Annotated in this window: 51 protein-coding genes and 4 pseudogenes (1 of these 55 cut by a window edge); 34 read left to right on the top strand and 21 right to left on the bottom strand. The window is 58.9% G+C overall.

Annotation, left to right across the window (positions count from 1 at the left end; all coding sequences use genetic code 11):
• Positions 1-340: 340 nt before the first annotated feature.
• Positions 341-1114, top strand: a pseudogene (locus tag QFX16_RS13000) (arginine deiminase family protein); the annotation flags it as partial.
• Here QFX16_RS13000 and QFX16_RS12995 read toward each other — a convergent pair.
• From QFX16_RS12995 to gnd, 4 genes and pseudogenes are all read right to left on the bottom strand, one after another.
• Positions 1068-1334, bottom strand: a pseudogene (locus QFX16_RS12995) (CinA family protein); the annotation flags it as partial. The pseudogenes QFX16_RS13000 and QFX16_RS12995 sit on opposite strands and share 47 nt — an antisense overlap.
• A 163-nt stretch (positions 1335-1497) precedes the next feature.
• Positions 1498-2328 carry an HAD family hydrolase gene (locus QFX16_RS12990; protein ID WP_283184230.1) on the bottom strand — a complete coding sequence of 277 codons (831 nt, stop codon included), beginning with the start codon at positions 2326-2328 and terminating at the stop codon, positions 1498-1500.
• Positions 2325-3848 carry a glucose-6-phosphate dehydrogenase gene (zwf, locus tag QFX16_RS12985; RefSeq protein ID WP_283184229.1) on the bottom strand — a complete coding sequence of 508 codons (1524 nt, stop codon included), beginning with the start codon at positions 3846-3848 and terminating at the stop codon, positions 2325-2327. Before zwf ends, QFX16_RS12990 begins: the two co-directional genes overlap by 4 nt.
• Positions 3845-4825 carry a phosphogluconate dehydrogenase (NAD(+)-dependent, decarboxylating) gene (gene gnd, locus QFX16_RS12980; protein ID WP_283184228.1) on the bottom strand — a complete coding sequence of 327 codons (981 nt, stop codon included), beginning with the start codon at positions 4823-4825 and terminating at the stop codon, positions 3845-3847. The genes zwf and gnd overlap by 4 nt, the downstream gene beginning before the upstream one ends.
• Before the next feature lie 271 nt (positions 4826-5096).
• Here gnd and QFX16_RS12975 point away from each other — a divergent pair, with 271 nt between their 5' ends.
• The 4 genes from QFX16_RS12975 to QFX16_RS12960 all read left to right on the top strand — a co-directional run bounded on the left by QFX16_RS12975 (position 5097) and on the right by QFX16_RS12960 (position 9920).
• Positions 5097-5279, top strand: coding sequence for a DUF6026 family protein (locus tag QFX16_RS12975; protein ID WP_056739988.1), 183 nt, complete (start codon positions 5097-5099; stop codon positions 5277-5279).
• 198 nt (positions 5280-5477) lie between these two features.
• Positions 5478-7211, top strand: coding sequence for a phosphoethanolamine transferase CptA (locus QFX16_RS12970; RefSeq protein WP_283184227.1), 1734 nt, complete (start codon positions 5478-5480; stop codon positions 7209-7211).
• 168 nt (positions 7212-7379) lie between these two features.
• Complete coding sequence (locus QFX16_RS12965) at positions 7380-9617, top strand: TonB-dependent siderophore receptor (protein WP_283184226.1); 2238 nt, start codon at positions 7380-7382, stop codon at positions 9615-9617.
• Positions 9618-9713: 96 nt separating this feature from the next.
• Positions 9714-9920 carry a hypothetical protein gene (locus QFX16_RS12960; protein WP_046054123.1) on the top strand — a complete coding sequence of 69 codons (207 nt, stop codon included), beginning with the start codon at positions 9714-9716 and terminating at the stop codon, positions 9918-9920.
• Between the two features lie 48 nt (positions 9921-9968).
• On the opposite strand, the gene QFX16_RS12955 is transcribed toward QFX16_RS12960, so the two are convergent.
• From QFX16_RS12955 to QFX16_RS12935, 5 genes are all read right to left on the bottom strand, one after another.
• A complete protein-coding gene (locus tag QFX16_RS12955; protein WP_283184225.1) occupies positions 9969-10460 on the bottom strand; it encodes a GNAT family N-acetyltransferase in 492 nt (163 codons plus the stop codon).
• A 113-nt stretch (positions 10461-10573) separates the two neighbouring features.
• Positions 10574-11155 (bottom strand): DinB family protein, encoded by a 582-nt coding sequence (locus QFX16_RS12950; protein WP_283184224.1) that lies wholly within the window; start codon positions 11153-11155, stop codon positions 10574-10576.
• Positions 11156-11171: 16 nt separating this feature from the next.
• Positions 11172-12290: a cell division protein ZapE gene (zapE, locus tag QFX16_RS12945; protein WP_283184223.1), complete on the bottom strand. Its 1119-nt coding sequence runs from the start codon at positions 12288-12290 to the stop codon at positions 11172-11174.
• Positions 12291-12316: 26 nt separating this feature from the next.
• On the bottom strand, positions 12317-12658 hold the full coding sequence (locus QFX16_RS12940) for a nuclear transport factor 2 family protein (RefSeq protein ID WP_008069241.1): 342 nt from the start codon (positions 12656-12658) through the stop codon (positions 12317-12319).
• A 52-nt stretch (positions 12659-12710) separates the two neighbouring features.
• Entirely contained in the window at positions 12711-13427 is a 717-nt protein-coding gene (locus tag QFX16_RS12935; RefSeq protein WP_283184222.1) for a helix-turn-helix transcriptional regulator, read from the bottom strand.
• Positions 13428-13493: 66 nt separating this feature from the next.
• Between QFX16_RS12935 and QFX16_RS12930 the strand changes: the two are divergent.
• Positions 13494-14432, top strand: a pseudogene (locus tag QFX16_RS12930) (aldo/keto reductase); the annotation flags it as partial.
• A gap of 54 nt (positions 14433-14486) precedes the next feature.
• Here the strand turns inward: QFX16_RS12930 and speB are convergent.
• The gene (gene speB / locus QFX16_RS12925; RefSeq protein ID WP_283184221.1) at positions 14487-15446 is read right to left on the bottom strand and encodes an agmatinase; all 960 of its coding nucleotides are present in this window, start codon (positions 15444-15446) and stop codon (positions 14487-14489) included.
• A gap of 13 nt (positions 15447-15459) precedes the next feature.
• On the bottom strand, positions 15460-16551 hold the full coding sequence (locus QFX16_RS12920; RefSeq protein WP_283184220.1) for a polyamine ABC transporter substrate-binding protein: 1092 nt from the start codon (positions 16549-16551) through the stop codon (positions 15460-15462).
• A gap of 102 nt (positions 16552-16653) precedes the next feature.
• Between QFX16_RS12920 and QFX16_RS12915 the strand changes: the two genes are divergently transcribed.
• From QFX16_RS12915 to QFX16_RS12900, 4 genes are all read left to right on the top strand, one after another.
• Positions 16654-17547 (top strand): LysR family transcriptional regulator, encoded by an 894-nt coding sequence (locus QFX16_RS12915; RefSeq protein ID WP_283184219.1) that lies wholly within the window; start codon positions 16654-16656, stop codon positions 17545-17547.
• 122 nt (positions 17548-17669) lie between these two features.
• Positions 17670-19142: a nucleobase:cation symporter-2 family protein gene (locus QFX16_RS12910; protein ID WP_283184218.1), complete on the top strand. Its 1473-nt coding sequence runs from the start codon at positions 17670-17672 to the stop codon at positions 19140-19142.
• Between the two features lie 57 nt (positions 19143-19199).
• Positions 19200-19673 carry an LEA/WHy family protein gene (locus QFX16_RS12905; protein ID WP_283184217.1) on the top strand — a complete coding sequence of 158 codons (474 nt, stop codon included), beginning with the start codon at positions 19200-19202 and terminating at the stop codon, positions 19671-19673.
• A gap of 27 nt (positions 19674-19700) precedes the next feature.
• Entirely contained in the window at positions 19701-20246 is a 546-nt protein-coding gene (locus QFX16_RS12900; RefSeq protein WP_283184216.1) for a GNAT family N-acetyltransferase, read from the top strand.
• Here the strand turns inward: QFX16_RS12900 and QFX16_RS12895 are convergent.
• Positions 20239-21159 (bottom strand): carbon-nitrogen hydrolase family protein, encoded by a 921-nt coding sequence (locus QFX16_RS12895; RefSeq protein ID WP_283184215.1) that lies wholly within the window; start codon positions 21157-21159, stop codon positions 20239-20241. The genes QFX16_RS12900 and QFX16_RS12895 overlap by 8 nt on opposite strands.
• Before the next feature lie 85 nt (positions 21160-21244).
• On the opposite strand from QFX16_RS12895, the gene QFX16_RS12890 reads away from it, so the two are divergent.
• Positions 21245-22180: a LysR family transcriptional regulator gene (locus QFX16_RS12890; RefSeq protein ID WP_283184214.1), complete on the top strand. Its 936-nt coding sequence runs from the start codon at positions 21245-21247 to the stop codon at positions 22178-22180.
• Here QFX16_RS12890 and QFX16_RS12885 read toward each other — a convergent pair.
• Complete coding sequence (locus QFX16_RS12885) at positions 22155-22406, bottom strand: hypothetical protein (protein ID WP_283184213.1); 252 nt, start codon at positions 22404-22406, stop codon at positions 22155-22157. The genes QFX16_RS12890 and QFX16_RS12885 overlap by 26 nt on opposite strands.
• A gap of 165 nt (positions 22407-22571) precedes the next feature.
• Between QFX16_RS12885 and QFX16_RS12880 the strand changes: the two genes are divergently transcribed.
• Complete coding sequence (locus tag QFX16_RS12880) at positions 22572-22889, top strand: ElaB/YgaM/YqjD family protein (RefSeq protein WP_123364977.1); 318 nt, start codon at positions 22572-22574, stop codon at positions 22887-22889.
• A gap of 94 nt (positions 22890-22983) precedes the next feature.
• Here the strand turns inward: QFX16_RS12880 and QFX16_RS12875 are convergent, their stop codons facing one another.
• Positions 22984-24024: an Ldh family oxidoreductase gene (locus tag QFX16_RS12875; protein ID WP_283184212.1), complete on the bottom strand. Its 1041-nt coding sequence runs from the start codon at positions 24022-24024 to the stop codon at positions 22984-22986.
• A gap of 231 nt (positions 24025-24255) precedes the next feature.
• Between QFX16_RS12875 and QFX16_RS12870 the strand changes: the two genes are divergently transcribed.
• Together QFX16_RS12870 and QFX16_RS12865 are read left to right on the top strand one after the other, a co-directional pair.
• Positions 24256-29079, top strand: coding sequence for a dermonecrotic toxin domain-containing protein (locus tag QFX16_RS12870; protein WP_283184211.1), 4824 nt, complete (start codon positions 24256-24258; stop codon positions 29077-29079).
• Positions 29080-29177: 98 nt separating this feature from the next.
• Positions 29178-30179, top strand: coding sequence for a FecR family protein (locus tag QFX16_RS12865; RefSeq protein WP_283184210.1), 1002 nt, complete (start codon positions 29178-29180; stop codon positions 30177-30179).
• 54 nt (positions 30180-30233) lie between these two features.
• Here QFX16_RS12865 and pvdQ read toward each other — a convergent pair whose 3' ends face one another.
• Positions 30234-32579: a bifunctional acylase PvdQ gene (gene pvdQ, locus QFX16_RS12860; RefSeq protein WP_283184209.1), complete on the bottom strand. Its 2346-nt coding sequence runs from the start codon at positions 32577-32579 to the stop codon at positions 30234-30236.
• A 244-nt stretch (positions 32580-32823) separates the two neighbouring features.
• Between pvdQ and QFX16_RS12855 the strand changes: the two genes are divergently transcribed.
• Positions 32824-33195 carry a fe2+ zn2+ uptake regulation protein gene (locus QFX16_RS12855; RefSeq protein WP_283184208.1) on the top strand — a complete coding sequence of 124 codons (372 nt, stop codon included), beginning with the start codon at positions 32824-32826 and terminating at the stop codon, positions 33193-33195.
• A 19-nt stretch (positions 33196-33214) separates the two neighbouring features.
• Here the strand turns inward: QFX16_RS12855 and QFX16_RS12850 are convergent, their stop codons facing one another.
• Entirely contained in the window at positions 33215-33403 is a 189-nt protein-coding gene (locus tag QFX16_RS12850) for a hypothetical protein (RefSeq protein ID WP_010460665.1), read from the bottom strand.
• A gap of 156 nt (positions 33404-33559) precedes the next feature.
• Here QFX16_RS12850 and QFX16_RS12845 point away from each other — a divergent pair, with 156 nt between their 5' ends.
• The 6 genes from QFX16_RS12845 to QFX16_RS12820 all read left to right on the top strand — a co-directional run bounded on the left by QFX16_RS12845 (position 33560) and on the right by QFX16_RS12820 (position 41082).
• Positions 33560-33697, top strand: a complete 138-nt coding sequence (locus QFX16_RS12845; protein ID WP_283184207.1) for a hypothetical protein — start codon at positions 33560-33562, stop codon at positions 33695-33697.
• Positions 33698-33972: 275 nt separating this feature from the next.
• Positions 33973-35214: an MFS transporter gene (locus tag QFX16_RS12840; RefSeq protein WP_283184206.1), complete on the top strand. Its 1242-nt coding sequence runs from the start codon at positions 33973-33975 to the stop codon at positions 35212-35214.
• Positions 35215-35236: 22 nt separating this feature from the next.
• On the top strand, positions 35237-36367 hold the full coding sequence (locus QFX16_RS12835) for a LuxE/PaaK family acyltransferase (protein ID WP_283184205.1): 1131 nt from the start codon (positions 35237-35239) through the stop codon (positions 36365-36367).
• A gap of 1 nt (position 36368) precedes the next feature.
• A complete protein-coding gene (locus QFX16_RS12830; protein ID WP_283184204.1) occupies positions 36369-38771 on the top strand; it encodes an aldehyde dehydrogenase family protein in 2403 nt (800 codons plus the stop codon).
• Between the two features lie 68 nt (positions 38772-38839).
• Positions 38840-40129: an AMP-binding protein gene (locus tag QFX16_RS12825; RefSeq protein ID WP_283184203.1), complete on the top strand. Its 1290-nt coding sequence runs from the start codon at positions 38840-38842 to the stop codon at positions 40127-40129.
• A complete protein-coding gene (locus QFX16_RS12820; RefSeq protein WP_283184562.1) occupies positions 40129-41082 on the top strand; it encodes a GNAT family N-acetyltransferase in 954 nt (317 codons plus the stop codon). Before QFX16_RS12825 ends, QFX16_RS12820 begins: the two co-directional genes overlap by 1 nt.
• On the opposite strand, the gene QFX16_RS12815 is transcribed toward QFX16_RS12820, so the two are convergent.
• Entirely contained in the window at positions 41071-41997 is a 927-nt protein-coding gene (locus QFX16_RS12815) for a LysR family transcriptional regulator (RefSeq protein ID WP_283184202.1), read from the bottom strand. The two genes, QFX16_RS12820 and QFX16_RS12815, sit on opposite strands and share 12 nt — an antisense overlap.
• A gap of 118 nt (positions 41998-42115) precedes the next feature.
• Between QFX16_RS12815 and QFX16_RS12810 the strand changes: the two genes are divergently transcribed.
• Positions 42116-43111: an aldo/keto reductase gene (locus QFX16_RS12810; RefSeq protein ID WP_283184201.1), complete on the top strand. Its 996-nt coding sequence runs from the start codon at positions 42116-42118 to the stop codon at positions 43109-43111.
• A gap of 46 nt (positions 43112-43157) precedes the next feature.
• Here QFX16_RS12810 and QFX16_RS12805 read toward each other — a convergent pair whose 3' ends face one another.
• Entirely contained in the window at positions 43158-43688 is a 531-nt protein-coding gene (locus tag QFX16_RS12805) for a hypothetical protein (RefSeq protein ID WP_283184200.1), read from the bottom strand.
• 416 nt (positions 43689-44104) lie between these two features.
• Between QFX16_RS12805 and QFX16_RS12800 the strand changes: the two genes are divergently transcribed.
• The 5 genes from QFX16_RS12800 (at position 44105) to QFX16_RS12780 (ending at position 49318) form a co-directional block, all read left to right on the top strand.
• Complete coding sequence (locus QFX16_RS12800; RefSeq protein WP_283184199.1) at positions 44105-46096, top strand: methyl-accepting chemotaxis protein; 1992 nt, start codon at positions 44105-44107, stop codon at positions 46094-46096.
• A gap of 263 nt (positions 46097-46359) precedes the next feature.
• Complete coding sequence (locus QFX16_RS12795; protein ID WP_283184198.1) at positions 46360-46806, top strand: DUF411 domain-containing protein; 447 nt, start codon at positions 46360-46362, stop codon at positions 46804-46806.
• Complete coding sequence (locus QFX16_RS12790) at positions 46806-47240, top strand: YqaA family protein (protein ID WP_283184197.1); 435 nt, start codon at positions 46806-46808, stop codon at positions 47238-47240. The genes QFX16_RS12795 and QFX16_RS12790 overlap by 1 nt, the downstream gene beginning before the upstream one ends.
• 85 nt (positions 47241-47325) lie before the next feature.
• Positions 47326-48351 (top strand): alpha/beta fold hydrolase, encoded by a 1026-nt coding sequence (locus QFX16_RS12785; RefSeq protein WP_283184196.1) that lies wholly within the window; start codon positions 47326-47328, stop codon positions 48349-48351.
• A gap of 13 nt (positions 48352-48364) precedes the next feature.
• On the top strand, positions 48365-49318 hold the full coding sequence (locus QFX16_RS12780) for a D-2-hydroxyacid dehydrogenase family protein (protein ID WP_283184195.1): 954 nt from the start codon (positions 48365-48367) through the stop codon (positions 49316-49318).
• Between the two features lie 63 nt (positions 49319-49381).
• Here QFX16_RS12780 and QFX16_RS12775 read toward each other — a convergent pair.
• Positions 49382-49522: pseudogene (locus QFX16_RS12775) on the bottom strand (class I SAM-dependent methyltransferase); the annotation flags it as partial.
• Between the two features lie 87 nt (positions 49523-49609).
• Here QFX16_RS12775 and QFX16_RS12770 point away from each other — a divergent pair.
• From QFX16_RS12770 to pncA, 5 genes are read left to right on the top strand one after another with little or no spacing between them, the layout of a single operon-like run.
• The gene (locus QFX16_RS12770; RefSeq protein ID WP_283184194.1) at positions 49610-49777 is read left to right on the top strand and encodes a hypothetical protein; all 168 of its coding nucleotides are present in this window, start codon (positions 49610-49612) and stop codon (positions 49775-49777) included.
• Positions 49778-49804: 27 nt separating this feature from the next.
• Complete coding sequence (locus tag QFX16_RS12765) at positions 49805-50341, top strand: tetratricopeptide repeat protein (RefSeq protein ID WP_283184193.1); 537 nt, start codon at positions 49805-49807, stop codon at positions 50339-50341.
• Positions 50342-50395: 54 nt separating this feature from the next.
• Positions 50396-50893, top strand: a complete 498-nt coding sequence (locus tag QFX16_RS12760; protein ID WP_439900127.1) for a sigma-70 family RNA polymerase sigma factor — start codon at positions 50396-50398, stop codon at positions 50891-50893.
• Complete coding sequence (locus QFX16_RS12755) at positions 50890-51666, top strand: anti-sigma factor family protein (RefSeq protein WP_283184192.1); 777 nt, start codon at positions 50890-50892, stop codon at positions 51664-51666. Before QFX16_RS12760 ends, QFX16_RS12755 begins: the two co-directional genes overlap by 4 nt.
• Before the next feature lie 50 nt (positions 51667-51716).
• Positions 51717-52346 (top strand): bifunctional nicotinamidase/pyrazinamidase, encoded by a 630-nt coding sequence (gene pncA / locus QFX16_RS12750; protein ID WP_283184191.1) that lies wholly within the window; start codon positions 51717-51719, stop codon positions 52344-52346.
• A 161-nt stretch (positions 52347-52507) separates the two neighbouring features.
• Here pncA and QFX16_RS12745 read toward each other — a convergent pair whose 3' ends face one another.
• Both QFX16_RS12745 and QFX16_RS12740 read right to left on the bottom strand, forming a co-directional pair.
• A complete protein-coding gene (locus QFX16_RS12745; protein ID WP_283184190.1) occupies positions 52508-53809 on the bottom strand; it encodes an ATP-binding protein in 1302 nt (433 codons plus the stop codon).
• A 4-nt stretch (positions 53810-53813) separates the two neighbouring features.
• A complete protein-coding gene (locus tag QFX16_RS12740) occupies positions 53814-54515 on the bottom strand; it encodes a response regulator (protein WP_008155184.1) in 702 nt (233 codons plus the stop codon).
• A 266-nt stretch (positions 54516-54781) separates the two neighbouring features.
• Here QFX16_RS12740 and QFX16_RS12735 point away from each other — a divergent pair, with 266 nt between their 5' ends.
• Together QFX16_RS12735 and QFX16_RS12730 are read left to right on the top strand one after the other, a co-directional pair.
• Positions 54782-55939, top strand: coding sequence for an efflux RND transporter periplasmic adaptor subunit (locus QFX16_RS12735; RefSeq protein WP_283184189.1), 1158 nt, complete (start codon positions 54782-54784; stop codon positions 55937-55939).
• 15 nt (positions 55940-55954) lie between these two features.
• Positions 55955-56957 carry the 5' portion of a multidrug efflux RND transporter permease subunit gene (locus tag QFX16_RS12730; RefSeq protein ID WP_283184188.1) on the top strand. It continues 2096 nt past the right edge of the window, so the window shows 1003 of its 3099 coding nt (coding positions 1-1003); the start codon lies at positions 55955-55957; its stop codon lies off the right edge, out of view.

Below are 56957 nucleotides of genomic sequence, written 5' to 3'. Positions count from 1 at the left end.
CATCCTAACGGCCATCTCCACCCTTGCTACATACTTGGTAAATCGAAAACTGTGCACGATGAACACCTCTTAGATTGACCCTGTTCAGCATCAGCCTATTTGCACAGAGCGCTGAAGTAGAGCAAACCTACGGGAACGCCGGGCAATAGATTCAGCAGCGTTATCTTCTCAGCGGACAACTGGCAGTCAGTCACACAAGTGGTAAACGGCGCGCCCTTGTTCAACGTGACTTTTTGACAAACCGCGAGAGTGAATTCGGTTCGCGATCACCGGCTGACTTCTGCCGATTGGGTAAACACCACTTACTCGCGCGTTTGTCGATAATTTGAAGGATCCCGCCATGCCAAAGCTCGAACTCGGCGTCCCCTCCGAAGCCGGCGACCTACACAAGGTCATGGTTTGCTCCCCCGGTCTGGCCCACCAGCGGCTGACTCCGGGCAACTGCAACGAATTGCTGTTTGACGACGTCCTATGGGTCGAGCAGGCCAAGCGCGATCATTTCGACTTTGTGACCAAAATGCGCGAACGCAACATCTCGACTGGATGTTGCAGCGCAAAATCACCGCTAACTCAGTTGGCTTTGGCTTGGTCAATGAAGTGGATTCCTGGTTGCGCGGCCTAGAGCCGCGCAAGATCGCTGAATTCCTGATTGGTGGCGTATCCGCCGATGATCTGCTGGGCAGTTTCGGTCGCAAAACTATCGAGATGTTCCGCGATTTTCTCGGTCACTCAAGCTTCATTTTGCCGCCACTGCCCAACACCCAGTTCACCCGCGACACCACCTGCTGGATCCACGGTGGTGTGACGCTCAACCCGATGTACTGGCCGGCACGTCGCCAGGAAACCCAACTGGTAAGCGCCATCTACAAATTCCACCCTGAATTCACTAACGCCGACTTTCAGATCTGGTACGGCGACCCCCGACCAGGAACACGGCAACGCAAGGCTGGAGGGCGGCGATGTGATGACAATCGGTAACGGTGTAGTGTTGATCGGCGTGGGAGAACGCTCGTCCAGCCATGCCATCGTTCAACTTGCGTTGAATCTGTTCAAGCACAACGTCGTGGAGCGGGTGATCGTTGCCGGCCTGCAGCCATTTCCCGCGCAACTTCACAACTGGTCAAGTTGAAGGTTTCGATAGTGTGAGCACGTACCCTCAACAGCCGTTGTTTGGCCTCAGGGGAACAGACCACATAACCGCTTTCGATCAGTTCTCCACTGCCTTCAAGCTCGGACAGAAGCGTGACAACTTTTCCAGCCGTGCACGACTCCGCTGTGGTCAACAACAGGGAATGCTCGCGCAGATAATTAACCGTAAGGGCGGGAATAGACATAGGACTGTTCCGCGAACGTGATGGTCGGTTGACCGTCTAGGCAATCAATCATTCCAACTGAATTGATCGTGATCGCGGTCGCACTTCTGACTCAAAAAATCCTCACTACGAGTGTCGGTCATTTGGCGTTCGCAAACAGGTGGGGGCTCGCTCCCACAGGGTTCTACGTTGATTTTCGAGGGAGGATATAGCGCTCGATTGCCTGCGCCGCGCCGTCCTCGGTATTGGTTCCAGTGACAACATAGGCCTGGCGCTTCACTGCCTCTTCCGACTGCCCCATGGCGATCGACAAGCCTGCGCGGTGAAACATCGCCGGGTCGTTGCCGCCATCGCCCAGCGCCGCGGTCTGCTCCAGCGGCACACCGAGAAATTCGGCCAGTGTCGCCAGCGCTGCACCCTTGTTGGCTTGCATCGCGGTCACGTCCAGATAAATCGGCTGTGAACGGGAGACCTGTGCCTGACCTTCCACTTTGGGCAGCAGGAGCGCTTCCAGCTCAATCAACAACTGCGTGTTGTTGCTGGTGGCGACGATCTTGTCGATGCGTTCCAGGTACGGCTCAAAACTCTCGACCACCACTGGCGGATAACCCAGGCCGTGCTGTTCACGAGGCACCATTGGGCCGTTCGGATCTTTCAGCAACCAGTCGCCACCACTGAACACCCAGATTTCGATGTCCGGCCGGTCGGCAAACAGCGCCAATGCCGTCAGCGCCGCCGTTGCCGGCAAGTAATGCGCGACCAGCAAACTGCCGTCCGGATTGACGATGGTGCCGCCATTGAACGCTGCCGTTGGAAGGTCGACGCCCAAGGCTTCAATCTGCTGCAACATGGCTTTGGGTGGACGACCGGTGGCCAGGCTGAACAGCACGCCCGCCTCGCGCAAGGAGCGGACCGCTGAGAGGGTGCGTTGGCTGAGGCTGTGATCGGGCAGCAACAAGGTGCCGTCCATGTCACTGAGTAAAAAACGGATGGGAGGCTGCGGTGCGTCGATCATCCGAGGCCGTGCCAGACGCGACCGTCGCGGGTCAAGAGATCTTCTGCAGCCTGCGGGCCGTCTTCGCCAGCGGCATAGCTTTGCACGCTCGCGTCCTGCTGCCAGGCATCAAGGAAAGGCTGCACGGCGCGCCAGCCGTTCTCGATGTTGTCGGCGCGCTGGAACAGTGTCTGATCGCCGGTCAGGCAATCGTAGATCAGGGTTTCATAGCCGGTGGACGGCTGCATTTCAAAGAAATCCTTGTAGGCAAAGCCCAGTTCGATATTGGCCATTTTCAAGGCCGGGCCGGGCCGTTTGGCCAGCAGGTCGAACCACATGCCTTCGTTGGGTTGAATCTGGATTCGCAGATAGGTCGGCTGCAACTCATCGACCTCGGTGTCGCGGAACTGCGCATACGGCGCCGGTTTGAAGCAGATGACGATCTCGGTGTCGCGCACGCTCATGCGCTTGCCGGTGCGCAGGTAGAACGGCACACCGACCCAGCGCCAGTTGTCGATCATGACTTTCAGCGCGACGTAGGTTTCGGTGTTGCTGTCGGGCGCCACGTTGTTTTCCTGGCGATAACCCGGCAACTCTTTGCCGTCGACTTCACCCGCCGTGTATTGGCCACGCACCGAGTTGGCCAGCGCTTCCTCGACCGACCAGGGCCGAATCGCACCGACCACCTTGGCTTTCTCGCCGCGTACCGCATCAGCGCCGAAGGCGGCCGGCGGTTCCATCGCCACCATCGCCAGCAATTGGAACAGGTGATTGGGCACCATGTCCCGCAAGGCGCCGGTGTGTTCATAAAAACTGCCACGGGTTTCCACACCGACGGTTTCGGCGGCGGTGATTTGTACGTGGTCGATGTAGTGATTGTTCCAGAACGCTTCAAACAGGCTGTTGGAAAACCGACTGATCAAAATGTTCTGCACGGTTTCCTTGCCCAGATAGTGATCGATCCGGTAGATCTGGTTTTCCGTCATCACCTTGAGCAAGCAAGCGTTCAAAGCTTCGGCAGTATGCAGATCGGAACCGAAGGGTTTTTCGATTACTACCCTTCTGAACGCTTCTGGCGACTCTTGCAGCAAGTCAGCGGCGCCGAGACGACGCACCACTTCACTGAAGAAACGTGGCGCGGTGGCCAGGTAGAAGACGGCGTTGCCGGTGCCGCTGGCGGCGATTTTCGCCGCCAGCGCTTGATAGGTGCTGTCGTCCAGGAAGTCGCCCTGTACGTAGCTGATGCCTTTGGCCAGCTTGGCCCACAAGTCCGGGTCAAGGGCTTGATCGCCCTTGCCGACCTTGGCGGCCACTTCGGCTCGAATGAAGTCCTCGAGTTTTTTCGCAAAGGCTTCGTCGGTGATGGCGTTGTGGTCAACGCCGATGATCCGCAGCCCATCCCCAAGCAGACCGTCACGACTCAGGTTGTACAGCGCCGGCATCAGCAGACGCTTGACCAGGTCACCATGGGCACCGAACAGGAACAGCGTGGTCGGTGGTGCGGGTTCTGCCTTGGATTTATTGCGGATCAAGCGGGTCATTTTTTCGCAGTCTCCACATGGCCGCCGAAGCCGAAGCGTTGGGCCGAGAGAATCTTGTCGCCAAAGGTGCCTTGCCCTCGCGAACGGTAGCGGGAGAACAGCGAGTTCGACAGCACCGGTACAGGCACCGATTGCTCCATGGCGGCTTCGATGGTCCAGCGACCTTCACCACTGTCAGCCACCGATCCGGAGTAACCGTCGAGTTTCGGATCGCTGGCCAGCGCATCGGCGGTCAGGTCGAGCAACCAGGACGACACGACGCTGCCACGACGCCAGACTTCGGCGATGTCGCCTACGTTCAGGTCGAAACGCTGATCTTCCGGCAGGTTGGTGCTGGCCTTGGTCTTGAGGATGTCGAAGCCTTCGGCAAAGGCCTGCATCATTCCGTATTCGATGCCGTTGTGGATCATTTTCACGAAATGGCCCGAACCGGCCGGGCCTGCGTGGATGTAACCGCGCTCGGCACGATCGTCTTCGGACTTGCGGTCCTTGGTGCGAGGGATGTCGCCCAGGCCCGGTGCAAGGCTCTCGAACAGCGGATCAAGGCGTTTAACCACCTCGGCTTCGCCACCGATCATCATGCAGTAGCCCCGCTCCAGGCCCCAGACGCCGCCGGAGGTGCCGACGTCGACGTAGTGCAGGCCTTTCTCCGACAGGGTTTTCGCCCGGCGGATGTCGTCCTTATAGAAGGTGTTGCCGCCGTCGATGATGGTATCGCCAGCTTCGAGCAAGGTGCTCAGGGTGTCGATGGTGTCTTCGGTCGGTGCGCCGGCCGGCAGCATGACCCACACCGCACGTGGCTTGGCCAGGCCAGCGACCAGCGCCGTCAAGTCGATGACGCCAGAGGCGCCTTCTGCGGCCAGGGTGTCGACAAAGGCGGTATTGCGGTCGTAAACAACGGTGGTATGACCGTTGAGCATCAGGCGCCGCGCAATATTGCCGCCCATGCGGCCCAGTCCAATAATCCCGAGTTGCATGTTCTGATGCTCCCTACTACAAATAATGTGTGTCAAAGGTTATAGCCCAACGCGACTATTGAGGGTTAGTCCAGAGCGCTGGCACATAGTTTCCGGGCATTGTGCCCGATCCAGATTGATAACGTCGGTAATCGCGCCGAAGACACAGCGACCATGAAAAATAAAAAAGTTCCCTTCCGGGGCAAAAGAAATCAAAATCAGCGCCGATAGTAAGTCAGCACCCGATGTCGGGGCAGGTTTACAGTTGAGACAGCCATTTGCGAGGTGAGCAATGGGCACAGTACACGCAGCACTGCCAGCACAAACCCTTTACGTCACGATCCGTCGCGATGAATTGCGCCAGTTGAAAGACGAGCGCGACCAGTTGAAGCAGGAGCTCGCGCAATTGCGCTTGTTGACACAAAGCAATCAGGCCCAGCCTTTGCCCGTCACTCACCGTGTGCCTCACGCCTGATCCCCTCGCTTGATTCGGAAGCAGCCCCCGCTGTTTCCGACCTGCCATCCCCCCTTTTGACAAACCCTGCACTCACGAAGTTTTCACATCCGCTTGTTGATACTCCGGCGCCTTATGGCCGTTCGGTATCCGCGCGGCGCCCGTTCGTCGGTGACAAAGATGTCCCGGCGGGGAAGTGATTATTGGCTGGAGCGCTGAATGGCTTTGTTTAAACGCAGCAATACGTCTGCGAAAGGTTTCGACTGGACAGGATTTCTCTGGCTGTTCCTGTTCTTCTGGTATTTTTCCGGCATTACCCAACTACTGATCCAACTGACAGGCACCTCCGGTTTCACCGGGTTCCGCCAGGCCTTTGTGATGAGCGCCATCTGGCTTGCGCCGATGCTGCTGTTCCCCAAACAAACACGTGTCATGGCTGCGCTGATCGGTGTGGTGCTGTGGGCCTGCTCAATGGCCAGCCTGGGTTACTTCTTCATCTATCAGCAGGAGTTTTCCCAAAGCGTCATCTTCATTATGTTCGAGTCGAACATCTCTGAAGCCGGCGAGTACATGACTCAGTACTTTGCCTGGTGGATGGTGGCAGCGTTCCTCGCTCACAGCGCTTTCGCTTACTTCCTCTGGACTCGCTTGCGCCCGGTGTACATGCCTCGCGGTCGGGCGCTGGTGGCTGCAACGGCGATTGTGATCGCCGTCGTCGGTTACCCGCTGATCAAGCAAACCGCGCGTACCGGCAGTTTTGCCGGCGGTTTCGAGAAGTTCGAAACCCGCATCGAGCCCGCGGTGCCTTGGCAAATGGCCGTGGCCTATCACCGCTACCTCGATACCCTGGCCGGCATGCAAGACATGCTCAATAGCGCCAGCAAGATCCCTCCCCTGCACAATCTCAAAGATTCGGCGGCCAATCAGCCGGCGACCCTGGTGCTGGTGATCGGTGAGTCCACCAACCGTCAGCGCATGAGCCTCTACGGCTACCCTCGGGAAACCACCCCGGAGCTGGACAAGCTCAAGGATCAACTGGCGGTCTTCGATAACGTCATCACCCCGCGCCCCTACACCATCGAGGCGTTGCAGCAGGTTCTGACCTTCGCCGACGAAGAAAACCCGGACCTGTACCTGTCGACCCCGTCGCTGGTCAGCATGATGAAACAGGCAGGCTACAAGACCTTCTGGATCACCAACCAGCAGACCATGACCAAGCGCAACACCATGCTGACGACCTTCTCCGAGCAGGCCGACGAGCAGGTGTACCTGAACAACAACCGCAACCAGAATGCCGCCCAGTACGATGGCGACGTGATCGAGCCGTTCAATAAGGCCTTGGCCGACGCTGCGCCGCGCAAGCTGATCGTCGTGCATTTGCTTGGCACGCACATGAGCTATCAATACCGTTATCCGTCGTCCTTCGATAAGTTCAAGGACCGCAAAGGGGTTCCGGACGGTGTGCACGACGATCAGGTGCCGACGTATAACAGCTATGACAACGCGGTGCTGTACAACGACTTCGTGGTTTCGAGCCTGATCAAGGACTACGCCAAGTCTGATCCCAACGGGTTCCTGCTGTACCTCTCCGACCATGGTGAAGATGTTTTCGACTCGCCTGGCCACAGCACCCTTGGGCGCAACGAAAGCAAACCGACGGCACCGATGTACACCATTCCGTTCATGGCCTGGGCCTCGCCGAAATGGCGCGAAAACCATGACTGGAGCTTTACCGGTGATCTGGGGCGGCCTTACAGCAGCTCGCACCTGATCCATACCTGGGCTGATCTGGCGGGCCTGAGCTTCGATGAACTGGATCGCAGCAAGAGCCTGGTCAGCGACAGTTTTAAGCCACGACCATTGATGATCGGCAATCCTTATGAGCGCGAGCAAAAGGCATTGATCGACTTCAGCCTGATGAAACCCAAGGCGGTGGCAGTCATTCAGAATTAGTCCTTTCAGGGGCCGGTTCCGGCCCCTTTTGCACTGCGCCAATGGCGCGATTGCGTTGTCCGAAACATTTACAAATAACAATAATTCTTATTAATCGCTAAATCCCTCCTTCCCTCTTCGTCTTTGAACAAACGGAATTTTTTCCTCGAAGACAAGGAGTCGGCTGCGATGTTCGCGCCTATCACCCGTTCCATGACCTTTACCCTGGGCCTGTGCAGTGCCGCCCTGTGCCCCGATCTGCTGGCCGAAACCAGCCCTGATCAAGAACCCGGCCGCACCCTCGAACTGGGCGCCACCAATGTGACCGCCCAAGGTTTGGGCAGCACCACCGAAAACACCGAGTCGTACACCACCGGTGCCATGAGCACTGCGACGCGCTTGAACCTGTCGATCAAGGAAACGCCGCAATCGGTGTCCGTGGTCACGCGCCAGCAAATGGACGACTTCAAACTCGGCACGCTGTCCGAAGCCATGAGCCAGACCACCGGCGTGGTGGTTCAACACAACGATTCGGATCGGGTCAGTTACTCGTCCCGGGGTTACTCGATCACCAATTTCCAGATCGATGGCATGCTGAACACCTTCAGCTACATGAAGTCTGATTCCGATACCATCATCTACGACCGCATCGAAGTGGTTCGCGGTGCGACCGGCCTGACCACCGGCGCGGGCGACCCGTCGGCCACCATCAACATGGTGCGTAAACGGCCGACGGCGCAGTGGCAAGTCCAGACCGGTGTCAGCGGCGGCAGTTATGACGACTACTACAGTTATCTGGATGTCGGCGGCCCGCTGGCGTTCGACGGCCGCTTGCGCGGACGCAGCGTGCTGGCCTATCGCGACAGCGATTCGTTCCGCGACAAGTACCAGCAACAACGTGAAGTCGGCTACGGGATTCTGGAAGCCGACCTGACCGATGACACTGTGTTGGCCGTGGGTTACGACTATCAGAACAAACACGTCCAGGGCACGTCCTGGGGCACGGTGCCGTACTGGAACGCTGACGGTGGCAAGGCCAACCTCGGACGCTCCACCAACATGGCCACGTCGTGGAGTTCCTGGCCGCTCAAGGACAAAACCGCGTTCGCCACGCTGGAACACCAATTGGGTGCCGGCTGGCACGCCAAGGCCGCCTACACCCATCGCGAGAGCGACACCGACGGCAAGATCTACTACGGCGGCGGGGGGTTCCCTGAGGCAGATCGCAGTGGCATGAGCGCCAACGTCAGCCACATGCTCAGTACGCAAAAAATGAAGGCTTATGACTTCAACGTGGCCGGCCCTTACTCGCTGTTCGGACGGGAACACGAAATGATGATCGGCTATGGCGAGGCCGAGCGCCGGGAAGATTCCCCCTACATGGTGGACGGCCCCAGGGCGGCGGATTACGAAAGCATCCGCGACTGGAAATACATGGGCGACATCGCCAAGTTTCCCGACGCCGTCACCAACCTTTCAGGTTCAAAAGACAGTACCCGCCAGAAGGCCGGTTACCTGGCCACTCGCCTGAGTCTGACGGATGACCTGCACGCCGTATTCGGTAGTCGTTATGGCAGCTGGAAAGTGTCGAGCAAGACCAACAAGTACGACAACAACCTGCAACTGAGCAGCGTCGATGCGACAAGCCAGGAACACAACGACATGTGGACGCCCTACGCCGGGCTGCTCTACGACCTCACCCCCGAATACACGGCATACGTCAGCTACACCGACATTTTCAACCCGCAAGACAACCGCGACAGCAATCGCAAATACCTCGACCCGGTGGTGGGCAGCAACTATGAACTGGGGCTCAAGGGCAGCCTGCTTGAAGAACGTCTGAACCTCGCCACCGCGCTGTTCTGGAGCAAGCAGGACAACGTAGCCGAACTCGACGATTCGGTGCCACCAGACCCGGCGACCGGTGAGGAGTTCTTCAAGTCAGGCGGCAAAGGCAACAAGATTCAGGGTTTCGAAGCCGAGGTCTCGGGCGAGGTCATGGCCGGCTGGAACATGACGGCCGGCTACACCTACACCCACTCGGCCAATGGCGAGAAGAAACGCGCCAATACCAACCAGCCACTGAATATGTTCCGGCTCTCCACGGGCTATCGCCTGCCCGGCGACTGGCAGGCACTGACCGTGGGTGGCGCGGTGAACTGGCAGAGCGACGTGTTCCGGGCCGCCAGCCGCCCGGTGGGACGTAGTGCTGACGGTGCGGTGATCACCGAAAGGACGAACATCCAGCAGGCGGCCTACACCGTGGTCAAACTGATGTCGCGTTATGAGTTCGACAAGCACCTGTCCGCCTCGCTGAACGTCGATAACCTGTTCGACAAGAAGTATTACGACAACGTCGGGTTCTATAACGGTGTGTTTTGGGGTGACCCGCGCACGGTGACCCTTAGCCTGGACTGGACGCTCTAGGCGCAGGTCATTCCCATTTAACGGAATCGGCGGATAATGTCCCTTCGACATTGCTTCATGGACGAAAGGACCCGACAACTCGTAGTGGGGCACACCATGAAACGTACAACCATGATCCTCGCCGGCCTGATGATGTTCAGTTCAACCGCTGCATTTGCCGAAGGTGGTGCTGAACGCATGCGGTATTACTTTGAGAGCCTGCGGCTCAGCCAAGAGGCGAATCAAAGTAACGCCAGCAACACCGCTGAAATCAGGGTTCCGGATGATCAAACTGCGCAAGTGACAGAGCACTACAAACCTTAACGACAAAGGGCGTCCTGATGGACGCCCTTTTTCTTTGCTCGTATTACCTTAAAGCGCCTTGGTCCAGAACAGCATCCGACCGTGCGCCGGGTCGAACATGCCTGCGGCAAAACCGAACTTGCCATAGGACGCCTGAGCGACTGCATTACCTTCCAGCACCTCCAGTGTGATTTTGCAGCAACCGCGCTGGCGAGCGATGTCCTCGACCTTTTGCAGCATTTTCTGGCTCAACCCCAAGCCGCGAAACTTTTTCACCACCGCCACATCGTGCACATTGACCAACGGCCGACAGGCGAAAGTCGAGAAACCTTCAAAGCAATTGACCAGCCCGGCCGGCTCGCCACCGACGAAGGCCAGAACGCTGAACGCGTGGGGACGTTTGGCCAGTTCCGCCGGCAGTTGCTTCAGCAAGTCGGCGGGCAAGGAGTGGCCGCCACCCATTGGGTCTTCGGCGTAAGCATTTAGCACCAGCCCAATAGCCTCGGCATGCAGCGGATTGGTGTAACTGGCCTGAAGCACAAGAATTTCTGCGGATTCCATTTCCACCCTCGTTTGCACATTAAGTTGCCCCAGCGCATCTCGCACTGAAGGGCCGACCGACAATATCGCGGGCACAGCCGTGTCGACAACCCGATCCTGCTGTAATTTTTCGCTCAAGCGCCCCAGATCAGCGCCTCGGTCCATCCCAGCTCGGCAAAATCCTCAGCCCTCAAGCCTGACTCACCGGCACAGAAAAACTCATCCAGTTGCGGTGGTTTGACCGAGGTGCCGCTGAGCATGGCGTGAACCTGCCCGCGATGATGAATCTGGTGCTCGAACAGATGGGACAGCAGGCGCAAGCGGCTGTCATGTTGCGGCGTGTCCCGGGCGATGGTCACGATCTTCCCCAGGTCTGCATCGCGCATTTGTTCGCAATAGGCGATCAGTCGAAGGTCCACCAGCGCTTGTTCGCGCTTGAGGTCTACTGCGTGCGTAAACGGCTCGTCCTGGTTGAAAAACACATAGCATTCGGGATGCGGGTCATCGCCGCGCAACTCCCGCTCCAGCGCATCCACGTAAAACCAGTCGCAGGTCAGGATGTGATTGAGGGTCGCGCGCAGGCTGGGAAAGAAGCTGACCCGCGGCGCCGAGAGGTCGGCGGGGCTCAACTGGCTCCAGGTCTTGGCGAGGCGATGATTGGCCCAGGCGTTCTGATAGGCCATGGTCAGCAAATGGTGCGACAGAGGCTGATTCATGTTCGCGGCTCCTTGTTCAAGCTTCGGCGAAACGTTGCAGCTGCATTTCCTGTAAACGGCTGAGGGTGCGGCGGAACGGGAATTCCAGATAGCCTTCGGTGTACAACGATTCCATGGGCACCTGCGCTTCGAGGCACAGCGGCACCTTACGGTCGTAGCACTCGTCCACCAAGGCGATGAAACGCCGTACGCCGTCGTCATGCACCGACAATTGCGGCAACTCGCGATCGCCCGCTACCACCCGCTCGACGCCGTCTTCAGTGCCTCGGGCGATGCGCCCTTCGCGCTTTTGCGCGCTGAGGTTGGGCACGTCACTCAACAGAATAGCGCTGAAGGTGTCGCACAGGGCGATGAAATCCATGGCGGCAAAAGGCTGTTCACAGAGGTCGGCGTAACGAGTCCAGAGCACGGTTTGACTGGCCTGCACGACATTGAGTGAGCGGTAGCCCACCTTGATCGGGTCACTGGACACCGACTGGCCGACGGTCAATGCCTTGAACACTTCACCCAGAGCGCTGGGTTGCCCCGGTGCCGCCACCCAGTAACGTTGCAAAACTTTGCCTGGGTGCAGGCGATGATCTTCGCCGCCATCCACCGCAATTACCTGCATATGTTTCTTGATGGCTTCGATGGCGGGCACGAACCGGTCGCGATTAAAGCCCTCGGCGTACAGCTGGTCCGGTGGCTGATTGGAGGTGCAGACCACCACCACGCCCTGCTCGAACATCACCTGAAACAAACGCCCGAGAATGATGGCGTCGCCGATGTCGTTGACGAACAATTCGTCAAAGCACAGGACCCGCACTTCCTCGCTCAGTTCGCGAGCCAGCGCCTTCAACGGGTCGGCGGTGCCGGTCAGCTGAAACGAACGCTGATGCACCCACCCCATAAAGTGGTGAAAGTGTTGGCGACGGGCCGGGACCTTCAGGCTTTGGTAAAACTGGTCCATCAACCAGGTCTTGCCGCGCCCGACCGGCCCCCAGAGGTACACGCCAGTGATCGGCATACGCCCTTCATGCAGCGCCTCGTAGCATTTCTGCAGCGCCCACACGGCATGTTCCTGGGCTTCGTCCTGGACGAAGCCCTTCTGTTCGATGGCGTGTTGCCAGGCGCTTAAGGGGGAGTCGATATTCATGCGCGGCAGTATGCCACGCGGCCTGGTTAGAGAGAGATGTCTAGCCGGGCGATCTTGCCCTGTTCATTCAGGCGAAACATGTAGCGCAATTCCAGAGGGCTGCCCGGAAACGTTCCGGAGATCAGGTTATGCACCAGCACTTTGCCGGTGCGTAGTTGGACGTCGAGTACTTCGACCCGTGGCTGGTAACGCTGGGCGGTGTCTTGCATCCATTGCGCGATGGCGTGAGTGCCGACCTGGTGCTGGCCTTCATCGAACACATTGGCATCCTCAGCGAAAAAACTGGCGACCCGCGAGGTGTCGCGGGCATTGGCCGCAGCAATGTAGGCGGCGATGGCGGGTGCCAGTGAAGAGGCGGGATTGGACATGGTTACGGCTCCTTGTTTGTTGATTCTGGAGCCATGCTAAAACAAGCCTGTGTCAGTTCTTGTCAGGAGTGAAGCGCCCTGCTTCGTCCAGTTGCATCTGCTTGCGCCAGGTGCGCAACAGGTCGCTGCGCCGCCCCGGATAACGCTCGCCCTGCTCGTTCGCTGCCGAGATCCGGTCGGTACGAAAGGTGCGGTAGGCGCTACGCAACTCGCACCAGGCGACGATGATTCGCACCTCGTTCAGAAACCCCAGAGCCAGCGGCCAAATCAGCCGCTGACTCGGCACCTGGTTGGCATCCGCGTAATCGATGTGCAGCTTGGCCTGATCGCGAATGGCCTGGCGAAACACATTCAGTGGCACCGCGTTGGGCGCAAAGCCATAGCCGGGCGGCCCCGGTAACACCGTCGGGTTGCGTAACGCGTCCAGCGCTTCAGGCGCCAATACCGCTGCAATCTTGGCCAGCGCATCCGCCGCCGCCTTACTCAACACCTCATCCCCGCGCTGATCCACATAGCGCAACCCCAGCACAATGGCTTCGGTTTCATCGGCGTTGAGCATCAGCGGCGGCAGAAACAAACCGCTGCGCAGCACATAGCCGATCCCCGCTTCGCCATAGATTGGCGCGCCAAGGGCGGTGAGTTCGGCGATGTCGCGGTACAGCGTGCGTTCAGAAATCTCCAATTCGCCGGCAAGCGTCGCCGCGGTCACCGGACGACTTTTGCCGCGCAGCAATTGCAACAAGGTCAGTAAACGAGTGGTACGCGACACGATCGGCAGGCTCTGTCCGTGAAAGTTGTCGGAGCTTAGCAGAGGACCCTGTCAGAAAGTGGCAGTAGCATCTTTGATGGCTACCTGGAGGCCGGCGGCAATTTCATCGACACCGCCAACGGCTATCAGGCGGGCCAGTCGGAAGCCATGCTCGGCGAGTTCATCGCAGCGGAACGGGATCGCCTGGTCATCGCCACCAAATACACCCTGGGGACCACGCCGGCTGCGGGCATTTCCCACACCGGCAACAACCGCAAGAACATGGTTCGCGCCGTGGAAGAAAGCCTGAAACGACTCAACACCGACCACATCGACCTGTTCTGGGCCCACATGAGCGATGGCGTGACGCCGATGGAAGAAATTCTGCGCGGTTTCGACGATCTGGTGCGCGCTGGCAAAATTCACTACGCCGGGCTGTCAAACTTCCCGGCGTGGCGCATTGCTCGGGCCGATTTGCTGGCCGAGATTCGCGGGTTCTCACCGCTTGCTGCGATTCAGGTGGAATACAGCCTCGCTGAACGCACGGCCGAACGTGAACAACTGCCGATGGCCGAAGCCTTGGGCCTGGCCGCTACGTTATGGTCACCATTGGGTGGCGGGTTCCTCACTGGCAAGTACCGCACCAACGATGGCGACAACCGCGCCGCCAAACTCGGCATGCTGATCCACGCCGAGAAAAGCGCCCGTGAAACCGCCCTGCTCGACACCTTGCTGGCCGTCGCTGAAGAATTGGGCGCCAGCCCGACGCACGTCGCCATAGCCTGGCTGCGGGAAAAAGCCAAGCGTTCGACCACGGCGCTGATTCCGATTCTCGGCTCGCGCACCCGTGAACAACTGGATGCGACCTTGGGTGCTTTGGATGTGCAATTGAGTGCCGATCAACTGTTGCGGCTTGATGGGGCCAGTGGTGTGGAGATGGCCGTGCCCCATGAATCCATTGCCGGGTCGATGGCGCGATTTACCGGGGCTGAAACCCTGGATCTGCCAATCATCCCCGTCGCCTGACACAGATCGAAATGTGGGATCGCCGCACCGCCGCTCCCACATTTTTCTTGTGTGTTACCGGTCGACCTTATGCTTCGCTGCATAGAGGCACAGCATTTCCATCGCCAACGTCGCCGCCGCCAGTGAGGTAATGTCCGCACTGTCGTAGGCCGGCGCCACTTCCACGACGTCCATTCCCACCAGATTGATCCCGCGCAAACCACCGAGAATTTCCAGCGCCTGCACCGTACTCAAGCCACCGCACACCGGCGTTCCGGTGCCTGGAGCGAAGGCCGGATCAAGGCAATCAATGTCGAACGTCAGGTACACCGGGTTATCACCGACCCGCGCCCGAATGGCCTCGACAATCTCATCAACACCACGTCGATGCACTTGTCGCGCATCCAGCACCTGAAAGCCCTGGTGATCGTCATTGGTGGTGCGCAACCCGATCTGCACCGAACGCGACGGATCCACCAACCCTTCCTTGGCCGCGTGCCAGAACATCGTGCCGTGATCGACGCGCTTGCCGTCTTCGTCCGGCCAGGTGTCGCTGTGGGCGTCGAAGTGGATCAACGACAGCGGACCATGTTTGCGCGCATGGGCCTTGAGCAGCGGATACGTGATGAAGTGATCCCCGCCGAACGTCAGCATCGCGCTACCGGCGTTGAGAATGCGTTCGGCATGGGCTTCAATGCTTTCCGGCACCGACTGCGGTGTGCCGTAATCGAAGTCGCAATCGCCGTAGTCGATGACCGCCAGATGCTCGAACGGGTCGAAGGCCCATGGCCAGTGGCGTTCCCAGGCAATCCCGGTGGACGCGGCACGAATGCCACGTGGTCCGAAACGCGCACCGGGACGGTTGCTGGTGGCGGTGTCGAACGGGACACCGCTGACCGCAACGTCGACGCCGCGCAAGTCGCGACTGTAGCGACGACGCATGAAACTGGTGATACCGGCGTAGGTACTTTCGGCGGCAGTGCCGTAGAGGCTGTCGCGGGTCATGGCCTGATCGTTTTGCATCGGGACGTCCATCTCAGGTTCCTTATTATTGGCGGCTACGGAAAGTGGTCCACAAGCGAGTGCGTTGACGCAGGTCCTTCAGGCTCATGCTGCGGTCGGCGTACAGCCGGTCACGCACGTCAGCCAGTGGGTAGATGTCCGGATCGGTGCGCACGGCCTCATCCACCAGCGGTGTTGCCGCCTGGTTGGCTGTCGCGAAGAAAAGTGTGTTGGTCAGTGCTGCGACGGATTCCGGGCGCAACATGAACTCTATAAAGGCGCGGGCGGCTTCGGGGTGTGGGGCGTCCTTGGGGATCGCCAGGTTGTCCTGCCAGACCAGCGTGCCCTCTTTCGGAATCCGGTACGCCACTTCAAATGGCTTGTTGGCCTTGCGCGCCTGATCAGCGGCCATGCTGGCGTCACCGTTGTAGGTCAACGCCAGGCATACGCTGCCATTGGCCAGATCGCTGATCTGCCGACCGGTCGCGACGTACAGCACATTGGGTTGCAGCTGATGCAACAGCGCCTCGGCGGCTGACAGATCAGCCTTGTCAGTGCTGTAAGGATTTTTACCCAGGTAATGCAGCGCCAGGCCGATCACTTCCTGAGGCGAATCGAGAATGGCAATGCCGCAATCTTTCAGTTTGCCGGCGTACTCAGGCTTGAACAGCAGGTCCAGGCTGTTGAGCGGCACGTCCGGCAAACGCTGCTTCACGGCTTCGACATTCATCCCCAAACCCAGTGTGCCCCACGTATAGGGCACGCCATAACGGTTGCCGGGGTCGACGGCGGCGAGTTTTTCCAGCAAATCCGGATCGAGGTTGGCGTAACCCTTGAGGCCTTCGTGGGGAATCTCTTTCAACGCACCGGCTGCCAGTCCACGGGCCAGCACACTGGAAGACGGCACGACCACGTCATAACCGCTGCCACCAGTGAGCAACTTGGTTTCGAGCACCTCCGAGGAATCGAACGTGTCGTAGCGCACGTGGATACCGGTTTCCTGCTCGAAACGCTGCAAGGTTTCAGGCGCTACGTAATCGGACCAACTGTAGAGATTCAGGACTTTTTCCTCGGCCTGGGCCGATACGGCCATGGCGAGGAACAGCGTGGGGAAACACAGCTTGAACATGGGAGCCATGACGGAACACCTGACCAGATGAAGTGGATGGAGAATGCGCCGTCGGATACATTGGAAAAATACCCAGTTAGTTATCCTGACTTTATCCGGGAGTAATGTTTGATGCTCAGCCAACTCCACGATCTCGATCTGCAACTGCTGCGCCTGTTCGTCAACGTGGTGGAGTGCGGCGGCTTCAGCGCGGCTCAGGGGGAGTTGGGCTTGAGCCAGTCGAGCATCAGCCAGCAAATGGCCAAACTGGAAACCCGACTCGGCTATCGCCTGTGCAGTCGCGGCAAAGGTGGTTTCAAGATCACGCCCAAGGGCGAACAACTGCTCAGCGCGACTCGCAGCCTGTTCGAGTCCATCGAAGCCTTCCGCCATCAATCCAATGGTGTGGCCGGGCGCTTGATCGGCGAGGTTCGTTTGGGGCTGTCCGAAGCGCTCGATCAATCCGTGTTGCAACGAGTAGCCGATGCGATCCGACGCTTTCGTGAACGGGACGAATCGGTACGCATCGAGTTGATCAGCGCCATGCCCGGCGAAATGGAACGGTTGCTGCTGCAACAACGACTGGACCTGGCGATCGGCTATTTCTCACAAGTGCAAAGCGCTTTTGACTACCGCGAACTGTTTACCGAAACCCAGCACCTGTATTGCGCCGCAGGACATCCGCTATTCACTAATGACGCACCTGACGATCTAGCGCTCCAGGCTTGCGATCGGGTCGATCACCCTTATCGCTTCCTGCGCAGCGACGAGCCCTTCCAGGGGAAGATGTGTTCGGCGCGCTCGGAGCAAGTCGAAGGCACACTCGCCTTCATTCTTTCCGGCAAGCACGTCGGTTATTTGCCCAGCCACTTTGCCCGCAGCTGGGAAGACAAAGGATTGCTGCGCGCCGTGCGCCGTGCCGATATGAGTTTCGACGTGGCGTTTCATCTGGCCCGCCATCGCGCCCAAGTGCCCGGGGATGCGCAGAAAGCCTTTGAAGAGGATCTACTCGCGGCGTTCGCTTGATGAGCATTCCCACGCGGGAGCGTGGGAACGATCAGTACGTTGTGCGTTGCCCTCGATGCCCGCTGCTGGCATCCTGCGCCTCCATTTTCTGACCCGGCCCGCCTTCTGGCACGCACACCACCATGACCGCCTCTGAAAAAGCCCCTGCCCCGCGCAATAACGACCTGATTTACGGCCTCGACGACCGTCCGCATCTGACCGCCACCGTCTTCGCTGCGCTGCAACATGTACTCGCCAGTTTCGTCGGCATCATCACTCCGACCCTGATCATGGGGGGCGCCCTCGGTCTGCAAAGCGAAGTGCCGTACCTGATCAGCATGGCGCTGTTCGTCTCGGGACTGGGCACGTTTGTTCAGGCACGACGTTTCGGCCCGATCGGTTCCGGCCTGCTGTGTTTGCAAGGCACCAGCTTCTCATTCATCAGCGTGATTCTCAGTGCCGGTTTCATGGTCAAGGCCCGGGGTGGCGGCACCGATGAGATCCTGTCGACGATCTTCGGTGTGTGCTTTTTCGCCGCCTTCATCGAAGTGGTGTTGAGCCAGTTCATCGGCAAATTGCGGATGCTGATCACCCCGGTGGTGACCGGCACGATCATCACGCTGATGGGCCTGTCGCTGATCAAAGTCGCCATGACCGACATCGCCGGCGGCTTCGGTGCGGCAGACCTCGGCGCGGCCAGTCATCTGGCCCTGGCGGCCTTGGTACTCGGAACGATTGTGCTGTTGAACCGGGTCGATGTGCCGTTCCTGCGCCTCGGTGCAATCGTCATCGGCCTGACCCTCGGCTATGTCGTGGCCTGGCTGATGGGTGACGTCAACTTCGCCAGTCTGCCCGACGTACCGCTGATGAGCGTACCGGTGCCGTTCAAGTACGGCTTTAACTTCGATTGGGTGGCGTTTGTACCAGTGGCAGTGATTTTCCTGGTGTCGCCGCTGGAAGCCGCTGGTGACTTGACCGCCAATTCGATGATTTCCCGGCAGCCGGTCAAAGGCCCGATCTACCTCCGCCGGATCAAGTCCGGTCTGCTCGCCGACGGCCTGAACTCAGCCATGGCCGCCGTGTTCAACAGCATGCCGATGGTGACCTTCGCCCAGAACAACGGCGTGATTCAGCTCACCGGCGTGGCCAGCCGCTACGTGGCGTTCTTCATTGCCGGTTTGTTGGTGCTGCTGGGGTTGTTCCCGATGATCGGTGCAGTGCTGCAACTGATGCCGAAACCGGTACTCGGTGGCGCTGAACTGGTGATGTTCGGCACCGTCGCCGTCGCCGGGATCAAGATCCTCGCCGAAGCCGGCCTGCACCGGCGCAACATGCTGATCGTGTCGATTTCGCTCGGCATGGGCCTGGGTGTCGCGGCGGTTCCGGAAGTGCTGCGCGAGTTGCCGAAGGCGCTGCACAACATCTTCGAATCGCCGATCACCGTCGGCGCGTTGTGCGCTATCGTGCTGAATATCTTCCTGCCCGAAGAGTTCATTGAGCTGGAAGAGGACGATTTCGATCCGGAAGCCTCGATCCTGCGGGTCATGGAAAACCCGGATATCCCGGCCAAGGGTGAACCCGTCTCGCCGGCAACTGTCGCACCCTTGAACCGCTAGAAAATGCTCGAGGCCGAGCCACTGGCGGTTCGGCCTTTTCTTCAAGAGAGCACATTCATGCGCAGTGTCCAAGCCGTTATCCTTTCCCTGCTTTTGCTCTCCCTGAGCGCCTGTGCCCTGCTGCCCAATCGCGACCCGCTGAACATCAATGTCGTCGGCTTCGAGCCGTTGCAAAGCCAGGACATGGAAGTACGCTTTGCCGTGAAAATACGCGTACAAAACCCCAACGAAACCGCCATCAATTACAACGGCGTGGCCCTGGACCTGGAGGTTAATGGCCAGCCACTCGCCTCTGGCGTCAGCGATCAATCGGGCTCGATTGCACGCTTTTCCGAAACCGTGCTGACCGTTCCGGTAAGTGTTTCGGCGTTCTCCGTGCTGCGCCAGACACTGGGACTGAGCAAAACCCAAACCCTCGACAACCTGCCCTACGTCCTGCGCGGCAAACTCGCGGGCGGCTTATTCGGCACGATGCGTTTCGTGGACAGTGGCAAACTCAGCCTGCCAACGTCGACGACCGGCACCTGGTAAGTCACGACTCAAGGAACGACAAAGAACATGGAAGCCACACCCACGATCTACACCGAACGTTTAATCCTGCGCCCGCTGGAACTGGCCGACGCCGAAGCCATCCAGCAACAGTTCCCGCACTGGGAAGTGGTGCGTTATCTGAACGCCTTGGTTCCTTGGCCGTACCCTGCTGATGGCGCACTGACCTATCTGCGTGACATCGCTTTGCCGGCGATTGCCGTCGGCAAAGAGTGGCACTGGTCGATTCGTTTGAAGTCGGCGCCGGAGCGACTGATCGGCAATATCAGCCTGATGGAAGAGCAGGACAACAACCGCGGCTTCTGGCTCGGGCCAAAATGGCAAGGCCAGGGCTTGATGACCGAAGCCAGTGCGGCGGTCACCGAGTACTGGTTCAAAACCCTCGGCCGATCCGTGATGCGGGTACCGAAAGCAGCGCCCAACCTCGGCTCGCGCAAACTCTCGGAACGCACCGGTATGCGCTTGATCCGCAGCGATGAGGGCGACTTCGTCAGCGGGCGATTCCCCAAAGACCTCTGGGAAATCACCCGTGAAGAGTGGCGTGCTCTCAGATAAATCGAACACCCGGCTTGGCCCGCTCATCCACCGTCAACTCAAACACGTCCGGGCGCGCGTAGTGGCCGACCACGTCGTAGTCGTAACGGGCGCGGACCAAGTCATCGGTGTCGATTTCTGCGCTGAGCAAGCCGGCGCTGTCACGCAGAGGTCCTGCCAGAATATTGCCCATCGGCCCGACGATCACGCTGCCCCCGGCAATCAATGCCCGATCCGCCGGCCAGTTGGCGATCTCCACGCCCAAGGCGTGCGGCGAATCCTGAACCTGACAGGCGCTGACCACAAAGCAGCGTCCTTCATGGGCGATATGGCGCATGCTGATCTGCCACATTTCCCGCTCGTCCACCGTTGGCGCGCACCAGACCTCCACGCCTTTGGCGTACATCGCGGTGCGCAGCAGCGGCATCATGTTTTCCCAGCAAATCACTGCGCCGATCCGCCCGACCTGACTGTCGATCACCGGCAACGTCGAGCCATCGCCTTTGCCCCAGATCAACCGCTCGGTGCCGGTGGGCATCAGTTTGCGGTGCTTGGCGACCAGCCCGGTCTGCGGATCGAAATACAACGCGGTGCAGTACAACGTGCTACCGGCGCGCTCGATGACACCGATCACCAGGTTGGCGCCGGTGCGCGCTGACAGCCCGGCCAACGCTTCGGTTTCCGCGCCGGGCACATCGATCGCATTGGCGAAATACCGGGCAAAGGCTTCACGACCTTCCGGCAGTCGATAACCCAGTTGGGTACCGAAGCCTTCGCCTTTGGGGTAACCGCCGAGCAACGCTTCGGGCATGACGACCAGCGCAGCCCCGGTCTCAATAATCGCGCTTTCCCAGGCTAGGATCTGTTCCAGGGTCTCGGCTTTGCCACCGGGTAAAGAGCCGATTTGCAGTGCAGCAACAATTGACTTGGGCATCGTAGTAACTCCGAAAGCAATGAGGTGTTGCTCATTCTCCGGCGCCACGGGATCATCAATAAAGCCCCACTCACTGCTGAATGATATGAACCAGATGAATATCGCCACCGTTGATCTCAACCTGCTGAAAGTCTTCGAAGCGCTGCATGAAGAGTCCAGCGCCAGCCGGGCCGCGTTGCGTCTGGGCGTGACGCAATCAGCAGTCAGCGCTGCACTGCGAAGGCTTCGCGAGGTGTATAGCGATCAGTTGTTCGTGCGCACCGGCCGCGGACTCGCACCCACGCTCAAGGCTAACCAGTTGAAACCGGTGGTCAGCGATGCCTTGAATAAATGCCGGCAGAGCCTGGCAATGGTCGATCCGGCCGCCCACCATTACGAGGGGCGCTCGGTGACCGTGGGTATGTCCGATGATTTCGAAATCGCTTATGGGCGCCGGCTGATCGAGGAAATCGCCCGCGTCGCGCCGAAGCTGCGGCTGATCTTTCGTCAGACCCACAGCCAGATCGTCGCCCAGGCGTTGATGGAACGCAGCATTGATCTGGCGATCACCGCAGGTGGGTTTGCCGAGCGCTTGCTCAGCCGTCAGGTGCTGGGAGAAGGCGGTTATCTGTGCCTGGTGGACCCGATGAGCCTGGCCGAGGGACAGCAGACCCTCAGCCTTGATGAGTTCGTCTCCCGCGAGCACATTCTGGTGTCGTCGGGCGGCTTTATCGGGATCACCGATGAGGGGTTGGCGGCGCTGGGGTTGAGTCGGCGGGTATGCGCTTCGACCACACACTTTGCCGCATTACCGCACTTGCTCAAGGGCAGTCAGGCCGTGGCGACCATTCCGGCCCATGCGGCCCAAAGCATTGCGGCGCTCAGCGGACTGGCACTGCTGCCCTGCCCTCTGGCGTTGCCGCGTTACCCGATCGAACTGGGCTGGCGCACCAGTACGCAGCTCGATCCGGTGGCGCTGAAAGTGCGGGAAGCGATTGTTGCGAGTTTTACGAGCGCTACTTGGCAGTCATCAGGCGATTGACTTCACTGCGCACCATGTTCGCGAATTCCGGGGGCGACATGCCGTCAAGTTCGGCACGGACCCACTCCGCCCATTTGCCTTTGCGCTTGGCGCGTTCACCGAACAATCGTGCGGCCTCGCCCTTGGACTTGCCCAGGTTGCTTTGCCATAGATCGAACAGACGGGATTTCTCATCTTCAAGCGCAGCGCGCTCGGCAAGGGGTTTGTCGGCCAGATTGAAGCTCATGGGAGTTACCTGCTGCGTAAAATAGGCGACATCTTACACTGTAGGAAGAAATGTCCGACTCAGGATTTTTCGTCAGGGTCGGGTCAACGCGAAAATCCACTGCAACTTTTTCGCTGACGACAGACTCCACTGTTCACTGTCCATTTATCTGCAAGGAGTACCTCAATGGCCCGGAAAACCGCCGCACAAGTCGCCGAAGACCAGATCAAGGATCAAGCCTTCAGCGAACTTCAGGCTCTGATCGAAGAGTCGGAAAAGCTGCTCAAAAGCAGTGCCTCGCTCGTCGGAGAGGAAGCAGACACACTTCGTGGGCAGATCGCCCAGAAACTTCAGCAGGCTCGGGACTCCGTCACCAGCGTTCGTGACCGGACCAAACCTGCGGTCGAAGCCACTGAAACCTACATCGGTGGTCATCCGTGGCAAACCGTGGCGATCTCTGCCGGTTTCGGCCTGGTAGTCGGGTTGTTGCTGGGTCGGCGTTAAGCGACCCCGTTTTAATCAGTACCCAGCAAAAAGGCGAGCACGCAGCTCGCCTTTTTCATGCCCGGCTTTTAAGCAGACTGAGAGTATGCAGGACTCAGAGCCCGGCCAATTCCCGCAAACTCGCCAACGTTTGAGCATCGAGCCGGATGCCTTCGGTGCTGGACTTGGCTCGTTGTTGGTGACGTCGATCCCCCGGCAAACGCTTGAGCCCCACACCGTGCATCTGCCGGACCAGTTCCTGACTGCGCTCGGCAAAGTTCTGCCCGGCCGCCTTGCTCGGATCGATCACGATCAACAGTTGGCCCGTCCACGGCGTCTTGGCGCCCGGATGGTTCGACCAATCGAACTCGAAGGAAAAATTGCCGCCGGTCAACGCCGCCGCCAACAGCTCGACCATCATCGACAGCGCCGAACCTTTATGGCCGCCAAACGGCAGCAACGCGCCGCCCTCAAGAATCGCTTTCGGGTCCTGGGTCGGCTGGCCGAGACCATCCACCCCCATGCCTGGCGGCAAACGCTCGCCCTTGCGTGCGGCGATCTGCACATCGCCATGGGCAATGGCGCTGGTTGCCAGGTCGAAGACAATCGGATCACCGTCAGCCCGAGGGGCGGCGAAAGCAATCGGGTTGGTCCCGAACAGCGGACGATCGGCGCCGTGTGGCACCACGCAGGTCATGCTGTTGACCACGCTCAGCGCCACCAGGCCTTCATAGGCGAAGGGCTCGACATCCGGCCACAAGGCGGCGAAATGGTGGGAGTTACGAATCGCCAGCACCGCAATGCCGGCACTGCGGGCCTTTTCCACCAGCAAGGCGCGTGCTGCTGCGAGGGCCGGCTGGGCGAAACCATTACCGGCGTCGACCCGGACAAAGCCCGAAGCCACGTCCTCGACCACCGGCACGGCCTGGCCATTGACCCAGCCGCTCTGGAGCGTCGACACATAACCGGGAATGCGGAATACGCCATGACTATGGGCGCCATCGCGTTCGGCGCCGGCGCAGTTGAGGGCCAGTGTTCTGGCCACCTCGGCGGAGGTGCCATGGCGCTGAAAAATCTGCTCAAGCAAAAGAACGAGCGCGTCGAAATCGAGCATTTGAGTGTTCGAACTGACGGCCACTTCGGGCGTTGCGGTCATCTGAAGCTCCAGTTTTATTATTGAGTACGGGCAACAGGGTGAAGCGAGGTTGCAGGGCAACCCAAAACAATTGTCGATTAAGCGCTGTTTTACCGGCGTCCTGTCAAGTCTCGACAGCCTGTTCGGATCAAGCAATATGTACCGCACCCGAGCCTTCCACTGACCGTACTGTTTTTCCTCAATCCAACAGCCTGCGATTACCCGCCGATCGCAGCACATCGAGGAAAAACCATGACTGCTCCCCCACTGCCGTATTTTTTCGACGAGGCAGAACTCGCATCCAACGCCAAACAGCCCGGTGATCGCGAGAAAGCGCTGTACTTCACGCTTGATGACCTGAAGTGGTTGAAGGTTGTTTATCTGGCGACGCATGAAGTCCGTATCGCCAGTAACAAGCCCATGCACGTCGATCAGCTGTTTTTAAGCGTGCCTGATGAAACCGATATCCCCCTGGCCGGCGCTTTTGCCATGAGCCGGCCCAACGATGGAGAAGTGACGCTCTACACACCGTGGAAAGGCCTGATCAAATTCGCGGACATGGAGGACGTCAAAAGCAGACTCAAGGAATGGTTGGCACAGCCCACTGGGAAGCGTGAGTTATTGCGCTTTCTCTCCATCGAACAACGCAGCGCTTTACCCGCCGCCACTGCGCCAGACATTGTCACGCAAATAATCGAAGGTGCGGTATTCCAGGACCAGGAGCTCACCCTCGAGCGCAATCAGGCTCAGAACATCAAGACGATGATGGGTGAGCTGGTCAAGCTGCCAACACTGCAATCGATGCTGGACGGGACCCTCAAGAACGCGTTGCACAAACCGTTTCCCAAACTGGACCAGCGCCTTACTCGACTGAAGAGCTTTGTCAGGACGATTTCAACCTTCGACGACAGCGATTACCAGCACACGCTTTCCTCGCATTCACTGAGCGATGCTCTGCTGCATTACTACCTGATCAACGAGTGGCCGACTGGCGATTCCAGAGTCTTTTCCAATCCCCAACACAGTGTGAGCAGCGACGCCGATAACCAGGCTTGGGAAAGCGCAGTCAAAGAGATCGCGCAAAGTTTTACCCCTCACTTGCAAGGCCTGCTCAAGACGTTCTGGAACACACCGATGAGCAACGGGCAGTCACGCCGGGAGTTATTTGCCGAGGGTTTGCGCGATACCTTTCACGTGAAGCTTTTGCTTCAGCGTCAGCAAGGTGTTCTAACGACGCAGGAATACCTGCGACTGATGAATGTCAGTCTCGAACCTGAAACCGTCGATCCTCTTCGCATCGAAAAAGTGCGTATCACCGCCCCCTTCAAGCATTACGCGCAGCTGGCCTCGACCTTAATGATCGGCAGCCGCGAAACCCTGGGCTTTCTGTACACCCAGTCCAGAGGCATCGAGGCGACGAGCGACCTGCCCGCTGTCAGGAAAATCGTCCTGGAGATGATGAAAAGCGAAGGCCACGAAGACACGCTGCTCAACTTCATGTCTTTGGACGAACGCGGCACGTTTCTTTCATTGGAGCCAGATGAGCGCGTCATTGTCGGTGAACCGATCATCAGCCCGGTGTTTGAACAATTGATGGACGACATCCTTGGCAAACAACGGGAGAACCTGTCCCACGCGCTGAGCCGTTACCGTGAAAGCGAAGGCACACAGGATCCCCATGCCATGATCGACAAGGCACTGGATGTCCGGGGACTGATCGACGATCGGCTGCTGACGGCCGATGCCGCAGGACGCTGGAGTACACACGCAGACCAGCGCTGGAGCGCACAACCGGCCACCGTTCGTGCCGAGTCGGCCAAAGAGCAACTGGCCCGACTCTCCTCCGTTAAGCAGGCGCTCGACCAACTCCTCGACAACCATCCGGTCATTCCCACAACAACCCGCACGATTACCGAGGCGCAGCGCATCGTCGATTCGTCGCTCGGGAGCTTGCAATCGAGTTTCACTCATACCCTGTCAACGGCATTGCGCAGTGAATTGAAGCTGCACACCGTCATGCGCACCCTGGGTGCGACGGAACAGGCGATCATCAAATCCGTGCTTGATACCCCGGTACGCTTGCAGCGAGCGGCATTGAACGGTTTTTTGCCGGACGTGTTTTCCTTGGCGCTGAAGGCAGGCGACGCTGCGGACCCGTTGAAACTGGCCAGTTGTTTTGTGCTGACCGAACGAGGTGGCCTAGACCCGTTGCATTCGGGCAAGGCGATTCTATGGACGCCTGCGTCGGGATTTGAAGCCTACAACGCGTTGGCACCGCTGCTGACCGAGCTGGGGCGACGCCTCAAAGACCACGATGATCGCACCACACTTCTGGAGAACCTTGGACTCAGCGAGCGATTGCCTGGCAAGCACTACACCCTCGCCCCACTACAGCGAATAGATCAGCATTTTCTCGATCACGTGCAAAAGCCCTATGTCCAGCTGGACCAGGCGTGCGTCACCCGTGCGCTGGCCACGAAGCTCCCCGCGACGACTCTGGCCAGCCTTCTGAAGCTGGTGGCGTTACGTCAACCGATGACCGGGTTAGACCGCGCGACGGACATTGCCCAATCCCTGACCACTCAGCAAAAACTGCCGGCATGGCTGGCCAAGGCGTCCATCAAAGATCAGATATTGCATGGGGAGTTGCTTCAGCAATACCTCAACAACGTCACCGACGACCAGGACTACCTCACCGGCATACGCTCCCTGGCGCGCACGGCTCACCATGCACTTGAAAAACAACTCAAGGCCGATACGTTCGACATCGATCCGGATAAGGTCCAGATCCTGATCAGCGCACGGCCGAGGTCTGCGGCCAGCACCCAAACCTTGACCGACTTTGCATTGACCCACTTCAAGAATCTGGACATAACCCATTTCACACTGGTGTCGCTGGATAGCACCGTGATTCCCGAGGAGATGGACCAAAGCTACATCAGAGACCTGATACGAAACTTGAAGCTGGGCGAACATCATCAGAAAACACTGAACGAAGCCTTTGCAGACACCCAGGCGAATGCAACGAACCGCAGGAAGCGGTTTTACACGCAATTACCCTGGCAGCTGATGCATTACGCCCACACGGAAAAACTGCAGGAGCGTCTGAGCGAGACGGGGTTTGATCTGATACGCCAAGTCATGGACATGCCTGACGCTATCGCCCGCGCGGCAGTCGACGGTGCCCACGCGATCATCCGCCCACTTGAGCTACTGGGCATCAAGAGTGAACAGGCGGTCAAAGTGCCAGGCGTCTATCTGATTGGCTCATCGGTCGATAGCACCGCGCCACAGGTCCTTGTCGCGCCTCATAGCCCTCGGCACGGAGTGAAAGAATATAAGAATGAAACACAACTGCTGACAGAACTGAAGACTCGCGGCGGTCTGCTCGACTGGGTACTCATGAACCTCCCGCAGCCTGATCGGATACTGCTTGAGTACAGGATGGCGACCTCCGGTAACCGCCTCCCCGAAGTGATGCTGGCGTCCAATCCGATCAAGGGGAATCTGTTCAGACACTTGTTCAACGACAATGCCGAGTTACTGGCACGATTGCTCGGTTGTCAGTCCGATGACAAAAAGCAGGGCGAATGGGCAACCATCAAGCATGTGCTGGGTGAAGATTTGCATGCGGCATTTACGTTTCTGATGGGCAAGCTTGTCTACCCGATTACGGTGTGGCGCAGCTATCGCGACATCAAGCAATCCGCCGAAGACCTTCAGATGCACAAATGGGGGTCCGCGATAAAAGAGTTCATCAGCGGCATTGCACAACTCGCCACGTTGCGACAATCGCTGGAAGCGCAAGCGAAGCCATCTTCTACGCCAAGTGCACCTGCGCCAGAAACGCCCGATACCCGGTTTAAATGGCAGAACGTTGCCATTACAGCCCCCGAACGTACGCAGTTGAAGCGTCATGAAAGCATCGACGTCGATCTGAATTCGCTCACATTAAACTCAAGTCTTGGGCTCTATACCCATCCGACGACAAAAAAAACCTACGCACCGGTTGAAGGAAAGGTATATCCGGTCGCAAAGCTCGGCACGCGCTGGCGCATCGCCGACACAAACATTCGCGGTCCTCGGCTGAGTCAGAACGTGTCGAAACAATGGGTTCTGGATAGGGAAACGCCAGCGCCCCGTTTCAACATCGGCAATCGGTTGCGCACCGCATTGTCGGTTTGGGAGGGCATGAACGTCGATGCCAATGGAATGCCCGAAATCCGACGACTGTTTCCGCAAAAGGCTCGTCAGATTGACGAAGCGCTGGACCTGGCAACCACCTATGCCTGGAACTGCTTTCGAAACCTGCAATTGCTGAAGTCTTCCGACCACACGGTTACCCCCGTGCATCAACTCATCATGGATTTTCTTGATGTGCCGCAAGTGCAGTCCACGCATGTGGAGCAGCTTGAAAAAGTCTTGGGCGACATTTTTGCGGCCTTGTTGGACCCCTCACTCAGAAAGCCGAAGACCAGTCGTTTTGTAATCGGCAGGCTGGTCGGTGGCGCGCAAACAGCATTCGGTTTCACCGTTCCTACGGATGCAAAGCGGAAAATTTATCTGGTAGAAAAATTCTTCGACACCGGTTTCGACAATTACCGCCCACATCTTACCGACCCTGCCTTCCCTATCGACCCGCATGCCCGAGCAGTAACCCTTATTCATGAGCTTTCCCACCTCATCTGCAACACCGAAGACATTGCTTACCTCGATTCCAGCAGACCATTCTCCCATCTGATCAATACGACCAGCACAACCGGCTATGACCTCAAGGATGCGTTGACCACCCTTCAGGACACCGCACTCTCGATCAAAACCCCCCTTACTCAGTTGTTCATGACCGAAGATCCTGATACCGGTGTGTGGGAGGATCCGGGCAGTACTTCCTATGAAAATACTGATCGGGTAAAAGTGCATATATTGACCTTGACCGGCGGAGAAAACCTGAGCGGCGCCCGCAAAATTTTCAAGAGAGATCCCCTGGTCAGACTCAAGGTGCAACTCGGCAACGCCGACAGCGTTGCATGGCTCATCAGCCATATGGGGCGTCAACTTCACACCAGCACCCCATGAATCAGAAAAATAAACTCCCATTTGATTGGTAATTGCCATGACGGTTGTTCTCGCAGACTTCCTCACAAGGTTAGAATGCAGGAAATCAGGATGAGTCAATGACCGACAACCCTCTCTCGCAAGCCGAATACGACGCTGTCACCGATGCCGCTGCGCATTGGTGCATGCGTCTGCACGCCAACGATTGCACTGCTGAAGAGCGGCTGGCGTTCGAGCAATGGCATAACGCTCATCCGCTTCACGCGTTCGAGTACGAGGCCATGCTGGAGATCTGGGATGTCGCGGGGGACCTGCCACGTCCAGAAACCGTGGTCCCGATGGTCCGCGCCAAACCTGCTACGCCTTGGCGCACCTTCGGTATCGCCGCCGCGGTTTGCGCCATGGCGTTGCCACTGGCGGCCTATAGCGGCTGGAACCTGGGCTGGCTACCCAATTCCTATCAACATTTCGAGGCGAACGACAATGTCCGCCAGGTCAGCCTGAGCGATGGCAGTCAGGTAGAACTGAACCTGGGCAGTGAGCTGACGTTCAGCAACTACAAGGATCAACGTCGGATCACGCTGAAAAAAGGCGAAGCCTTCTTCAGCGTCAGTCACGACACTCGACACCCCTTCATTGTCAAAGCAGCCGAAGGCAGGATTCGGGTAACCGGAACCAAATTCAACGTCTGGATGTATGAAGATCAGGTACGCGTGAACCTGATCGAAGGTTCGGTGCTGGTCAGCAGCAATGATGCCCTGGCGGGTGACGGTTTGCGCCTCGAGCCAGCGATGCAGGCGAGCTATAGACGCGGCGACTTCACTCCCCGGATCAGTCAGACCTACGACAATGACAACTCACTGGCGTGGCGCAGCGGAAAACTGGTGCTCGATGACCTGGCGCTGACTGACGCTCTGCCATTGATCAATCGCTACTTGAACAAACCGGTGATGGTGGCCGACAACAGCACCGGCTCGATTCGTATCGGCGGCATCTACAACATCAAAGAGCTCAACAACCTGGTGGCTTCCCTGCCCAAGGTATTGCCGGTCTACCTGACCCGCAACAAGGACGGCAATCCGGTCCTCAATTCCATTCCGCGACAAGCCCCAAAAAGCTGAAGGCTGCGACCCTTGCGGGTGCGGCCTTCATTCCTGGTTCAAGCGCCATCAGCGTTACTGTGCAGCCACCTTCCCGGCTTTTTCGTCTTGCTCGTGGATTGTCTGAACCTGATACTGCGGATCGGACAGGATCTGCTGCTCGGTGAACGGCAACACACTCAACTGCTTCCTGGAAAATGCCACGGTCTGATCTCTGGAGTACTTGGAGGCCGGGTCACTGGATAGCGAGAATGCCAGCAGCCCCTGGGCCTGCGGTCCCTTGTCATCGAAGGTCACCACCTGCAAATAGCTGGTGCCGCTGACGACTTCGAGTTTACCGTCGGTTCTCGGCACGCTCTGAATGGCGTTATAAACCCCCAGAGTGCCAGGTCCACCGTGAATCGGCGTCTGCTGGCCGCCACTGCTGACCACCTGGATATCACCCCAGCGGCTATCAGCCTTGAGCCCCATCTTGTTGATCTGCGCCACCGACGCCAGCATCGCCTCGCGAACCGCCTCTGCGACGTCCGGGCGATCGACCGCCAGGCCACTCGGGGTGTGTTGCGGGTCTTTCGGATCGAACGCCACACGCCAGAGATCAGGCGTTTGCTGTAGCGACTCCATGACATTCTGGAAATGCACAAACCCGAGACCACTGTCCAGATTCGCACTGCGATCCCAGGCCTTGAGGCTGGCACACAGCGGCGTGAGCGCGGGCGCATCGGAACCCAGGGCCGCCGCACAGAACTGCAGCAGGTCCGGCATCACTTGAGCCGCCTGATACACCTGGTCGTCCATCACCATGTGTTGCAGATCCGTCGCTGCTATCGGGCCGGCCTTGTTCAACGTGTTCAGGCGATCCAGCGCAAAACGCGAGCGCAGCCCCAATGGCTGGCCATCCTGGCTGATCAGGGGCGAAAAACCAGTGAGCGGTTGCGCCGGGTTGGCCATCCAGGCCGAATCGTTGGAGTGCTGCACAAAATCCTTGCGCAACAGCTGCGGCAACTTGTCTGCCGCAAAAATGCCTTTTTGTGCAGCTGTCGGGTCGATGTCCCAGGCACACGCACTGTTGGAACCGTCGAGGACGATCATCTGCAACCCGGCCCGCGGATCACTGCATTTGGCCAGTTTGTCGGCACTGACGTTCGGCACGACCGAGAGGTTCATGTACAGCGTCTGCCCCTGATCATCCGTCGCCAGGGTGTTGACCCACGGGATCCCCTGGATCTTGTGCACCGAGGCCTGCAACTCTTTGAGGCTGAACGCGCGGTTCATTGCATACCACTGCTGCAAGACCCGGTCGTTATCCAGATTGGCGTCGCGCAGGCTGTAGGCGAACTGGTTGTCCCAGTCGAGTTTTCCGGGCCATTGCACGATCGGGCCGAACTGCGAACTGTAGACCACATGAGAAACCGGTCTGGTCTGGCCATCCGGTTGTTTCACGCTCACGGTCAGGGGCTGTTTCTTCATCGGCAATGACTTGCCGTCGAGCAGATAACGGGTTGAATCCTTGGGATCGAGTTGCAGGCGATACAAGGTGAAATGTTTGGACGAGTCCACGGTGTGGGTCCACGCCAGGTGCTGGTTGAAACCGATGTTGATCATCGGCAACCCCGGCAGCGCCGCACCCATGACGTCCAGTTGGCCGGGAATGGTCAGGTGCATTTGATAGAAACGCATCCCGCCGACCCAAGGGAAATGCGGATTGGCCAGCAACATTCCGCGGCCATTGAACGAACGTTCACTGCCGACCGCCACGGCGTTGCTGCCGCGGTCCAGGGCAAACCGCTGCATGCGCGAGGCGGCCACCTGGAACGTCGCCGGTTCACTCGCCACATGAGCAACGGCTTTGGGTGGCGTCGCGCCGGCCAAGGCTTCGGCAAACTGCCCTACTCCGCCCTCGACCAGCAGACGCCGCGTCAACTTGACCAGATCCTGGGCGGTAATCTCGCGCACCCAGTCGCCCTGACACTGCTGCGGCAAACCCTGAACCCGACGCTCGGCCAGCGAGCGGTTATAGCCCGCCACATACCCTTCGATGAGATCGCGCACTTGCGGGGTTTGCGCCTGCCAGAAACCCTCGACGGCCTGTGGCGTGTTCAGCCAATTGAAAAACAGATCGCTGACCAGGTTTTCGCGCTCTTCGACCGTGAACTGATCCGGGCCGAAATAGCGTGAACGTTCGCCGTTCACGGTGGTGATCTCATTGGCCAGCAGGCACAGGTTGTCCTGAGCGTAGGCGTAACCAATGCCATAACCGAGCCCGCGCTCGTTGTCGGCCCGGATATGCGGCACACCGAAACTGGTCCGGCGAATGTCGGCGCTCGCCTGCTCCGGCTGACTGCGTGCGTTTGCGGCAAGACTCAAGCCCACCAATACGCCTGCAAGGCTCAACCGGGTTAACTGCCTGGAAATAATCACGCTCGCTCCTGATCGAAAAGACAAACACCCTGCGTCATACACGCACTGCGCCTTTCCCTAGGAACGAAATAAATGACAAAAATTTAGGCCCTGAAAGGCGCTTTTCACGGGCATCTCACAGGCCGCTGACGTGACGGCGACAAAATTTCTACATTTGGGGCTTCATTATTTGCCCTGCTCATACGTCTTATTGATTGAGAGCACCCATCACATTTCCTGGCCGGCTCGGAAAAGGAGTTTTTGCATGTACAACTCGCAACTGCCAACGGACGGTAGCAATGCGCCAAAGGGCTCTGCCATGGGCTCCGGTGTTTTCAGTCAACGGGGCGAGCGCAATGGCAACGAGCGGATCAGGCTGCTGCTCAAGAGCTTTGGTCTGCGAACCAGTCTGATCCGCCTCAAAGTCATCGACGCCTTGCTGACCGCCGCCGAAAGCGACCGTAGCCTTGGCGTGCGCGGCGTGCACAGCCACTTGGTGGACCTGGATATTCCCCTGTCCTTTCTCAGTGTGCGGGAAGTGTTGAAACGCTTGTGCAGCGAAGGCGTGATCACGCTCAATCCGGACAAAAGCTACAGCCTGCATCCGCACGCTGCAGCCATGCTCCAACGCGAGTGATCCGCTGAAGGTGCGTCGTTCAGGGTTTGACCTTGCGACGCATCACGCCATTGACCACCACCACGATCACCGCCACGCCGATGGCGATGTACTGAAACAGCTTCTCGCTGATGACGCCTGCGTTTTGCAGATACGAAAGGCCAAACATGATCCCCAACACCACGAGGGAGATCAGAATCGAGTATTTCAAACGTTGCGACTGAGTCATTGCGAGTTCCTGTACCTGAAAATGTATCCGATTTGTATCAGAACGCATGCCAAGCCCCTACCTTTCTCCGGGGATGGGACGCTACAAACGGGGTCTCATGTTACAGCCGATGAAGAGTTTTGGCTTCATAGTGGCGATAACCATGAGGATTTTGAAATGCTCCGTCGAATCACACTGCTGATTCCCCTGCTCGCTCTCCTGACACTGAGCGGCTGCATCGTTTTCCCCCACGGCGGATGGCACGGCGGTCACCATTACGACCGTGGCGGGCCGAGTTATTACCAGCATCGATAATGGTTGGTTGTGTCATAAAGCGTGAATAATTGAACATTCACTCGTAAGGCAAATACCCCACCCAATAACTACTGAACAAATGCCCGCCCTGTCGCGGGCATTTTTCGTACATGGGTATTCACTTCTTTTTTCAATCCCTGCGCACATCGAAACATAGCGATAACCATTGAAGCTTTCGGTCTTAATCGTCCATTTGAGCTATTCATATTCGATGATTACTCTCGGTGCATCGCAATAAACCCGCTATTAAACTTTGAGCAAAGAATAGGGATGCCATGCACAAGCCTTTAATCAATATCAGCCCCCACCATTTGTTTGGCTTTTGCCTTGCAATAACTTTTTTCGAACTGCTGACCTATATGGCCAGTGACATGATTATGCCGGCCATGTTGACCGTCACCCGACAACTGGATGCCAGCCCCGACCATGTCCCCTACGCCTTCAATCTTTATCTGGCTGGCGGCATTCTTCTGCAATGGCTGATTGGCCCGCTGTCCGATCATTTTGGCCGCCGCCGGATGTTACTCATCGGTTGCGCGGTATTCGCCCTGGCCTGTGCCGCCGCGTTCAACGTGCAAAGCATTTATGCGTTCAATGGCTTGCGACTGATTCAGGGCATGGGGTTGGGGTTTGTCATCGCGGTCAGCTACCCGGCCCTGCAAGAAGTTTTCTGCGAAGCTGACGCGGTCAAAATCATGGCGTTGCTGGGGAACGTTGCGCTGCTCTCCCCGCTTCTGGGGCCGTTACTCGGCAGTCTGCTGCTGGAATGGTTGTCCTGGCGGGAGCTGTTTTTACTGCTGAGTCTCGGCGGCGTGATGGTCTGGCTCGGGCTTTACCTGTTCATGCCGGAAACCGTGGGCACCCTGCGCCACGACGGTCAGCGACTGGAAGCAGTACGCTTTGAATGGCACGGCACCGTGCGCCGCTATGTCGCGTTGCTGACTAACCCGCAATTCCTTTGCGCCGCAGTCGCGCTGGGCGTGATGAGCCTGCCCTTGATTGCCTGGATCGGGTTGGCGCCGCTCTTGCTGATCCACAACCAGGGGCTTTCAACGCTGCACTATGGCCTGTGGCAAATCCCGGTGTTTGCGGCCGTCATTCTCGGCAATCTGATCCTCAACCGACTGATTGCCAACGCTGAACTGTCACAACTGATTCGATACGCGCTTTGGCCGTTTTGCGGCGGGCTCATCGCGTTAGTCGCCGTCAGCGTCTACGGCGCTTCGACAGTCGTGCTGATCAGCTGCCTGGCGCTTTACGCCGTTGGGCTTGGCATGAGCAATGCCGCGCTGTACCGGCTTGCGCTGTTCACCAGCGACGACAGCAAAGGTCTGGTCTCGGCCATGATCGGCATGATCTCGATCGCCGTCATGGGCGGCGGCGGCTCGATTATCGCTGCAGCCGGCGCCGGTAATAGCCACGAATCCTTTGCCCTGATGGCTGGTATTGCAGGGCTTCTTTGCCTGCTTCCTCTGCGGCTGTTTCTGCGGCGTTCTCACATCGCGCTTGCCGTCTGAACACCACAACGTAGGTCTTTTGATGATCCATTTACCCCACACCGATGCGCTCTGTGCGTTAACGCAACCCTATTGCCTGGATTCAGTGCCCGACGGCCTATTCGACCAGGCGATGGGGGAAATCAGCCTGTTTCATTGTCAACACACGCCTGGCTACGAACGCTGGCTAAACGCCAACGGGCTCGATGCAAAGGACCTGGAGACACTGGATGACTGGTCCAGGTTGCCACCGATTTTCGCCAACTATTTCAAACGTCACTTGTTGTTCGGCCCCACCGGCGAAGGTGCGCTGGAGCTGACATCGTCTGGCACCAGCGGCCAGAAGAGTCGCATGCGCTATGACCCTCGCAGCATGGCAGCGGCCCAAGGCATGGTGAGCCACATTTTCCGGCACTACGGCTGGGATACTCCGCAAAGCCCCTGCAATTATTTGCTCCTGAGCTACGAGACCGAAGCTGCCATCACCTTGGGCACGGCTTACACCGACCAGTTTCTCTGCAGCTACGCACCCATCAATCGGGTCGTCTACGGATTGCGCCTTACCGGTAAAGGTCACGAGTTCGACCTGTTTGGCGTGATTCGCGCCTTGCAGGAGTTTGCCGACGAGGGATTGCCCGTGCGGATACTCGGATTTCCTGCGTTCCTTTCCCATGCGCTACAGCACATGGAAACCACCTGTGCACCGAATCTCAAGCTGCCCGCCCAGTCATTGGTGTTTTTGGGGGGTGGCTGGAAAACCCAGGCAGCACAAGAGATTCCCCTGCTTGAGTTGTATGCCCGAATCAATCGGCAATTGGGTATCGACCTGTCCCGATGCCGGGATGGTTACGGTGCCGTCGAGCATGCCGTGCCCTATATCCAATGTGCCCGCCATCATTTTCATGCCCCCATTTACTCGAAGGTTTTCGTGCGCAATCCATCCGATTTCACGGTCCAGCCATACGGCCAGCGCGGCTTGCTGGAATTTGTCTCCCCGTACATTTCGTCAAGCCCTGCTCACGCTGTGGTCATGGGCGATCTGGCGACATTACACCCCGGCGCACATTGCGGATGCGGCCTGACGACCGATTGGTTCGAGCTGCACGGACGCGCTGGCACCACCGCCAGTCGCAGTTGCGCCATGGCGGCTTCCGAATTGCTGGGAGGGGCTTGATATGTACCTCATCAATGGCCAACTGCGTGACGACGCTACCCCGGAAAGCGCCCTCGACCGCCTTCGAAAACAATTACCCAGGTTGCTTTCTGCACCGATCGACAGCGAGACCGTCATCGAAACCGCGGCTCGTTTCGCCACACAACTACAGACTCGCAGCCTGAACCTGCCTCTGGACGACGATCAATGTCAGGGGCTGATCGAGTTCTGCCAGCGCAGCAACCTGAGCACGAAGCTTGAGCGAGAACTGGGTGCGCAACCCCGTTCGCTGAGGCGTATCGACTACCGGCAGCCACACTTTGAAAGCTGGCACCCGTTGGGGCTGGTGGTGCATGTGACGCCGGGCAATGCGCCGATGCTCGCGTTCTGCGCGGTGCTCGAAAGCCTGCTGGCCGGTAACATTAACTGGTTACGCCCCAGCGCCAGCGATGCGGGTTTGACTGCGCAATTGCTGGCTGCCTTTGTGAAGTGCGACACCAGTGGCAGGCTTGCCGAGTTCGTCGCGGTGCTGCCCGTGGGCACTTCCCGGATAGCCGAACTCTGCGCTCAGGCCGATGGCGTGTCAGCCTGGGGCGGTGAAAAGGCATTCAAAGCGATTCGTCAGCAGATCCCCGCCGGATGTCGCTGGATCGATTGGGGGCACAGGATCAGTTTCGCTTATCTGTCGCCTGACGCAGCCAGCCTTTCGGCGCTGGATGCGTTGGTGGATGAGGTGTGCAGTCTGGATCAACAAGCGTGTTCAAGCCCGCAATGGGTGCTGGTGGACAGCAATGATCCGGCCATCCTGCAGGACCTGGGCGAGCGTTTGAGCGATGCCTTCAAACGTCGCGCGTCGCACTGGCCGGCGCTGGTGCCCACGGACCAGGAAGCGTGCGAGATCACCACCCGCACGGCCATGGCGCAACTGGATTACTGTTTTGCGAACCAGAGCGGCCAGGTCTGGACCGGCCATGGATGGCGAATCATCTGGGAACACCATCAGACGCTCGCGCCGTCGCCGCTGTTTCGTACGGTGCTGCTCAAGCCCGTACCGCAACACTTGATCGCCGAGACGCTGTTGCCCTGGCGCACCGTCCTGCAAAGTTGCGCGCTGATTTGCTCTTCGACAGAAACGCCAGGACTTGTGCGAACGCTGGTCAGCGCTGGGATCACCCGTATTGCGCCTTGCGCGGGGATTCATGACGGCTACGCCGGTGAGCCCCACGATGGCGTCTACGCGTTGACACGTCTGAGTCGCCGCCTCTCGGTGAGTCTGGCACCTGATGTGCTAACGGGCCGTGCAACGCTCGACCCGGTCCCGCCCGCCCTTGACACCGCCCATGCGCCGATCATGGACAAAAACACCTTCACGACCCAGCCGATGGGCGCGGCGGCGCAATTGTTTTTCCGCTCTGGAGGAAGCAGCGGCGCTCCGGCCCTCGCCGGTTTCAGCTATCGCGACTTTCAACGGCAGATGCGCGCAGCGGCCGACGGCCTGTTCGCCTCCGGGCTCGATCCTTCACAGGACCGGGTCATGAACCTGTTTTACGGCGGCAGCCTGTACGGAGGGTTTCTCAGTTTTACCAAAATACTGGAACAGATGGGCGTCACACATTTCCCCATGGGCGCGCCCCAGGACGATGACTTCAGCGAAATCGCCCAACTGATCGTCGACCAGCGTGTCACCGTGCTGATTGGCATGCCGAGCACCTTGCATCGTCTGTTTTTCAACGAGCAGACCCGGCTCCGCGCGTACGCAGGTATCGGCAAAGTGTTCCTTGGCGGCGAACATCCGGGCCAAACCAGCTTGAGCCTCATGGAAAGCTGCGGGGTCTCGACGATCCGCTCGGCGATCTATGGTTCCGTCGATGCTGGCCCCTTGGGGCATGCGTGCGCAGCCACCGCGTACGGGGTGTTTCACTTGATGTGCGATACCCAGCATCTGGAAATTGTGCAGATCGAACGGGATGAACCGGTTCAGGCCAATAAGATCGGGCGCCTGTTGTTTACTTCACGAGCACGGCAAGGCCAAACCGTGCGCCGATATGACGTTGGAGACACCGGTCGCTGGATACCCGGCACCTGTCCGTGCGGGCTGGACTCACCCCGATTCGAACTGCTCCAGCGCCACGGCAAACTGGTGCGAATGGGCACGGAGTTCATTTCGCCGTCGGCTCTGCAGGATAGCGTCGGCGCGCCCATTCAGATTGTTCTGGACCACACCTCTGATGGCGTCGAGCGACTCAACGTTCTAACGGATGCAGACATCAACCAGGTTCGCAACGCATTGCTGAGCCATGAAGCGCTGGCCAATGCCGTAAACGCCAAACTGTTAACTGTCGAAGTTGCAGTGTGCATGGAGCAAGCGTTCACTCGAAACAAACACAGCGGCAAAACACCGTTGGTTATTGATAAAAGAAAATAAAAACACCGCCAGCTACTCACAACTTGTTTTTTAACCGTCTAGGCGCCTGATAAAAAAGAGAGAACCCAGTGAAATCAACTTATTCGCTCGAACAACTGCTGCCTTATATACGGCAACATTCAAACTTCTACCGCCAGCAACTGGAACACTTACCGTCGCAGGGCATTACGTTACAAGATCTACCACTGACCAATGCGGCGGACTATTGGGTCGGCAGCAATGACCTGAGTCATTGGCCGGTCCTGACCGGAAAGGTCGACGATGCGCTGGTGTTTAAAACCGGCGGATCGACCAGCCAAGGCAAACTGACGGTATACACCTATAACGAATGGCAAGAACTGGTCAGTACGTTTGGAGAAAGTTTCTCCTCTCAGCTGAACGACGGCGACCGTGTCGCCAATCTGTTTTTTTCCGGTGATCTTTACGCCAGTTTTCTGTTCATCCACGACTCACTGGCGCACGTCAGGCGATCGATCTGCGAGTTTCCATTTACCGGGCAAGTCGAGCTGGATGTATTGGCCGATGCGATTGATCAGCATCGGATCAACGTGCTGGTCGGAGTACCGGCACAGCTGCTGCGACTCGCTGCCTACCTGAACCAGTATCGGCGAGTACTGTGCGGGGTTGATACGTTGTTGTATGGCGGCGAAAGCCTGTTTTCCCCGCAGGTGGCAATCCTCACCGACGTGTTTCCCAACGTGCGCATTGCTTCCATTGGCTATGCCAGCGTAGACGCCGGCCTTATCGGGGCCAGCGGCCGCGACTGCGCGTTGGGAGAACATCGGGTGTTTGAACCACACACCGTGCTGGAGATCGTCGATGAACTCACCGGTGAAGTCATCGAAGAATGCGATCGCACCGGATTATTGGTGGTGACCAATCTGACTCGCCGGCTGATGCCACTGCTGCGTTATCCGGTGGGCGACCGCGCGTGTTGGCGCGAACCCGGCGCAACCCCAAGGCGTAAATTTGCCCTCAAGGGACGTAGCGCACACAGCCAGCGCGTGCGAGTCGGGGTGCTGTCGCTGCTGATCGATGACATCCAGCAGATCGTCCAACGCATTGCCCACAACGACCAATGGCAATTGCTGATCGAACATGACGGATACAAAGATATTTTGAGTGTGAAGTGGGTTCCCTCAGCGCTATCAATGGCCACCGTACCGGTGTGCCGAGCGTTGTACGAGGCGCTGGTTGAACACTATCCCGCCATCGAGGAACTGAGCCGCGAGGGTCTGTTGGAGTTGCGAGTGCTGTCCTGCGATGTCACAGCCCTGAAGCTTCACCCACGCTCCGGCAAACAACTGCGGGTCCTGGACTTGCGCGTGTATGACGCGCCGTCGCCGGAGCCCGCATGATGCCGCATTTGATTTTTCGACCCTATCGGCCATCCGACGCACGTGCCGTGAGCCAGTTGTTTCGTGAGGTCTATGGCGATCATTACGTTCAGCCGGATGTTTACTTGCCGAACATGATCAATCAGCACAATGCCAAGGGGCGCTGGAAGTCGATGCTGGCGGTGGACGGCATACGCCTTCTGGGGCATGCAGCGTTGTGCCATGACACGCCTTCGGATACCACGGAACTGGCCCTGAGCGTGGTGCATCCCGCCGCGCAGGGCCAGAGTATCGCGACCCGTCTGGGCCGGGAGTTGCTGTCGCGGTCAGGTTCCATGGGGTTCAAGAGCGTCTCGATCAAACAAGTGACACACCACCCCTACACGCAACGCATGGCAGCAAACATCGGCTTCCACAGCACGGGTTTGCTTCCTGACTACGTCCCTTCGCCCTTCGCTGAGCCGCTGCCGGAAACCATCGTGATGGGTTGTTACGTCGTCGAAGGACATACGCGTCCACTCCCCGACATCCCATGGCCTGACAGCTGCCGGGGGTTTATGCAGCACGTGTGTTCCGTGTTCGGGACTTATCCGGACACAACGCCGTTGTCTTCTCTGCCCTTGCAACTCACTCAACACCATCAAAGATTCGACATGGTCATTCAGCGTTTGACCAAACGTCTGCTTGACCAGATCCGGCAATTGCCCAGGCACTGGCTGATCTCGGCCAAACTTCAGATGTCACGGCACTTTTCCGGGGACTTGCGCAATTTGGCGGCCCTTGGCTTCGCCTTTACCGGGCTGATGCCTACATCAAACACCAATGGGTGGTTCGCACTGTTTCATCGAGGGGCGCAGTCTCGACACCTCAACCTGCACTGCCCGCACATGCAACGCTTGCATGACGATTTACAGCAAAACGCCAACACGCAGAGTAGCGCCGAAGCGCTGAACAGCGCCCGCTCAGCCGCGTGAGTCTTTTCGATAAAAGTCATTGCCCGGCTGCGCGCATAGCTCCACCAACCAATCGACAAACACCCTCACCCGCCGGGACAACTGGCGGTGTGGCGGGTAGAGCGCCGTCAGCGGCATCCCCGGTGTCGGCACCGTCCTGAGGACTTCACACAAACGGCCTTCGCTTAGCTGGCGGGCTACGTGGTAATACGGGGTCTGGACCAGACCATACCCCGCCTCACAAGCGGCCAGATAACCATCGGCGCTGTTGACCGAGACTTGCTTGGGTAGATTAATGACCTGAACCTGATCATTGACCATGAATTCCAGCCCATAACGCTTGCCATTGCTGCTGGAGAAGTACTCCACCATCTGATGGCCTTCAAGGTCAGCCAGACACTGAGGCGTTCCGAATCGCTTCAAGTACTCGGGGCTGGCACACGTGATCTGGTCCAACATAGCCAACGGCCGCGCCACCAGTGAATCGTCCAGTGACGCGCCGCCCCGCAGTACGCAATCGACGCCTTCGCGAATCAGGTCGACGGGCCGGTCATTCACGCCGATTTCCAGCTCGATCAAGGGATACCGGGCAGTAAATTGCGGCAATGCCGGGATCACCATCAAGCGTCCAACGCCCGCCGGCATGTCCACGCGCAACAGCCCCTTGGGGTTGTTGCGCGCAGCGCTGAACACCGCTTCGGTTTCCTCCAGGTCCGCCAGCAACCGTACGCAACGAGGGTAATAGGCCGCGCCGTCGAGCGTCAGGCTGATCTGCCGCGTCGTGCGTTGCAGCAGCTGCACACCGAGATGCGCCTCCAGCTGCTTGATCAGAATGGTCACTGAGGCCCGGGGCAATTGCAGGCTGTCCGCCGCCTTGGCAAAGCCGCCCAGTTCGACGATTCGGGTGAACACGCGCATGGCGTTAAAACGGTCCATTGCTTTTGCTTACCGGCTGATTATTTAGAAATTACGAACAGTGATAGCAGTTTTAGCCGGTTTATCTTGTTTCTGTCGAGGTCAACAATGGACTCCACATTCATAGGGAGCTGATTTCATGCAAACACGTCAACTGGGCAAAAATGGTCCACTAGTGAGCACGATGGGTCTGGGCTGCATGGGCATGACCGATTTCTACACGACTGGCGTGGACATCCGCGAAGCCACGGCCACTCTGCACCGCGCGCTGGAGTTGGGGATCAACCTGCTCGACACCGCTGACATGTATGGTCCGCACACCAACGAAGAACTGATCGGCAGAGCCATCGTCGGCAAGCGCGACCAGGTGTTTCTGGCCAGCAAATTCGGCATCGTCCGCGACCCGGGCAATCCGGTTGCGCGGGGCGTCAACGGCCGACCGGATTACATTCACGCCGCTATCGACGGCACCCTCAAGCGCCTCGGTGTCGAGACCCTGGATTTGTACTACCAGCACCGCATCGATCCGCAGGTGGCCATCGAGGAAACCGTCGGCGCCATGGCCGACCTGGTGAAAGCCGGCAAGGTTCGGTACTTGGGTTTGAGCGAGGCCTCGGTCGCAACGCTTGAGCGGGCACACAAAGTTCATCCGATCAGTGCGCTGCAGAGCGAGTATTCGTTATGGAGCCGTGACCAGGAGGAAAACGGTTGTCTGGCTGCGTGTCAGCGCCTGGGGATCGCCTTCGTCCCCTACAGCCCTTTGGGCCGTGGCTTTCTCACGGGAGCGCTGAAAAGTCCTGATGATTTCGCGGCAGACGACTACCGGCGCTTCAGCCCGCGTTTTCAAGGAGAGAATTTCTCCAAAAATCTGTTGCTGGTGCAGCAAGTGCAGGACCTGGCCGCAGAAAAAGGCGTGACCACCGGCCAACTGGCGCTCGCGTGGGTATTGGCTCAGGGCGATTACGTGATCCCGATTCCGGGAACCAAACAGCGTAAATACCTGGAAGAGAATGTGGCCGCGCTGGATGTGAAGCTCAGCGGCGACGACTTGCAAGCGCTGGAAGCGATATTCCCGGCCAATGCCACGGCCGGTTTACGTTACCCGGAGGAAGTCATGAAGTTGCTTGACCGGTAACCGACGCCTGGCCCATTCGACGATTTGAGTGGGCCAGGACAACCCGTCACGCCTTCGAGCTGACGCCCTTGTCGGTCGGCACTGATGTGCCATTACCCTTGCCGTAAGCTTGTAAATTCTGCAGTACGTAGATCGCCTTCTTGTATTCCGGGATCAGGCCCGTGGCGTACTTGTCACCCTTGATACTGTTGTTCTGGATGGTGTCCAGCTGGGTGGCGAAATACTCCAGTGCGTTGAATTTCGCCTCCGGGTCTTTCTGTACGCCGAACCGGTCAAACTTGTCACCGGCGTTGATTAGCGTCATCGACGTAATATCAGAAATCAGGCCTTCGGCTTTCAAGAAGGCACTGAGATTACCCAGTTGTTTGGGGGTGACGTTTTCCGGGTCGAAGCCTCTGATGTTTCTGTGCAGTTTCTGCTCATCCATCAACTTCGTGTTGAGCGCGCTGGGATCGCTTCCCACCAATGCCAGCATTTGCTTGACCCTGGCGCTGTGCGTCACAGGCTTTCCGGTGCCTGTGTCCTTGACCAGCAAACCTGCCTTGGAAGTCCAGGCCCCGGTATAGCCGATAGTCATGACCGAACTTCCGACTGTGCTACCTGATGCAGACGTCCGTGTCAGGCGACCATAAAAAGTTCCTTGTTTAATCTGGTTTAGAGCGGGCGAGTATCAGCCTGGCCACTAGCCACACCAACAATTATTTCCGACTTTTTACAATTCTCGTACATTTACGATACAACCTGGCAAGTGCCCTGTTTCATTGACCTATACATCAAATTGGAAAGTGGTATGGGCAACTAAACAAATACTACGTAAGCGTTGGTTAGTCAGTTTATATCCACTACGACACCTTTCATTGCGCACCGTCCGTCACCTCACGGCGTTCTTGCACGATCGTACTTAAAGATCGGCGTCCCCATGCCGATAGCCCTTGGAAGCGCCGATTGCATACCGATAATCACAACAAGAACGCTGCTCTAAGGACCGGTCCCATGCCCGCATTCCGTACCATTCAGGCTCGTTACACGCTGTTTCTGGTCCTGTTCATCCTGCTATTGTCCGTGCTGACAGTGGTCGGCATCAGCCAATTGGTCGCACCGAAGCTGCGTCACACCGAAGAACAAGTGGCCCTCAACCGCATCGCCGAAGTCGCCGAGCAAATCCAGGGCGAACTGAACAAGGTTCAGGCGCAACAGCGAAGCATCACCCAGACCATTCCCCTGCTCGACAGCGCCGCCATCGACACCGTCCTGCCGGGCCTGGTCGACCAGTACGGCGAGCTGAAAATCTTCGGCGGCGGGATCTGGCCGCTGCCCGGTCAGCGCGAAGCCGGGCGCAACAAGTTCAGCACGTTCTGGCACCGGGATGCCTCGGGCAAACTGGCGGTCAACACCTTCTGGAACAGCGGTGCCGCGCCCAACTACTACGACCAGACCTGGTACAAGGGCGGCATGCATACCCCGAGCGGCCAATGCGCGTGGGCGGCAGCCTATAAAGATGACGCCAGCGCCGAGCCACGCACCAACTGCGCCATGGCCATCCAGAAGAATGGCGCGGCCTACGGCGTGTCGACCATCGACGTGACCCTGGGCTTTTTCAATGACCTGGTGGCAAGCAAGGAGAAAGACCTCGGCGCTGAAATGCTGATCGTCGAAGCCGACGGCAAGATCATCAGCAACAGCTCGCGCATCAGCGGGCCGATCGTACTGAAGAACATCAGTGAGCTGGCCGGCAACTCGCCGTTCGCCACCCAGGTGAAGGCAGGCTTGCAAAACCGTGACCAGTCGCAGCGGGTCGAGTTCGACAACAAAGGCGAAGCCAGCACCTTCTTCATGCGCCCGATCGAAGGCACACCTTGGTTCCTCGCCACCGCCCTGCCGACCAAGCTGATCACCGCCCAGCGCGACGACGTGCTCAGCACCCTGAGCCTGCTGCAAATCCCGATGGTGATCCTGCTGGTGTTGCTACAGATCTATGCGATTCGCCAACTGATCCAGCGCATGAAAGCCCTGAGGGCCAACATCGACGCGCTGTCGGCCGGTGATGCCGACCTGACCAAACGTATTACCATTCGCGCCGAAGATGAGCTGGGCGCCATCGGCCACTCGGTCAACGCCTTCATCGCCTACTTGCAGAACATGATCGGCGAAGTCACCCAGGCCACCGGCGCCATGGCTTCCAGCCTGGATAACCTGCAACGCACCTCGGCCCACACCAGCCAGATTCTGGTGCGTCACGCCTCGGAAACCGATCAGACCGTCACCGCCATCACCGAGATGAGTTCGACCGCCGAAAGTGTCGCGCAAAACGCCGCCGAAACCGCTGCCTTCACCCAACGCGCCAACGAAAACGCTGACCGTTCGCGGGTCGTGGTGGGCGAAGCGTCCAGCAGCGTGATTGCGTTGATCGACGAAGTGGCCAGCGCCACCCATAAAGTCGAAAGCATGCAACAGGACGCCCAACGCATCACCGAGATCTTGGGGGTGATCGGCGCCATTGCCGGGCAAACCAACCTGTTGGCCCTCAACGCCGCCATCGAAGCCGCCCGCGCCGGCGAGCAGGGCCGCGGTTTTGCGGTGGTCGCCGATGAAGTCCGCGCCCTCGCCGCCCGTACTCAGGCCAGTACGTCGCAAATCAACGAAATGCTCACCCGTCTGACGCAGGGTGTGAGTTCGTCGGTAACCGCCATGGAAAACACCCAGACCAGTTGCCAGTCGGCCGCAGATGCCACGGCACGGGTCAACACCGGTCTGGATGAAATGGCCGGTAACGTCAGCCACATCAACAGCCTTAGCACCCAGATCGCCACGGCCGCCGAGCAGCAAAGCGCGGTGACTGAAGAGATCAACCGCAGCATGGTGCAAATCCGCCACATGGTCGACGAACTGGTGAAAAGCGGTCAGGCCAGCGAGCTCAACACCCAACAACTGCTGGAAGCCAACAGTCGCGTGAGCGCGATCATGGGACGGTTCAAGGTTCGTTAACTTTTTTGAGCTCAGACTTGTAGCAGCTGGCGAAGCCCGCGTCCGGCTGCGTAGCAGTCGTAAATCCGGCTTACACGGTCTGGCTGATGCACCGTGAGTTCTGATTTTTCGACTGCTTCGCAGCCGGACGCAGCCTTCGGCAGCTGCTACAAAGAATGCGTGGCTGCTGAAACTCGTATTACTTCGAAACAATCTCCTGCCTCGATGCTGGCTAAAATGGTCAGAATGCATTTTTTTGGCCGCAATTCGAAACGAGATTCCCCATGCGAACCCACCTGCGTCTGGTCGCCCTGAGCGCCCTGTTCATTTCCTCCCTGGCCCAGGCCGCCGACCTGATCCCGATCGAGGTTCACCGCGATGCCAATTGCGGTTGCTGCAAAAAATGGATCAGCCATCTGGAAGCCAACGGCTTCAAAGTCGACGATCGCGTCGAAGCCAACATGAGCGAATTCAAGCAACAGCACGGCGTACCTCCGCGTCTGGCGTCGTGCCATACCGGCTTGATCAACGGCAAATTCGTTGAAGGTCATGTTCCTGCCGATCAGGTGCTGGCCTTGAGCAAGCGCGACGATCTGTTGGGCGTTGCCGCCCCCGGCATGCCCATGGGTTCACCCGGCATGGAAATGGACGGCATGAGCGATGCGTATCAAGTGATCGGTCTGAAAAAAGACGGCACTGACGTGGTGGTGGCGGACTACCCTGCCCATTGATGTTCGGTGCGTACATCGGGCTGTTCTTCGCCGCATTCGGTGCGGCAACCTTGCTGCCCTTGCAGTCCGAAGCGGTGTTGGTGGGGCTGTTGCTCAGTGGCAAGTATTGGCTCTGGTCGCTGCTCGCCGTGGCGACGTTGGGCAATGTTCTGGGGGCGCTGGTGAACTGGTGGCTGGGGCGCGGAATCGAGCGGTTTGGTGATCGGCGCTGGTTTCCGGTCAGCCCGCGCCATCTGGAAAAAGCCCGAGTCCATTATCAGCGTTACGGTCATTGGTCGTTGCTGCTGAGCTGGGTGCCTGTGATCGGTGATCCGCTGACCTTGGTGGCCGGCGTGATGCGCGAGCCGCTGGGGCGATTCCTGCTGATCGTGACCCTTGCCAAAAGCGCCCGTTATGGCGTGTTAGCTCTGGCCACATTGGGCTGGATGGGTTGAACGATCATCCACGACGATTGCCTGTGTTTAATGTCGCCCTAATCGTGCCGATCCAGCATCGGCCGATTTCCAATGGAGTTCACCCATGTCCCACACCCACTCCCGCTGGCTGCCCGGCCTGCTGCTGACCGCTGCATTGCCTGTCATCGCACACGCCGAAGGCCCGGAATATGGCCCGGAACTTCAGGGCTTCGAGTACCCCTACACGGTCAAGCATTTCGCCTTTGAGTCCCAGGGCAAATCCCTGCAAATGGGTTACATGGACGTCGCGGCTCATGGCAAGGCCAATGGACGCAGCGTGGTGCTGATGCACGGCAAGAATTTCTGCGGCGCAACCTGGGACACTTCGATCAAGGCCCTGAGTGAGGCCGGTTACCGGGTCATCGCCCCGGATCAGATCGGTTTCTGCACCTCCAGTAAACCGGACAACTATCAGTACAGCTTCCAGCAACTGGCGACCAATACTCAGCAACTGCTCAAGGCACTGGGCATTCAGAAGGCCAGTATTCTCGGGCATTCCACCGGCGGCATGCTCGCTACCCGCTATGCGCTGCAATACCCCGATCAAGTCGAACAACTCGCACTGGTCAACCCCATCGGCCTGGAAGACTGGAAAGCCCTCGGCGTTCCCTATCGCACGGTTGATCAATGGTACGAACGCGAGCTGAAACTCACGGCCGACGGCATCCGCACCTATGAACGCAACACCTATTACGGCGGCCGCTGGAAACCGGAATTCGATCGTTGGGTAGACATGCTCGCCGGGCTGAACAAAGGACCGGGGCATACACAGGTGGCGTGGAATTCGGCGCTGATCTACGACATGATCTTCACCCAACCGGTGTACTACGAGTTCAAGGACCTGAAAGTGCCGACCCTGCTGCTGATCGGTACGTCCGACACCACGGCCATCGGTAGCGACATCGCACCTCCCGAGGTCAAGGCGAAACTCGGTCACTACGACGTCCTCGGCAAGCAGGTGGCGAAACTGATTCCCCGGTCGACGCTGGTCGAATTCCACGGCATGGGCCACGCGCCGCAAATGGAAGAACCGGCGCAATTCCACAAGGCCCTGCTCGCCTGGCTGAACAAACCCAACCCCGTTCATTGATGAGGTAAGGCTGATGGCAGTGCAGATTGCGGTGATTGATGACTGGCAGGACGTGGCCCGTGACGTGATGGACTGGTCGGTGCTGGAGCACATCGGCCAGGTAAGCTTCATCCATGACTACCCTGCCGACAACGACACCCTGGCGGCACGGTTGGGCGAGTTCGAGGTGATCTGCGTGATGCGCGAACGCACCCGGTTCGATGAGGACCTGCTGCGGCGCTTACCGAAACTCAAGCTGCTGGCCACTGGCAGCATGCGCAACGCCGCCCTGGACCTGAAAGCCGCCGCTGCGCTGGGTATCCATGTCTGTGGCACCGACAGTTACAAGCACGCCGCGCCGGAACTGACCTGGGCGCTGATCATGGCGGCGACCCGCAACCTGGTGGTCGAAGCCAACGCCCTGCGCGCCGGTTTATGGCAGCAAAGCCTGGGTGGCGACCTGCACGGCAAGACCCTGGCGATCCTGGGTCTGGGCAGCATTGGCACTCGCGTTGCCCGGTTCGGTCAGGTGTTCGGCATGCGGGTGATTGCCTGGAGCGAGAACCTGACCGCCGAACGCGCAGCCGAAGTCGGCGTGACCTACGTCAGCAAACAGGAACTGTTCGAACAGGCCGATGTGCTGTCGGTCCATCTGGTGCTCAGCGATCGTAGCCGTGGCTTGGTGGACGCCCAGGCGCTGGACTGGATGAAACCCTCGGCGCTGCTGGTCAACACTGCCCGTGGTCCGATTGTCGATGAGGCCGCGTTGATCAAGGCGTTGCAGAAACGGCGACTGGCAGGCGCTGCGCTGGACGTCTTCGAGCAGGAACCCTTGTCGCCTCATCATCCGTTCAGAACCCTGGAGAATGTGCTGGCCACGCCCCACGTCGGATATGTCAGCCAGCAGAACTATCACCAGTTCTTTTCGCAGATGATTGAGGACATTCAGGCCTGGTCTGCGGGAGAACCAATCCGTCTACTGAGCTGATACCGAGTCATCGTTCTTCGTCGGAACGCCGCCCGGAGCAAGTCGAATGGCCTCACCATCGATCTAACTGCCCTTCACCGCCACAAACGCTGCCGTCACATAAGGTACCGTCAGCACGTCTCTGCCACGGAGTTCGGGCTCGGCGGCAATCAGCGCCCTGATCTGCTCATCAACCTTCGCCCGTTCCACCGCCGGTAATGCCGCCTCATGGCAGTGCTCCAGATCGACAACGAATGCTGTCGAGCATAGCGCCTCGATTTGAGCTTTCCTTGCTCCGACAGCCAGAAAGAAATGAATAATTGTTCACCCTGTGGTGTTCACCTTTCATCGCCTCTGAAAATTGCCCATGAACAACCCAAAATTCTGGCCGGGCTGCATGCGGTGATGGCGCTGGTTCGCCATTTCGGTCTGCGGGATAACACCTTGCGCCGCATGTTGCCGGGGCGTGGTTCGAACTGAAACGAATTAACCTGTGGAGCATCGCACATGACTATCCGTTTTGCTGTTTTCACCGCCCCGCTGTTGCTCGCCGTCGCGTTCTCCAGCTCGCTTGCGTTGGCTAACGGCGACGACGAAGAAGAGCCCGCCAAACCCAATTGCCCCAAAGGCCAGGTCTGGGACAGCAAGCAGCAAAAATGCCTCAAGCAAACCAGCAGCCTGGTACCGGACGCCGACCGCACCGATTACGCCTATCGCCTGGCCAAGGACGGTCGTTATGAGGAAGCGCTGGCCCTGCTCGACACCCTCAAACAGCCAAACACCGCCAAGGCCTTGAACTATCGCGGCTACGCTACGCGTAAACTGGGGCGCACCGACGAAGGCATCGGTTATTACCTGCAATCGGTCAAACTTGACCCGCACTACGCGCAAGTTCGCGAATACCTCGGCGAAGCGTATGTGATCAAAGGTCGGCTGGACCTCGCTCAGGAACAGTTGCAGCAGATCAAAACCATCTGCGGCAGCACCACCTGCGAGGAATACCAGGACCTGGCCGAAGCCATCAACGACTCATCGAAAACCTGACACACCGAGCAGACGGAGGTCGCCATCGCCAGCGATCAGGCAATACGGGCAGAACTGGGCCAGCACCTGGCGCGTTTATGGCGCTACGGCCTGCTGTTGTCCCGGCAACGGCATGTCGCCGAAGACCTGGTGCAGGCGACCTGCGTGCGGGCGCTCGAGCGTGCCGGGCAGTTTGTCCCGGGCACCCGCATGGACCGCTGGCTGCTGAGTATTCTGCATTCGATCTGGCTCAACGAAGTGCGTGCCCGAAGGGTGCGTCATGGACAGGGGCTGGTGGATGCCGACAACGCCTTGTCGTTCGACGGTGAATACGCGGCGCAAACCCATGTTCTCGCGGCTCAGGTGATCAGGCGTGTGGATGCCTTGCCCGAAACCCAGCGGGAAACGGTGTTTCTCGCCTATGTCGAAGGTTTGTCCTACCGCGAAGTGGCCGACGTGCTGGACGTGCCCATCGGCACTGTCATGAGTCGCCTGGCCGCTGCACGCGCGAAACTGGCCGAATACCCGCCATTGCACACCGTGCCGAACCCTTCCACTGGAGAACGTCGATGAACGATCACGCACGCCCGACGATACCCTCGGATGAGCAACTGGTGGCCTACCTCGACAACCAGCTCGACAGCGAACAGCGCACCCGCATCGACGCGGCCATCCTTGAAGACCCAACGCTCAACCTGCGCCTGCAATGGCTGGCCCGCAGCAGCCTGCCGTTCAAGGAGGCCTACGACGAGTTGGGCCGACAGGCGCCCGTGGACCGCTTGCAATCGATGCTCGACATCTTACCTGCGCCTGAACGCCCGGCCATGAATCGGCGCTGGTTTCTCGCGGCGGCCGCCGGGTTGGTGGTGAGTGGTGTGGTGGCGGATCGGCTGTTCCTCGGTTGGCAGTTGAGCCAGAAAAAGGAAAACTGGCGCGGGCTCGTGGCCGAGTACATGTCGCTTTACGTGCCGCAAACCCTGGACCACTTGCCCACTGACGAAGCCGCTCAGCGAGCGCAACTGCGGACCCTCGATGCACGTCTGGGCCTGAATCTTGTGCCCGCACAACTGGCCCTGCCACGCTCCGAGTTCAAGCGCGCGCAAATCCTCGAGTACGACGGTGTCGCCATTGCCCAAATCACCTACCTGGACCCGGCGCACGGCCCCATGGCGCTGTGCGTCACCCGCTCCAACAGCGGCAGCCGGCATTTCGCCCGCGAGCGTCGGCATGGGATGAACATTGTCTATTGGGCTGACATGCAACATGCCTGGATGTTGATCGGGCATAACCCGGTGGCGGATCTGGAGGACATGGCGAAATTGTTGAGAGGCCGGCTTAACGCGTGAACTCGTTTGTCACTATGCTGGGCGTCTCATCTCCAAGGAGGAACCCACCCATGCCGATTGCTTCACGCACAGCCTTGCTGGTCATCGACGTACAGAACGACTTCATCCCCGGCGGCCAGCTACCGGTGTCGGAGGGAGACCGGATCGTCCCGCTGATCAACCGCCTCGGCGCCCGGTTCACCCAAGTCATCATCGCCCAGGACTGGCACCCGGCCGGACATGCGTCCTTCGCCTCCAGCCACCCGGGCCGCGCACCTTATGACGTGATTCAACTGCCTTATGGCGATCAGACGCTCTGGCCAGACCATTGCGTGCGGGCCACGCCCGGTGCCGAGTTGCACAAGGATCTGGACTTGCCCCATGCCCAATTGATCATCCGCAAGGGCTGCAACCCGGACATCGACAGTTACTCGGCGTTTCTGGAGGCGGACCGAATGACCACCACAGGCTTGGCCGGGTACTTGAAGGAACGCGGTATCGACACGGTTTATCTGGCTGGGCTGGCACTCGATTTCTGCGTGATGTTTTCCGCGCTAGATGCGCGGGCGGCAGGGTTTAACGCGTTTGTGGTGATGGATGCGTGTCGGGCGATTGATCTGGACGGCTCACTGGCCGCAGCGATCGAGCGGATGCAGGTCGCTGGGGTTGGTTTGATTCCATCAACCGAAGTGCCAAGTTAACCCCCTGTAGCAGCTGTCGAGCCTGCGAGGCTGCGTTCGAGGACGCAGTCCTCGCAAGTCCGGCGGACGCAGTTTTCCTGAAAGAACCGGTTGCCTGGTTTTACGAGTGCTGCGCACTCGAACGCAGCCTCGCAGGCTCGGCAGCGGCTACAAAGAATGCGTCAGGCGGAGGTGGGCAGCCACAAACGGAACCGTGCGCCGCCCAATGGCGACGCTTCAACGGTGAGCGTACCGCCCTGAGCCTCCAGCGCCCGCCGACTGATCGCCAGCCCCAGACCAAACCCGCCAGTGGCTCGATCCCGGCTTCGATCCAGCCGATAAAACGGTTCGAAAATCCGCTCCCGCTCCTCATCCGGAATACCGATCCCGTCATCGTCCACCCAGATTTCAGCCCCCTTGGCACACACCCGCACACCAATCTGAATGCGTTTTTCGCAGTAGCGCATCGCATTGCGCAGCAGGTTCTGAATAGCGCGGGCAGTCAGCCTTGGGTCGAGCGCGAAGCGTTCAAGTTGTCCGTGCAGGAGCACATCGATAACGATGTCCGGGGATTCCAGTTCTTCGTCGACGCTGCCAAGGATGCTGTCGATAAACTCATCCAGCGACACCTCGACCCGCTCCGGCAGCCGCGCCGGGTTTTGCAGGCGGCTGTAGGACAACAGTTCCAACACCAGCTCATCGAGTTCGCGAATGTGCGCGACCAGACCTTGCAGACGCTCGCGGCTGGCGGCGGGCAAATCGTCGGACAACGCCAGCGCCAGACCGAAATCCAGTCGTGTCAGGGGCGTGCGCAATTCGTGAGAGACGGCATTGAGCAGGTCCCGCTGCTGGTTGAGCAGGTTCTCGATATCGCCAGCCATGGTGTCGAAGACGTTGGCCAGGCTACCGATGTTGGAGCTTTTGGAAATCTGTGTGCGCTCGCTCAAGTGGCCCTTGCCGAAACGTTCAGCAGTACCTTTGAGGCGTTCCAGGTCACGCCAGTGCGGGCGCAACCACAGCAGCAGGCAGGCGAGCATGGTCGCGCCGATCAGCACGTTGATGCTCCAGTACAACAGGCTGACGTCCATCGGGTCCGGCGGTACGACCATCTCCACCACCGTCCGCTCGTTCAGCGGCGCCACCGCCAGGGTGCGCCAGCCCCAGTCGCCAATGCGCACGACGTTCTCGCCACGCTGCAAACGCTTGCGCTCATCAGGGGTGAAATCGGCATCGTCGTTACCGGTCAGGACGATGTGCAGCGGTTGGAATTCCTTGTCCATCTCCGCGGCCAATGCCGGCCATTGCGCCGGGGGCACGGCATGAAACTGTTTGACGATGAGGGTTTGCAACCCGCGCGAATAATCGAGGTTGTAGGTGACAAAGCGCTCCTGGAAGACCTTGATCACCACGTCAGGCACCAGATAGATCGCCGCGCTGTACGAAACGATGGTCACCAGGTACAGGCGAAACAGGATTCTGAACATCGACTCAGCATTCCCACTCTGAACGGCTGAACAGGTAACCCTTGCCCCACACGGTCTTGATCTTGCGCGCCTCGCCGGCGTGGTCGTCGAACTTGCGCCGCAGCTTGGAAATCGCCACGTCCACTGAGCGGTCGGTACCGTTGAACTCGATGCCGCGCAGGCGTTGCAGAATCTGATCGCGACTGAGTACTTCGCCGGCATGCCGAGCGAGTACCACCAGCAGGTTGTATTCACCGCTGGACAGTTCGACCAATTGCTCGCGCCAGGTCACGGTGCGCTCGGACAGGTCGATGCACAGATTGCCCATCAGAATGCGGTCGTTGGCCGTCTGCGGTTCGGTGAGGCTGCTGCGCCGCAACAAAGTCCGCACCCGGGCCAGCAACACCCGCGGTTCGCAGGGTTTGGTGACGTAGTCGTCGGCGCCCATTTCCAGGCCCAGCACCTGATCGTGACTGTCGTCGCGGGCGGTGAGCATCAGGATCGGCAACGTGGCCGAATCGGCGCGCAACAAGCGGCAGACTTGCAGGCCATCGAGCCCCGGCAGCATCAGATCGAGGATCACCAGGTCCGGCGGATTGACCCGCGCACGCTCGCGCACATGGTCACCACGGCTGATCACGCTGACGCTATAGCCATTGCGTTCCAGGTAACTGGCAATCAATTCGGAGAGCGCGGTGTCGTCTTCGACCAGGAGGATGTTGGGCATGGGTGTTTCCAGAAGGTGCAGTGGCGTTTGACAGACCGCTTTCGCGAGCAGGCTCGCTCCCACAGGGGACCGCATTTCAACTGTAGGAGCGAGCCTGCTCGCGAAAGCAATCTAACAGTCGCAATAGAAATCGAGGCGTGAAGGATATACGCCCTCGCCCGTGCCTGAGTAAAACCCTTACACAATTTCACACAGCGCCTACAAAGCTTCACCGCTACCCTCGTCGCCTCCCCGTAGGATGCCGGGGGTCATTATTGGGGTATTACATGTCAAAGAATCTGCTTGCCAGGCTCAGCCTGATTGCACTGGCGGTGACGCTGAGCGCTTGTGACAAGGCCTCGACGGCCGAAGAACAAGCGCCTCTGGCCACGGTTCGGATCGAAACCATCCAAGCCAGCCCCCTGTCGATCACCAGTGAACTGAGCGGGCGGATTGCTGCGCCACGGATTGCCGAAGTCCGCGCACGGGTTGCCGGCGTGGTGTTGCAACGGGCCTTCCGCGAAGGCAGCGATGTGAAAAAAGGCGAAGTGTTGTTCCGTATCGACCCGGCGCCGTTCAAGGCAGACCTGGACAGCGCCGAAGCGGCGTTGCGCAAGGCTGAAGCCAACGCGTTCCAGGCGCGCCTGCAAGAGCAGCGTTACGCGCAGTTGATCGAAGGCAATGCCATCAGCGGCCAGGATTATGACAACGCCCGGGCCAGTGCCCGGCAAACCGCTGCCGACGTCGCCGCGAACAAAGCCGCCGTGGAGCGGGCGAAACTCAACCTGGGTTACGCCACGGTCACGGCGCCGATCTCCGGGCGCATCGGCCGCGCGTTGGTGACTGAAGGCGCACTGGTCGGGCAGAACGAAACCACACCGCTGGCATTGATTCAGCAACTGAACCCGATCCACGCCGACCTCACCCAATCGACCCGCGAACTCAACGACCTGCGCCGGGCGTTCCGTTCCGGCCAGTTGCAGCAGGTCGGTCAGGACCAGGCCAAAGCCACGCTGATCCAGGACGACGGCAGTCTCTATCCGTTGCCCGGCAAGTTGCTGTTCGCCGACATCACCGTCGACCCCGGCACCGGTCAGATCATTCTGCGCAGCGAATTCCCCAACCCGGACCTCGACTTGCTGCCGGGCAGCTTCGTGCGCGTGCGTCTGGAGCAAGCGGTCAATCAACAAGGCATCAGCGTGCCGCAACGGGCCATCCAGCGTGACAGCGCCGGCATCGCCCAAGTGCTGGTGCTCGACGCCGAACAACGGGTTGGCCAGCAACCGGTCGAACTGGGCGCCGTGCAGAACGATCGCTGGATCGTCACCAGCGGCCTAAAGCCAGGCGACCGCATCGTCACCGAAGGCCTGCAACACGCCCGTCCCGGCGAACAGGTGCAGATCGACGACACCCCTCTTCCACTTGCCCAGGCTTCTGGTCAGTAAGCAGGACGCTTCTTTATGCCGCAGTTCTTTATCGATCGCCCGGTGTTCGCCTGGGTGGTTGCCCTGTTCATCCTGTTGGCCGGCGCCTTGGCCATTCCACAGTTGCCGGTGGCGCAGTACCCCAACGTCGCGCCGCCGAAAGTCGAAATCTACGCCGTGTACCCCGGTGCTTCGGCACAGACCGTGGACGAAAGCGTGGTCAGCCTGATCGAGGAAGAACTCAACGGCGCAGACCATTTGCTGTATTTCGAATCCCAGAGCAGCCTCGGCAGTGCCACCATCACCGCGACGTTCCAGCCGGGCACTGATCCGGAAATGGCTCAGGTCGATGTGCAAAACCGTCTGAAAGTAGTCGAGTCGCGCCTGCCTCAAGCGGTGACGCAACAGGGTTTGCAGGTGGAGAAAGTCTCCGCCGGTTTCCTGCTGCTGATCACCCTCACCTCCAGTGACGGCAAGCTCGACGACGTGGCGCTCAGCGATTACCTGGCGCGCAACGTGATGAACGAGATCAAGCGCCTGGACGGCGTCGGCAAGGCGCAGTTGTACGGTGCCGAACGGGCCATGCGGATCTGGATCGACCCGCAGAAGCTGATCGGTTTCAACCTGACCCCGGCCGACGTCAACGCCGCCATCGTCGCGCAGAACGCGCAAGTGTCGGCGGGCAGTATCGGCGATTTGCCGACCCGCACCACCCAGGAAATCACCGCGACCATTCTGGTCAAAGGCCAGTTGTCGACACCGGAAGAATTCGCCGACATCGTCCTGAAAGCCAATCCCGACGGCTCAACTGTGCGCATCAAAGACGTGGCGCGCGTCGAGATCGGCAGTCAGGAATATCAGTTCTCCACGCGCCTCAACGGCAAACCGTCGACCGCCGTCAGCGTGCAATTGGCGCCAGGTGCTAATGCCCTGAGCACTGCCACGTTGGTGCGGGCGAAGATGGATGAACTGGCGCGCTACTTCCCGGCGGGCGTGGAATACAAGATCCCGTACGACACTTCGCCCTTCGTCAAAGTCT

The organism is Pseudomonas svalbardensis (assembly GCF_030053115.1).
Lineage (GTDB): Bacteria > Pseudomonadota > Gammaproteobacteria > Pseudomonadales > Pseudomonadaceae > Aquipseudomonas > Aquipseudomonas svalbardensis.
This window is presented reverse-complemented; position numbering and strand designations above follow the sequence as displayed.

What these genes read in the sequence shown, in the direction of transcription:
- QFX16_RS12745 (WP_283184190.1), bottom strand. Translation starts at nt 53,809, where the DNA reads ATGTTCAGAATCCTGTTTCGCCTGTACCTGGTGACCATCGTTTCGTAC.
- QFX16_RS12790 (WP_283184197.1), top strand. Translation starts at nt 46,806, where the DNA reads ATGTTCGGTGCGTACATCGGGCTGTTCTTCGCCGCATTCGGTGCGGCA.
- gnd (WP_283184228.1), bottom strand. Translation starts at nt 4,825, where the DNA reads ATGCAACTCGGGATTATTGGACTGGGCCGCATGGGCGGCAATATTGCG.
- QFX16_RS12890 (WP_283184214.1), top strand. Translation starts at nt 21,245, where the DNA reads ATGAACCAGATGAATATCGCCACCGTTGATCTCAACCTGCTGAAAGTC.
- QFX16_RS12800 (WP_283184199.1), top strand. Translation starts at nt 44,105, where the DNA reads ATGCCCGCATTCCGTACCATTCAGGCTCGTTACACGCTGTTTCTGGTC.
- QFX16_RS12820 (WP_283184562.1), top strand. Translation starts at nt 40,129, where the DNA reads ATGCCGCATTTGATTTTTCGACCCTATCGGCCATCCGACGCACGTGCC.
- QFX16_RS12810 (WP_283184201.1), top strand. Translation starts at nt 42,116, where the DNA reads ATGCAAACACGTCAACTGGGCAAAAATGGTCCACTAGTGAGCACGATG.
- QFX16_RS12780 (WP_283184195.1), top strand. Translation starts at nt 48,365, where the DNA reads ATGGCAGTGCAGATTGCGGTGATTGATGACTGGCAGGACGTGGCCCGT.
- QFX16_RS12975 (WP_056739988.1), top strand. Translation starts at nt 5,097, where the DNA reads ATGGGCACAGTACACGCAGCACTGCCAGCACAAACCCTTTACGTCACG.
- QFX16_RS12875 (WP_283184212.1), bottom strand. Translation starts at nt 24,024, where the DNA reads ATGACCGCAACGCCCGAAGTGGCCGTCAGTTCGAACACTCAAATGCTC.
- QFX16_RS12880 (WP_123364977.1), top strand. Translation starts at nt 22,572, where the DNA reads ATGGCCCGGAAAACCGCCGCACAAGTCGCCGAAGACCAGATCAAGGAT.
- QFX16_RS12855 (WP_283184208.1), top strand. Translation starts at nt 32,824, where the DNA reads ATGTACAACTCGCAACTGCCAACGGACGGTAGCAATGCGCCAAAGGGC.
- QFX16_RS12735 (WP_283184189.1), top strand. Translation starts at nt 54,782, where the DNA reads ATGTCAAAGAATCTGCTTGCCAGGCTCAGCCTGATTGCACTGGCGGTG.
- speB (WP_283184221.1), bottom strand. Translation starts at nt 15,446, where the DNA reads ATGGACGTCCCGATGCAAAACGATCAGGCCATGACCCGCGACAGCCTC.
- QFX16_RS12900 (WP_283184216.1), top strand. Translation starts at nt 19,701, where the DNA reads ATGGAAGCCACACCCACGATCTACACCGAACGTTTAATCCTGCGCCCG.
- QFX16_RS12835 (WP_283184205.1), top strand. Translation starts at nt 35,237, where the DNA reads ATGATCCATTTACCCCACACCGATGCGCTCTGTGCGTTAACGCAACCC.
- QFX16_RS12965 (WP_283184226.1), top strand. Translation starts at nt 7,380, where the DNA reads ATGTTCGCGCCTATCACCCGTTCCATGACCTTTACCCTGGGCCTGTGC.
- QFX16_RS12740 (WP_008155184.1), bottom strand. Translation starts at nt 54,515, where the DNA reads ATGCCCAACATCCTCCTGGTCGAAGACGACACCGCGCTCTCCGAATTG.
- QFX16_RS12865 (WP_283184210.1), top strand. Translation starts at nt 29,178, where the DNA reads ATGACCGACAACCCTCTCTCGCAAGCCGAATACGACGCTGTCACCGAT.
- QFX16_RS12850 (WP_010460665.1), bottom strand. Translation starts at nt 33,403, where the DNA reads ATGACTCAGTCGCAACGTTTGAAATACTCGATTCTGATCTCCCTCGTG.
- QFX16_RS12970 (WP_283184227.1), top strand. Translation starts at nt 5,478, where the DNA reads ATGGCTTTGTTTAAACGCAGCAATACGTCTGCGAAAGGTTTCGACTGG.
- QFX16_RS12915 (WP_283184219.1), top strand. Translation starts at nt 16,654, where the DNA reads ATGCTCAGCCAACTCCACGATCTCGATCTGCAACTGCTGCGCCTGTTC.
- QFX16_RS12785 (WP_283184196.1), top strand. Translation starts at nt 47,326, where the DNA reads ATGTCCCACACCCACTCCCGCTGGCTGCCCGGCCTGCTGCTGACCGCT.
- QFX16_RS12940 (WP_008069241.1), bottom strand. Translation starts at nt 12,658, where the DNA reads ATGTCCAATCCCGCCTCTTCACTGGCACCCGCCATCGCCGCCTACATT.
- zapE (WP_283184223.1), bottom strand. Translation starts at nt 12,290, where the DNA reads ATGAATATCGACTCCCCCTTAAGCGCCTGGCAACACGCCATCGAACAG.
- QFX16_RS12765 (WP_283184193.1), top strand. Translation starts at nt 49,805, where the DNA reads ATGACTATCCGTTTTGCTGTTTTCACCGCCCCGCTGTTGCTCGCCGTC.
- QFX16_RS12845 (WP_283184207.1), top strand. Translation starts at nt 33,560, where the DNA reads ATGCTCCGTCGAATCACACTGCTGATTCCCCTGCTCGCTCTCCTGACA.
- QFX16_RS12805 (WP_283184200.1), bottom strand. Translation starts at nt 43,688, where the DNA reads ATGACTATCGGCTATACCGGGGCCTGGACTTCCAAGGCAGGTTTGCTG.
- QFX16_RS12840 (WP_283184206.1), top strand. Translation starts at nt 33,973, where the DNA reads ATGCACAAGCCTTTAATCAATATCAGCCCCCACCATTTGTTTGGCTTT.
- QFX16_RS12905 (WP_283184217.1), top strand. Translation starts at nt 19,200, where the DNA reads ATGCGCAGTGTCCAAGCCGTTATCCTTTCCCTGCTTTTGCTCTCCCTG.
- QFX16_RS12955 (WP_283184225.1), bottom strand. Translation starts at nt 10,460, where the DNA reads ATGGAATCCGCAGAAATTCTTGTGCTTCAGGCCAGTTACACCAATCCG.
- QFX16_RS12830 (WP_283184204.1), top strand. Translation starts at nt 36,369, where the DNA reads ATGTACCTCATCAATGGCCAACTGCGTGACGACGCTACCCCGGAAAGC.
- QFX16_RS12885 (WP_283184213.1), bottom strand. Translation starts at nt 22,406, where the DNA reads ATGAGCTTCAATCTGGCCGACAAACCCCTTGCCGAGCGCGCTGCGCTT.
- QFX16_RS12795 (WP_283184198.1), top strand. Translation starts at nt 46,360, where the DNA reads ATGCGAACCCACCTGCGTCTGGTCGCCCTGAGCGCCCTGTTCATTTCC.
- QFX16_RS12960 (WP_046054123.1), top strand. Translation starts at nt 9,714, where the DNA reads ATGAAACGTACAACCATGATCCTCGCCGGCCTGATGATGTTCAGTTCA.
- QFX16_RS12755 (WP_283184192.1), top strand. Translation starts at nt 50,890, where the DNA reads ATGAACGATCACGCACGCCCGACGATACCCTCGGATGAGCAACTGGTG.
- QFX16_RS12815 (WP_283184202.1), bottom strand. Translation starts at nt 41,997, where the DNA reads ATGGACCGTTTTAACGCCATGCGCGTGTTCACCCGAATCGTCGAACTG.
- QFX16_RS12870 (WP_283184211.1), top strand. Translation starts at nt 24,256, where the DNA reads ATGACTGCTCCCCCACTGCCGTATTTTTTCGACGAGGCAGAACTCGCA.
- QFX16_RS12990 (WP_283184230.1), bottom strand. Translation starts at nt 2,328, where the DNA reads ATGATCGACGCACCGCAGCCTCCCATCCGTTTTTTACTCAGTGACATG.
- pncA (WP_283184191.1), top strand. Translation starts at nt 51,717, where the DNA reads ATGCCGATTGCTTCACGCACAGCCTTGCTGGTCATCGACGTACAGAAC.
- QFX16_RS12770 (WP_283184194.1), top strand. Translation starts at nt 49,610, where the DNA reads ATGAATAATTGTTCACCCTGTGGTGTTCACCTTTCATCGCCTCTGAAA.
- zwf (WP_283184229.1), bottom strand. Translation starts at nt 3,848, where the DNA reads ATGACCCGCTTGATCCGCAATAAATCCAAGGCAGAACCCGCACCACCG.
- QFX16_RS12950 (WP_283184224.1), bottom strand. Translation starts at nt 11,155, where the DNA reads ATGAATCAGCCTCTGTCGCACCATTTGCTGACCATGGCCTATCAGAAC.
- QFX16_RS12910 (WP_283184218.1), top strand. Translation starts at nt 17,670, where the DNA reads ATGACCGCCTCTGAAAAAGCCCCTGCCCCGCGCAATAACGACCTGATT.
- QFX16_RS12895 (WP_283184215.1), bottom strand. Translation starts at nt 21,159, where the DNA reads ATGCCCAAGTCAATTGTTGCTGCACTGCAAATCGGCTCTTTACCCGGT.
- QFX16_RS12920 (WP_283184220.1), bottom strand. Translation starts at nt 16,551, where the DNA reads ATGGCTCCCATGTTCAAGCTGTGTTTCCCCACGCTGTTCCTCGCCATG.